Source organism: Pseudomonas sp. PICF141, assembly GCF_002286815.1.
GTDB lineage: Bacteria > Pseudomonadota > Gammaproteobacteria > Pseudomonadales > Pseudomonadaceae > Aquipseudomonas.
The window spans coordinates 1-54,873 of record NZ_MUNM01000033.1 but is presented as its reverse complement, the minus strand read 5'-3'; the positions used below and the strand labels follow the sequence as shown (position 1 = coordinate 54,873).

At 58.8% G+C, this 54,873-nt stretch carries 57 protein-coding genes (1 of these 57 only partly in view); 28 read left to right on the top strand and 29 right to left on the bottom strand.

Annotation, left to right across the window (positions count from 1 at the left end; genetic code table 11):
* The 6 genes from BZL43_RS06555 to BZL43_RS06530 form a co-directional block, all read right to left on the bottom strand.
* On the bottom strand, window positions 1–1,122 hold the 5' portion of the coding sequence (locus BZL43_RS06555; protein ID WP_095631548.1) for a cupin domain-containing protein. 48 nt of this gene lie to the left of the window's left edge; the window shows 1,122 of its 1,170 coding nt (coding positions 1–1,122); it begins with the start codon at window positions 1,120–1,122; its stop codon lies beyond the left edge, outside the window.
* An 86-nt stretch (window positions 1,123–1,208) separates the two neighbouring features.
* Window positions 1,209–2,579, bottom strand: a complete 1,371-nt coding sequence (gene purB / locus BZL43_RS06550; protein WP_095631547.1) for an adenylosuccinate lyase — start codon at window positions 2,577–2,579, stop codon at window positions 1,209–1,211.
* Window positions 2,580–2,706: 127 nt separating this feature from the next.
* On the bottom strand, window positions 2,707–3,330 hold the full coding sequence (gene hflD / locus BZL43_RS06545; protein WP_007905037.1) for a high frequency lysogenization protein HflD: 624 nt from the start codon (window positions 3,328–3,330) through the stop codon (window positions 2,707–2,709).
* Entirely contained in the window at window positions 3,327–4,460 is a 1,134-nt protein-coding gene (gene mnmA, locus BZL43_RS06540) for a tRNA 2-thiouridine(34) synthase MnmA (protein ID WP_095631546.1), read from the bottom strand. Before mnmA ends, hflD begins: the two co-directional genes overlap by 4 nt.
* A gap of 59 nt (window positions 4,461–4,519) precedes the next feature.
* Window positions 4,520–4,966, bottom strand: a complete 447-nt coding sequence (locus BZL43_RS06535; RefSeq protein ID WP_095631545.1) for an NUDIX hydrolase — start codon at window positions 4,964–4,966, stop codon at window positions 4,520–4,522.
* 167 nt (window positions 4,967–5,133) lie between these two features.
* Entirely contained in the window at window positions 5,134–7,359 is a 2,226-nt protein-coding gene (locus BZL43_RS06530) for an NADP-dependent isocitrate dehydrogenase (protein WP_095631544.1), read from the bottom strand.
* A 492-nt stretch (window positions 7,360–7,851) separates the two neighbouring features.
* Between BZL43_RS06530 and icd the strand changes: the two genes are divergently transcribed.
* Window positions 7,852–9,108, top strand: coding sequence for an NADP-dependent isocitrate dehydrogenase (icd, locus tag BZL43_RS06520; protein WP_007905029.1), 1,257 nt, complete (start codon window positions 7,852–7,854; stop codon window positions 9,106–9,108).
* Between the two features lie 74 nt (window positions 9,109–9,182).
* Here icd and BZL43_RS06515 read toward each other — a convergent pair whose 3' ends face one another.
* The gene (locus tag BZL43_RS06515) at window positions 9,183–9,467 is read right to left on the bottom strand and encodes a cold shock domain-containing protein (RefSeq protein ID WP_095631620.1); all 285 of its coding nucleotides are present in this window, start codon (window positions 9,465–9,467) and stop codon (window positions 9,183–9,185) included.
* Window positions 9,468–9,691: 224 nt separating this feature from the next.
* Here BZL43_RS06515 and clpS point away from each other — a divergent pair, with 224 nt between their 5' ends.
* Both clpS and clpA read left to right on the top strand, forming a co-directional pair.
* Window positions 9,692–10,054 (top strand): ATP-dependent Clp protease adapter ClpS, encoded by a 363-nt coding sequence (gene clpS, locus BZL43_RS06510; RefSeq protein ID WP_015094394.1) that lies wholly within the window; start codon window positions 9,692–9,694, stop codon window positions 10,052–10,054.
* Between the two features lie 30 nt (window positions 10,055–10,084).
* Entirely contained in the window at window positions 10,085–12,355 is a 2,271-nt protein-coding gene (gene clpA, locus BZL43_RS06505; protein ID WP_095631542.1) for an ATP-dependent Clp protease ATP-binding subunit ClpA, read from the top strand.
* 279 nt (window positions 12,356–12,634) lie between these two features.
* On the opposite strand, the gene infA is transcribed toward clpA, so the two are convergent.
* The 4 genes from infA to trxB all read right to left on the bottom strand — a co-directional run bounded on the left by infA (window position 12,635) and on the right by trxB (window position 15,615).
* Complete coding sequence (infA, locus tag BZL43_RS06500) at window positions 12,635–12,853, bottom strand: translation initiation factor IF-1 (RefSeq protein ID WP_002553999.1); 219 nt, start codon at window positions 12,851–12,853, stop codon at window positions 12,635–12,637.
* 258 nt (window positions 12,854–13,111) lie between these two features.
* Complete coding sequence (locus tag BZL43_RS06490) at window positions 13,112–13,819, bottom strand: arginyltransferase (protein WP_095631541.1); 708 nt, start codon at window positions 13,817–13,819, stop codon at window positions 13,112–13,114.
* An 87-nt stretch (window positions 13,820–13,906) separates the two neighbouring features.
* The gene (gene aat / locus BZL43_RS06485) at window positions 13,907–14,587 is read right to left on the bottom strand and encodes a leucyl/phenylalanyl-tRNA--protein transferase (RefSeq protein WP_095631540.1); all 681 of its coding nucleotides are present in this window, start codon (window positions 14,585–14,587) and stop codon (window positions 13,907–13,909) included.
* 68 nt (window positions 14,588–14,655) lie between these two features.
* The gene (trxB, locus tag BZL43_RS06480; RefSeq protein WP_095631539.1) at window positions 14,656–15,615 is read right to left on the bottom strand and encodes a thioredoxin-disulfide reductase; all 960 of its coding nucleotides are present in this window, start codon (window positions 15,613–15,615) and stop codon (window positions 14,656–14,658) included.
* A 306-nt stretch (window positions 15,616–15,921) separates the two neighbouring features.
* Here trxB and BZL43_RS06475 point away from each other — a divergent pair, with 306 nt between their 5' ends.
* From BZL43_RS06475 to cysG, 6 genes are all read left to right on the top strand, one after another.
* Complete coding sequence (locus BZL43_RS06475; RefSeq protein ID WP_095631538.1) at window positions 15,922–18,327, top strand: DNA translocase FtsK; 2,406 nt, start codon at window positions 15,922–15,924, stop codon at window positions 18,325–18,327.
* Between the two features lie 68 nt (window positions 18,328–18,395).
* The gene (gene lolA, locus BZL43_RS06470) at window positions 18,396–19,019 is read left to right on the top strand and encodes an outer membrane lipoprotein chaperone LolA (RefSeq protein ID WP_007904916.1); all 624 of its coding nucleotides are present in this window, start codon (window positions 18,396–18,398) and stop codon (window positions 19,017–19,019) included.
* Window positions 19,020–19,250: 231 nt separating this feature from the next.
* A complete protein-coding gene (locus BZL43_RS06460; protein WP_095631537.1) occupies window positions 19,251–20,576 on the top strand; it encodes a replication-associated recombination protein A in 1,326 nt (441 codons plus the stop codon).
* Window positions 20,573–20,947 (top strand): fluoride efflux transporter CrcB, encoded by a 375-nt coding sequence (gene crcB, locus BZL43_RS06455; RefSeq protein WP_030130939.1) that lies wholly within the window; start codon window positions 20,573–20,575, stop codon window positions 20,945–20,947. The genes BZL43_RS06460 and crcB overlap by 4 nt, the downstream gene beginning before the upstream one ends.
* A 15-nt stretch (window positions 20,948–20,962) precedes the next feature.
* Entirely contained in the window at window positions 20,963–22,243 is a 1,281-nt protein-coding gene (gene serS, locus BZL43_RS06450; protein ID WP_095631536.1) for a serine--tRNA ligase, read from the top strand.
* A complete protein-coding gene (cysG, locus tag BZL43_RS06445; protein WP_095631535.1) occupies window positions 22,244–23,638 on the top strand; it encodes a siroheme synthase CysG in 1,395 nt (464 codons plus the stop codon).
* 136 nt (window positions 23,639–23,774) lie between these two features.
* On the opposite strand, the gene BZL43_RS06440 is transcribed toward cysG, so the two are convergent.
* The 7 genes from BZL43_RS06440 to BZL43_RS06410 all read right to left on the bottom strand — a co-directional run bounded on the left by BZL43_RS06440 (window position 23,775) and on the right by BZL43_RS06410 (window position 27,824).
* Window positions 23,775–24,779, bottom strand: coding sequence for a glutathione S-transferase family protein (locus BZL43_RS06440; protein WP_095631534.1), 1,005 nt, complete (start codon window positions 24,777–24,779; stop codon window positions 23,775–23,777).
* A gap of 90 nt (window positions 24,780–24,869) precedes the next feature.
* Window positions 24,870–25,871, bottom strand: coding sequence for a glycosyl transferase family protein (locus tag BZL43_RS06435; protein WP_095631533.1), 1,002 nt, complete (start codon window positions 25,869–25,871; stop codon window positions 24,870–24,872).
* Window positions 25,868–26,203, bottom strand: coding sequence for a TusE/DsrC/DsvC family sulfur relay protein (locus BZL43_RS06430; RefSeq protein WP_095631532.1), 336 nt, complete (start codon window positions 26,201–26,203; stop codon window positions 25,868–25,870). The genes BZL43_RS06435 and BZL43_RS06430 overlap by 4 nt, the downstream gene beginning before the upstream one ends.
* On the bottom strand, window positions 26,200–26,493 hold the full coding sequence (gene tusB / locus BZL43_RS06425) for a sulfurtransferase complex subunit TusB (protein WP_095631531.1): 294 nt from the start codon (window positions 26,491–26,493) through the stop codon (window positions 26,200–26,202). Before tusB ends, BZL43_RS06430 begins: the two co-directional genes overlap by 4 nt.
* Window positions 26,493–26,855 carry a sulfurtransferase complex subunit TusC gene (gene tusC, locus BZL43_RS06420; protein WP_095631530.1) on the bottom strand — a complete coding sequence of 121 codons (363 nt, stop codon included), beginning with the start codon at window positions 26,853–26,855 and terminating at the stop codon, window positions 26,493–26,495. Before tusC ends, tusB begins: the two co-directional genes overlap by 1 nt.
* A 2-nt stretch (window positions 26,856–26,857) precedes the next feature.
* A complete protein-coding gene (gene tusD, locus BZL43_RS06415) occupies window positions 26,858–27,250 on the bottom strand; it encodes a sulfurtransferase complex subunit TusD (RefSeq protein ID WP_095631619.1) in 393 nt (130 codons plus the stop codon).
* Between the two features lie 244 nt (window positions 27,251–27,494).
* A complete protein-coding gene (locus BZL43_RS06410; RefSeq protein WP_095631618.1) occupies window positions 27,495–27,824 on the bottom strand; it encodes a DUF6388 family protein in 330 nt (109 codons plus the stop codon).
* Between the two features lie 178 nt (window positions 27,825–28,002).
* Here BZL43_RS06410 and BZL43_RS06400 point away from each other — a divergent pair, with 178 nt between their 5' ends.
* Window positions 28,003–28,353 carry a hypothetical protein gene (locus BZL43_RS06400; RefSeq protein ID WP_095631529.1) on the top strand — a complete coding sequence of 117 codons (351 nt, stop codon included), beginning with the start codon at window positions 28,003–28,005 and terminating at the stop codon, window positions 28,351–28,353.
* A 105-nt stretch (window positions 28,354–28,458) separates the two neighbouring features.
* Here the strand turns inward: BZL43_RS06400 and BZL43_RS06395 are convergent, their stop codons facing one another.
* A complete protein-coding gene (locus BZL43_RS06395; protein WP_095631528.1) occupies window positions 28,459–28,887 on the bottom strand; it encodes a GNAT family N-acetyltransferase in 429 nt (142 codons plus the stop codon).
* Window positions 28,888–29,033: 146 nt separating this feature from the next.
* Between BZL43_RS06395 and BZL43_RS06390 the strand changes: the two genes are divergently transcribed.
* Together BZL43_RS06390 and BZL43_RS06385 are read left to right on the top strand one after the other, a co-directional pair.
* Entirely contained in the window at window positions 29,034–29,471 is a 438-nt protein-coding gene (locus tag BZL43_RS06390) for a hemerythrin domain-containing protein (RefSeq protein WP_095631527.1), read from the top strand.
* Between the two features lie 95 nt (window positions 29,472–29,566).
* A complete protein-coding gene (locus tag BZL43_RS06385; RefSeq protein WP_095631526.1) occupies window positions 29,567–30,160 on the top strand; it encodes an NUDIX domain-containing protein in 594 nt (197 codons plus the stop codon).
* 56 nt (window positions 30,161–30,216) lie between these two features.
* Here BZL43_RS06385 and BZL43_RS06380 read toward each other — a convergent pair whose 3' ends face one another.
* Entirely contained in the window at window positions 30,217–30,735 is a 519-nt protein-coding gene (locus BZL43_RS06380; protein WP_095631525.1) for a methylated-DNA--[protein]-cysteine S-methyltransferase, read from the bottom strand.
* A gap of 150 nt (window positions 30,736–30,885) precedes the next feature.
* On the opposite strand from BZL43_RS06380, the gene ggt reads away from it, so the two are divergent.
* From ggt to BZL43_RS06365, 3 genes are all read left to right on the top strand, one after another.
* On the top strand, window positions 30,886–32,613 hold the full coding sequence (ggt, locus tag BZL43_RS06375) for a gamma-glutamyltransferase (RefSeq protein WP_095631524.1): 1,728 nt from the start codon (window positions 30,886–30,888) through the stop codon (window positions 32,611–32,613).
* A 267-nt stretch (window positions 32,614–32,880) separates the two neighbouring features.
* Window positions 32,881–33,414, top strand: coding sequence for a cysteine hydrolase family protein (locus tag BZL43_RS06370; RefSeq protein WP_095631523.1), 534 nt, complete (start codon window positions 32,881–32,883; stop codon window positions 33,412–33,414).
* A gap of 108 nt (window positions 33,415–33,522) precedes the next feature.
* Complete coding sequence (locus tag BZL43_RS06365) at window positions 33,523–34,545, top strand: helix-turn-helix transcriptional regulator (RefSeq protein WP_095631522.1); 1,023 nt, start codon at window positions 33,523–33,525, stop codon at window positions 34,543–34,545.
* Window positions 34,546–34,647: 102 nt separating this feature from the next.
* On the opposite strand, the gene BZL43_RS06360 is transcribed toward BZL43_RS06365, so the two are convergent.
* On the bottom strand, window positions 34,648–35,004 hold the full coding sequence (locus BZL43_RS06360; protein WP_095631521.1) for a DUF6124 family protein: 357 nt from the start codon (window positions 35,002–35,004) through the stop codon (window positions 34,648–34,650).
* Window positions 35,005–35,635: 631 nt separating this feature from the next.
* Here BZL43_RS06360 and BZL43_RS06355 point away from each other — a divergent pair.
* The 3 genes from BZL43_RS06355 to BZL43_RS06345 all read left to right on the top strand — a co-directional run bounded on the left by BZL43_RS06355 (window position 35,636) and on the right by BZL43_RS06345 (window position 39,007).
* On the top strand, window positions 35,636–37,378 hold the full coding sequence (locus BZL43_RS06355) for an amidohydrolase (RefSeq protein ID WP_095631520.1): 1,743 nt from the start codon (window positions 35,636–35,638) through the stop codon (window positions 37,376–37,378).
* A 118-nt stretch (window positions 37,379–37,496) separates the two neighbouring features.
* Window positions 37,497–38,237: a TorF family putative porin gene (locus tag BZL43_RS06350; RefSeq protein WP_095631519.1), complete on the top strand. Its 741-nt coding sequence runs from the start codon at window positions 37,497–37,499 to the stop codon at window positions 38,235–38,237.
* Between the two features lie 116 nt (window positions 38,238–38,353).
* A complete protein-coding gene (locus BZL43_RS06345; RefSeq protein ID WP_095631518.1) occupies window positions 38,354–39,007 on the top strand; it encodes a peroxiredoxin in 654 nt (217 codons plus the stop codon).
* Window positions 39,008–39,232: 225 nt separating this feature from the next.
* Here the strand turns inward: BZL43_RS06345 and BZL43_RS06340 are convergent, their stop codons facing one another.
* Together BZL43_RS06340 and BZL43_RS06335 are read right to left on the bottom strand one after the other, a co-directional pair.
* Window positions 39,233–39,739 (bottom strand): heme-degrading domain-containing protein, encoded by a 507-nt coding sequence (locus BZL43_RS06340; RefSeq protein ID WP_095631517.1) that lies wholly within the window; start codon window positions 39,737–39,739, stop codon window positions 39,233–39,235.
* Window positions 39,740–39,749: 10 nt separating this feature from the next.
* On the bottom strand, window positions 39,750–40,751 hold the full coding sequence (locus BZL43_RS06335) for a LacI family DNA-binding transcriptional regulator (protein WP_095631516.1): 1,002 nt from the start codon (window positions 40,749–40,751) through the stop codon (window positions 39,750–39,752).
* A 201-nt stretch (window positions 40,752–40,952) separates the two neighbouring features.
* Here BZL43_RS06335 and BZL43_RS06330 point away from each other — a divergent pair, with 201 nt between their 5' ends.
* The 3 genes from BZL43_RS06330 to BZL43_RS06320 are packed head-to-tail and all read left to right on the top strand — an operon-like array spanning window position 40,953 to window position 44,501.
* Entirely contained in the window at window positions 40,953–42,119 is a 1,167-nt protein-coding gene (locus BZL43_RS06330) for a Gfo/Idh/MocA family protein (RefSeq protein WP_371916202.1), read from the top strand.
* Window positions 42,116–43,219 carry a sugar phosphate isomerase/epimerase gene (locus tag BZL43_RS06325; RefSeq protein WP_095631515.1) on the top strand — a complete coding sequence of 368 codons (1,104 nt, stop codon included), beginning with the start codon at window positions 42,116–42,118 and terminating at the stop codon, window positions 43,217–43,219. The genes BZL43_RS06330 and BZL43_RS06325 overlap by 4 nt, the downstream gene beginning before the upstream one ends.
* Window positions 43,220–43,268: 49 nt before the next feature.
* Entirely contained in the window at window positions 43,269–44,501 is a 1,233-nt protein-coding gene (locus BZL43_RS06320; protein ID WP_095631514.1) for a nucleoside permease, read from the top strand.
* Window positions 44,502–44,719: 218 nt separating this feature from the next.
* Here the strand turns inward: BZL43_RS06320 and BZL43_RS06315 are convergent, their stop codons facing one another.
* Window positions 44,720–45,580, bottom strand: a complete 861-nt coding sequence (locus tag BZL43_RS06315; protein WP_095631513.1) for a CAP domain-containing protein — start codon at window positions 45,578–45,580, stop codon at window positions 44,720–44,722.
* Window positions 45,581–45,810: 230 nt separating this feature from the next.
* Between BZL43_RS06315 and BZL43_RS06310 the strand changes: the two genes are divergently transcribed.
* From BZL43_RS06310 to BZL43_RS06300, 3 genes are all read left to right on the top strand, one after another.
* On the top strand, window positions 45,811–46,623 hold the full coding sequence (locus tag BZL43_RS06310; RefSeq protein ID WP_095631512.1) for an AraC family transcriptional regulator: 813 nt from the start codon (window positions 45,811–45,813) through the stop codon (window positions 46,621–46,623).
* A gap of 87 nt (window positions 46,624–46,710) precedes the next feature.
* Entirely contained in the window at window positions 46,711–47,097 is a 387-nt protein-coding gene (locus BZL43_RS06305; RefSeq protein ID WP_095631511.1) for a cupin domain-containing protein, read from the top strand.
* Window positions 47,098–47,303: 206 nt separating this feature from the next.
* Window positions 47,304–48,125 carry a MinD/ParA family protein gene (locus tag BZL43_RS06300; RefSeq protein WP_095631510.1) on the top strand — a complete coding sequence of 274 codons (822 nt, stop codon included), beginning with the start codon at window positions 47,304–47,306 and terminating at the stop codon, window positions 48,123–48,125.
* Window positions 48,126–48,319: 194 nt separating this feature from the next.
* Here BZL43_RS06300 and BZL43_RS06295 read toward each other — a convergent pair whose 3' ends face one another.
* The 3 genes from BZL43_RS06295 to BZL43_RS06285 are packed head-to-tail and all read right to left on the bottom strand — an operon-like array spanning window position 48,320 to window position 49,988.
* Window positions 48,320–48,805, bottom strand: a complete 486-nt coding sequence (locus tag BZL43_RS06295; RefSeq protein ID WP_095631509.1) for an adenosine-specific kinase — start codon at window positions 48,803–48,805, stop codon at window positions 48,320–48,322.
* Window positions 48,806–48,852: 47 nt separating this feature from the next.
* Entirely contained in the window at window positions 48,853–49,356 is a 504-nt protein-coding gene (locus BZL43_RS06290) for a DUF4231 domain-containing protein (protein ID WP_095631508.1), read from the bottom strand.
* Window positions 49,357–49,415: 59 nt separating this feature from the next.
* The gene (locus BZL43_RS06285) at window positions 49,416–49,988 is read right to left on the bottom strand and encodes a thioesterase family protein (protein WP_095631507.1); all 573 of its coding nucleotides are present in this window, start codon (window positions 49,986–49,988) and stop codon (window positions 49,416–49,418) included.
* Window positions 49,989–50,227: 239 nt separating this feature from the next.
* Between BZL43_RS06285 and yfcF the strand changes: the two genes are divergently transcribed.
* Window positions 50,228–50,860 carry a glutathione transferase gene (yfcF, locus tag BZL43_RS06280; RefSeq protein WP_095631506.1) on the top strand — a complete coding sequence of 211 codons (633 nt, stop codon included), beginning with the start codon at window positions 50,228–50,230 and terminating at the stop codon, window positions 50,858–50,860.
* A 15-nt stretch (window positions 50,861–50,875) separates the two neighbouring features.
* Here the strand turns inward: yfcF and BZL43_RS06275 are convergent, their stop codons facing one another.
* Window positions 50,876–51,673: an alpha/beta fold hydrolase gene (locus BZL43_RS06275; protein ID WP_095631505.1), complete on the bottom strand. Its 798-nt coding sequence runs from the start codon at window positions 51,671–51,673 to the stop codon at window positions 50,876–50,878.
* A gap of 133 nt (window positions 51,674–51,806) precedes the next feature.
* Here BZL43_RS06275 and BZL43_RS06270 point away from each other — a divergent pair, with 133 nt between their 5' ends.
* The 3 genes from BZL43_RS06270 to BZL43_RS06260 all read left to right on the top strand — a co-directional run bounded on the left by BZL43_RS06270 (window position 51,807) and on the right by BZL43_RS06260 (window position 54,020).
* Complete coding sequence (locus BZL43_RS06270; RefSeq protein ID WP_095631504.1) at window positions 51,807–52,196, top strand: cytochrome c family protein; 390 nt, start codon at window positions 51,807–51,809, stop codon at window positions 52,194–52,196.
* Between the two features lie 131 nt (window positions 52,197–52,327).
* The gene (locus BZL43_RS06265; RefSeq protein WP_050683375.1) at window positions 52,328–52,663 is read left to right on the top strand and encodes a hypothetical protein; all 336 of its coding nucleotides are present in this window, start codon (window positions 52,328–52,330) and stop codon (window positions 52,661–52,663) included.
* Between the two features lie 181 nt (window positions 52,664–52,844).
* On the top strand, window positions 52,845–54,020 hold the full coding sequence (locus BZL43_RS06260; RefSeq protein WP_095631503.1) for a hypothetical protein: 1,176 nt from the start codon (window positions 52,845–52,847) through the stop codon (window positions 54,018–54,020).
* 164 nt (window positions 54,021–54,184) lie between these two features.
* On the opposite strand, the gene BZL43_RS06255 is transcribed toward BZL43_RS06260, so the two are convergent.
* Window positions 54,185–54,490, bottom strand: a complete 306-nt coding sequence (locus BZL43_RS06255; RefSeq protein ID WP_095631502.1) for a panthothenate synthetase — start codon at window positions 54,488–54,490, stop codon at window positions 54,185–54,187.
* Between the last annotated feature and the right edge of the window lie 383 nt (window positions 54,491–54,873).

The window sequence follows — 54,873 nt, the reverse complement described above, 5'->3', positions numbered from 1 at the left end:
CAGGCCGCGACCGTCTTCGTCGTTCAGCCACTCGCCGAGGTTGTCGATGTGTAGCGCATCGGCAGCACAAATCATCTTCAGCAGTTCGCGCAATTTGCCCGGCAGATAACGGCTTTGTCCGCTGGCAAACAGCAGCAGGTCGTCATCGACTTCCGACCAGGCCAGGCGCGCGCTTGGGTTGCGAATCAGCACCGCGCCTTGCTCGAGGCTGGCGAGCAGGTCGTCTTCTTCGACTTCTTCCGGGCCCACCACCAGTTCCGGGTAGCGCGGTTCGGTCATGAACTGGCCGAACCAGGTCAGCAGCAGGCGCTCGTCGCTCATGTGCTCGGCCAGCAAGCTTTTCAGGCGATCAAGGGCGTCGTGCTGGATCTGATGAGGATCGGCCGCTGGCAGGGCGTCGGCGTCGGTGTAGCGCTCTTCGTCCGACAGGAACTGGCTGAGGAAATCAGTGAAGTGGGTCAGCACCTCAGCGGCGCTCGGTGCGCGGAAACCGACCGAGTAGGTCATGCAATTGTCAACGGCCACGCCGCAGTGAGCCAGACGCGGCGGCAAGTAGAGCATGTCGCCCGGTTCCAGCACCCATTCCTCGGTGGCGTCGAAATCAGCGAGGATGCGCAAGTCGGCGTGTTGCAGCAGCTTGCTCTCGGAATCGCACATCTGGCCGATTTTCCAGTTGCGCTTGCCGTGACCCTGCAGCAGGAACACATCGTAATTGTCGAAGTGTGGGCCAACACTGCCACCCGGGGCGGCGAAGCTGATCATCACATCGTCGACGCGCCAGCTCGGCAGGAAGCGGAAGTTCTCCAGCAGCTCAGCGACTTCGGGCACGAACTGGTCGACCGCTTGAACCAGCAGGGTCCAGTCGCGTTCCGGCAGTTTGCTGAATTCGTCTTCGGCGAACGGACCGCGGCGCAATTCCCAAGGACGCTCGCCGTTCTCGATCACCAGGCGCGATTCGACTTCTTCTTCCAGCGCCAGGCCGGCCAGTTCGTCGGCGTCGATCGGGCTTTCGAAATCAGGAATCGCCTGACGGATCAGCAGGGGTTTTTTCTGCCAGTAGTCACGCAGGAATTCGCGCGCCGTGATGCCGCCCAGAAGTTGAAGAGGAATGTCAGGATTCATGTGTAACCTATTGAAAAAAAGTACTTTTCAGACGGGAATAAAAACGCCCGGCGCTGCCGGGCGTCTCAAACGGGTAAAGCGGTCGATCAGATGCGTTTGGCTTGCGCTACAGCGTTGCCGATGTAGTTGGCCGGGGTGAGCAGTTTCAGCTCGGCCTTGGCTTGCGCAGGCATATCCAGCCCGTCGATGAAGGTCTGCAGCGCTTCAGGGCTGATGCCCTTGCCGCGAGTCAGCTCTTTCAACTTCTCGTACGGGTTTTCGATGTTGTAGCGGCGCATCACGGTCTGGATCGGCTCGGCCAACACTTCCCAGCAGGCGTCCAGGTCAGCAGCGATTTTCTGGGCGTTGAGCTCCAGTTTGCTGATGCCTTTGAGGCTGGCTTCGTAGGCGATCACGCTGTGGGCGAAGCCGACGCCGAGGTTGCGCAGTACGGTGGAGTCAGTCAGGTCGCGCTGCCAGCGGGAGATCGGCAGCTTGCTCGCCAGGTGCTGGAACAGTGCGTTGGCGATACCGAGGTTGCCTTCGGAGTTTTCGAAGTCGATCGGGTTGACCTTGTGCGGCATGGTCGAGGAACCGATTTCGCCAGCGATGGTGCGCTGTTTGAAATAACCCAGGGAGATGTAGCCCCAGATGTCGCGGTCGAAGTCGATCAGGATGGTGTTGAAGCGCGCGATCGCGTCGAACAGCTCGGCGATGTAGTCGTGCGGTTCGATCTGCGTGGTGTACGGGTTGAAGCCCAGGCCCAGCTCGTCTTCGATGAAGGCGCGGGCGTTGGCTTCCCAGTCGATCTCAGGGTAGGCCGACAGGTGAGCGTTGTAGTTGCCGACAGCGCCGTTGATTTTGCCCAGCAGCGGAACGGCGGCGACTTGAGCGATCTGACGCTCCAGACGGTAAACCACGTTCGCCAGTTCTTTGCCCAGGGTGGTCGGCGAAGCCGGTTGACCGTGGGTGCGCGACAGCATTGGCACGTCAGCGAAACGGATGGCCAGTTCGCGAATGGCTTCGGCAGTCTGGCGCATCAGTGGCAGCATCACATCATCACGGCCTTCGCGCAGCATCAGGGCGTGGGACAGGTTGTTGATGTCCTCGCTGGTGCAGGCAAAGTGGATGAATTCGCTGACGGCAGCCAGTTCCGGCAACTTGGCCGCTTGCTCTTTGAGCAGGTACTCAATGGCTTTGACGTCGTGGTTGGTGGTGCGCTCGATCTCTTTGACACGCTCGGCGTGCTCCAGAGAGAAGTTTTCCGCCAGGGTGTTCAACACCGCGTTGGCTTCGGCGGAGAACGCCGGCACTTCGCTGATGGCAGGGTGAGCGGCCAGGCGCTGGAGCCAGCGCACTTCAACCAGAACGCGAGCACGGATCAGGCCGTATTCGCTGAAAATCGGGCGCAGGGCCTGGGTTTTGCCGGCGTAGCGGCCGTCAACAGGGGAAACCGCAGTGAGCGAAGAGAGCTGCATGGGGTGTTCTCGGACAGTCGGGCAACGAAATGGGGCGCGTATCATACATGAAAAAATCCGCCGGTCCGTTGCCAACTGACCGGCGTATTACGCGTTACTGACTACAAAACGGTATTGCGGGCGCGGTTCAGCTGCTGCGCATCAGCGGGTAAAGCTCTTTAAGCAATTTGCGCCGGCTGATCACTAACTGCCAGCGATGACCGCCCAACTGCCGCCACAGGCGTGCCGATCGAATGCCGGCCAGCAACAGCGCACGAATTTTCGAGGCATTGCTCGGTTGTTGCAGGTTGCGCATGTCGCCATGCACTTGAATCCGTTGGCGCAGGGTGCTCAGGGTGTCCTGATACAACGCACCGCAGGCGGCGATCACGTTTTCGTGAGCCGGGCCGAAGTGCTCGACCTGGGACTGAATCTGCGGCAGACGCTTGCCGATCTCGTCCAGCATGTCGTTGCGCTTGGCCAGCTGACGCTCCAGGCCGAGCATCGCCAGCGCATAGCGCAGCGGTTCGCGCTGAAGGGTGCTTGGGTCGCGTTCCAGAGCGCCAATCAATGCGCGGTAGCCTTCACGCAGATTGATGTCGTCGCCGCCATACACTTCCAGCGTGTCCTTGGGGTCGCGAATCAACAGGCTGCCGAGCATGCAGGTCAGCCCGGCTTCATTGGTCTGGCCGGTCTTGGCGATCTTGTCGACCAATACGGCGGCGAGAAACACACCGCCCAGGGCCGTCAGTTGCTCTTGAGTCGGGCTCATGGACGCTGGTCCTTGCTGGTCCAAGGTTCGGCCACTTCGATCACGCCGCCGCCGAGACAGATTTCACCGTCGTAGAACACCACGGATTGCCCCGGGGTGACCGCGCGTTGCGGGTCGTCGAAAGTCGCGCGGTAGCCGGTGGCGGTTTTTTCCAGCGTGCAGGGCTGGTCGCTTTGACGATAGCGGACTTTGGCGGTCAAGCGGCGCGGTTCGCTCAGGTCGATCGGGTTGACCCAATAGATGTCTGAAGCGAGCAGGGCGCGGGAGAATAGATACGGATGGTCATTGCCCTGGCCAACGATCAATTCGTTGTGTTCCAGGTCCTTGATCAGCACGTACCACGGCTCGTCACTGGCGTCTTTCAAGCCGCCAATGCCCAGGCCCTGGCGCTGGCCGATGGTGTGGTACATCAAGCCGTGGTGACGGCCGATGACTTCGCCTTCGGTGGTCTTGATCTCGCCGGGCTGGGCCGGCAGGTATTGCTTGAGAAAGTCGCTGAAGCGGCGTTCGCCGATAAAGCAGATCCCGGTGGAATCCTTTTTCTTCGCAGTGGCCAGGTTGTGTTTCTCGGCAATCGCGCGCACTTCGGGTTTTTCCAGCTCGCCGACCGGGAACAGGGTCTTGGCGATCTGTTCGCCGCCGACGGCGTGCAGGAAGTAGCTCTGGTCCTTGTTCGGATCCAGGCCCTTGAGCAATTCGGTGCGGCCATCGATGTCACGGCGACGCACGTAGTGGCCGGTGGCGATCAGGTCGGCGCCGAGCATCATGGCGTAGTCGAGAAACGCCTTGAACTTGATTTCACGGTTGCAAAGGATGTCCGGGTTCGGTGTGCGACCGGCCTTGTACTCGGCCAGGAAATGCTCGAACACGTTGTCCCAGTACTCGGCGGCGAAGTTGGCGGTGTGCAGCTTGATGCCAATCTTGTCGCACACGGCCTGAGCGTCCGCCAGGTCATCCATGGCGGTGCAGTATTCCGTTCCATCGTCCTCTTCCCAGTTCTTCATGAACAGGCCTTCCACCTCATAACCCTGCTCGATCAGCAGGAGAGCGGAAACGGAAGAGTCCACGCCGCCGGACATGCCGACAATGACGCGCTTCTTTTGTGTGTCAGAAGGGGCTGGATCACGCATAGGGATTCAATGAGTGTCTTGAAAAAGGACGCGATTCTAGCAGGCTCAAGCCTGCAAGGCTAAAGAGAAGGGCGGATCAGCTCGAGGCTGAAGTGTTTACCGTCCAGATAATCATCGATACAGCGGATGATCAGCTCACTGCGCCAGTTTGCGCGCTGTTGCAGCAGTTCGTCACGCGTCAGCCATTTTGTGCCGACGATGCCGTCGTCCAGCTGATAGTCCGGGTGGTGTTTGAGCGGTTTTGCGGTGAAGCAGACCCGCTGATAAGTCACGCCATTGCTTGGCGCGGTGTAGAGGTAAATGCCTACCACGCCCGTCGGCTCTATGTCCCAGCCGGTTTCCTCGAGGGTTTCGCGCACGGCGGCTTCGATCAGGGTTTCGTCCGGGTCCAGATGGCCGGCGGGCTGGTTGAGTACCGTTCGTCCGTGCCTGAACTCTTCGACCATCAGAAAGCGACCATTGTCCTCGACGATGGTGGCGACGGTGATGTGGGGTAGCCAATCCATAGGGTTTTCCTCTGTGCGGTCTTCGGCAAACTGAAGATCAAAAGATCGCAGCCTTCGGCAGCTCCTACAAGGATCGGTGTAGGAGCTGCCGAAGGCTGCGATCTTTTGATCTTTTAAAAACACAAACCCCGGCACGAGGCCGGGGTTTGTGGTGTTCCCTTACAACCTTAAACCAGCGCTGCGATCGCGGCGTTGAAGGTTGCGCTCGGGCGCATGGCCTTGCTGATCAGTTCGGCATTGGCGTGGTAGTAACCGCCGATGTCCACTGGCTTGCCCTGGACGGCGTTGAGCTCGGCAACGATGGTCGCTTCGTTCTCGGTCAGGGTTTTGGCCAGTTCGCCGAACTGCGCTTGCAGTGCAGTGTCTTCGGTCTGGGCGGCCAGGGCTTGAGCCCAGTACAGCGCCAGGTAGAAGTGGCTGCCGCGGTTGTCGATGTTGCCGACTTTGCGCGATGGCGACTTGTTGTTATCCAGGAACTGGCCGGTGGCCTGATCCAGGGTCTTGGCCAGTACCAGCGCTTTAGGGTTGTTGTAGGTAACACCCAAGTGCTCGAGGGACGCAGCCAGGGCCAGGAACTCACCCAGGGAATCCCAGCGCAGGAAGTTCTCTTCCAGCAGCTGTTGAACGTGCTTGGGTGCCGAACCGCCGGCGCCGGTTTCGAACAGGCCACCGCCGTTCATCAGTGGAACGATCGACAGCATCTTGGCGCTGGTGCCCAGTTCCATGATCGGGAACAGGTCGGTCAGGTAGTCGCGCAATACGTTGCCGGTCACCGAGATGGTGTCCTTGCCTTCGCGAGTGCGGTCCAGGGTGAACTTCATCGCGTCGACAGGCGACATGATGCGGATGTCCAGGCCTGCGGTATCGTGATCCTTCAGGTAAGCCTGAACTTTCTCGATCACTACGCCGTCGTGGGCGCGCATCGGGTCCAGCCAGAAAATCGCTGGAGTGGCACTTGCGCGGGCACGGTTGACGGCCAGTTTGACCCAGTCCTGGATCGGTGCGTCTTTGGTCTGGCACATGCGGAAGATGTCGCCGGCTTCAACCGATTGTTCCAGCAGGGTGCGGCCAGCGCTGTCGGAAACCCGAACCACGCCGTTTGCCTTGATCTGGAAAGTCTTGTCGTGGGAGCCGTACTCTTCGGCTTTCTTCGCCATCAGGCCAACGTTTGGCACGCTGCCCATGGTGGTTGGATCGAAGGCGCCGTTAGCCTTGCAGTCTTCGATCACCGCCTGGTAGATGGTGGCGTAGCAACGATCCGGGATCACAGCCTTGGTGTCGTGCAGCTGACCGTCGGTGCCCCACATTTTGCCGGAGTCACGGATCATGGCCGGCATCGAAGCGTCGACGATGACGTCGCTAGGCACGTGCAGGTTGGTGATGCCTTTGTCGGAGTTGACCATGGCCAACGACGGACGAACGGCGTAGACCGCCTGGATGTCCGCTTCGATCTGCGCTTGCTGCTCGGTCGGCAGGGTTTTGATACGGGCGTACAGGTCGCCGATGCCGTTGTTCAGGTTGAAGCCGATCTGTGCCAGCACGTCAGCGTGCTTGGCCAGTGCGTCTTTATAGAACTCGGCAACGATCTGGCCGAACATGATCGGGTCGGAGACCTTCATCATGGTGGCTTTCAGGTGAACCGACAGCAGCACGCCTTTGGCTTTGGCGTCTTCAATCTCGGCTGCGATGAAGCTGCGCAGAGCGTTTTTGCTCATGACCGCGCAATCGAGGATCTCACCGGCTTGCACGGTGGTTTTTTCTTTCAGGACGGTGGTGGTGCCGTCTTGAGCGATCAGCTCGATTTTGACCGCGTCAGCGGCGTCGATCAGGGCAGCTTTTTCGCTGCCGTAGAAATCGCCGGTGCTCATGTGAGCGACGTGGGACTTGGAGTCTTTGGTCCAGGCGCCCATTTTGTGCGGGTGCTTGCGCGCGTAGTTCTTGACCGACAGCGGGGCGCGACGATCGGAGTTGCCTTCGCGCAGAACCGGGTTTACCGCGCTGCCTTTGATCTTGTCGTAACGCGACTTGGCGAGCTTGTCGGCATCGCTGGTTACGGTTTCCGGGTAGTCCGGCAGCGCGAAGCCCTGGGCTTGCAGCTCTTTGATCGCGGCCTGCAGTTGCGGAACCGAAGCGCTGATGTTCGGCAGCTTGATGATGTTGGCTTCAGGTGTAACGGCCAGGTCGCCCAGTTCGGCGAGGTGGTCGGCTACGGCTTTGTCACCCAATTGCTCGGGGAAGCTGGCCAGAATGCGCCCTGCAAGAGAGATATCGCGGGTTTCAACGGCGATATCAGCCGAGGCGGTGAAAGCCTCTACGATAGGCAACAGTGAATAGGTGGCGAGGGCTGGGGCTTCGTCGGTGAAGGTATAGATGATCTTCGAGCGGGTGGGCATATTCGGATTAACTCTCTCTTCTTTGCTAAGCGTGCGCAGAAACTCGAGGGGCGCCGGGTAAGCGCGTTCGTTCAAAGTCATCCATGAGCCGAATGTCGAGGTTTCTTCGCGGTGATGTTGGGTGCATCAGTCGAGCGTCAAGCGGGTGGACTGCGATAACAATCCGGCTTATTCGGGCCCAACGTCTTGTGATAGAGCGGTCGGCCGTAGTGACTCTGTGGTCAGCGGCGGCATTATACATAGGTAGCTGGCAATCTGCCGATGGTTCATATGCAACGTTTTTCGTCCATTGGTCTAAAGGTCGCAGGGAGCGGCGACGCGTAAAGTCGCTCGCCGTGCTTGAGTTTGGCGCTTTTCCCTTTGCTTTCAGGCTTGTACGTCGCGAACAGTGCAGCTTTGCGGCCAATGGGCGGAACATAGGGTTTGCGCGCCGATTTAACTGGGGTACGCTCAAACGCAGCCAGATGTTCAATCCAAACAATGGAGTACAGCATGGGATACAAGAAGATTCAGGTTCCAGCCGTCGGCGACAAAATCACCGTCAACGCAGACCATTCTCTCAATGTTCCTAACAACCCGATCATCCCCTTCATCGAAGGCGATGGTATTGGCGTTGATATCAGCCCGGTCATGATCAAGGTTGTCGATGCTGCTGTTAAGAAAGCTTACGGCGGCGAGCGCAAAATTTCCTGGATGGAAGTCTACGCCGGGGAGAAAGCGACTCAGGTTTACGATCAGGACACCTGGCTGCCTCAGGAAACCCTGGACGCGGTCAAGGATTACGTGGTTTCCATCAAGGGCCCTTTGACCACCCCGGTCGGTGGCGGCATCCGTTCCCTGAACGTGGCCCTGCGTCAGCAACTCGACCTGTATGTGTGCCTGCGCCCGGTGCGCTGGTTCGAAGGCGTGCCGAGCCCGGTCAAGAAGCCAGGCGATGTCGACATGACCATCTTCCGCGAAAACTCGGAAGACATTTATGCCGGTATCGAATGGAAGGCCGGTTCGCCGGAAGCGACCAAGGTCATCAAGTTCCTTAAAGAAGAAATGGGCGTCACCAAGATCCGTTTCGACGAAAACTGCGGTATCGGCGTCAAGCCGGTTTCCCTGGAAGGCACCAAGCGCCTGGCGCGCAAGGCCCTGCAGTATGTGGTCGACAACGACCGCGACTCGCTGACCATCGTGCACAAAGGCAACATCATGAAGTTCACCGAAGGTGCCTTCAAGGAATGGGCCTACGAAGTGGCTGCTGAAGAGTTCGGCGCGACCCTGCTCGACGGCGGTCCGTGGATGCAGTTCAAGAACCCGAAAACCGGCAAGAACGTCATCGTCAAGGACGCCATCGCCGACGCCATGCTCCAGCAGATCCTGCTGCGCCCGGCCGAGTACGATGTCATCGCGACCCTGAACCTCAACGGCGACTACCTCTCCGACGCCCTGGCGGCCGAAGTGGGTGGTATCGGTATCGCGCCGGGTGCCAACCTGTCCGACACCGTGGCCATGTTCGAAGCGACCCACGGGACCGCGCCGAAGTACGCCGGCAAAGACCAGGTCAACCCGGGTTCGTTGATCCTGTCCGCCGAGATGATGCTGCGTCACATGGGCTGGACCGAAGCGGCTGACCTGATCATCAAAGGCACCAACGGCGCGATTTCTGCGAAAACCGTGACCTATGACTTCGAACGACTGATGGAAGGCGCGAAACTGCTGTCCTCTTCCGCGTTTGGTGATGCGCTGATTTCGCATATGTGAGCCGCACATATAAGTGAATCAGCACAAAAAAACCGCCTTCGGGCGGTTTTTTATCACTGGATGATCAGATTGCGTCAGCTCGATACCGATTCCTGTTGTCGGGCGGCGGTCGCAGCCTGTTCGTTGGCATTGTCAATCAGTGCAATTTTCACCGCGTGAAGTCCCTTTGGGCCCTGGATAATCTCGAAACTTACGGCTTGTCCGGCTTTGAGGGTCTTGTATCCGTCCATCTCAATGGCCGAATAGTGGGCAAAAAAATCGATATCCTTGCCATCCTCGTCGCGACCTTCTCTGGCGTCGGTGTTAATGAAACCGAACCCCTTGGCATTGTTGAACCATTTCACCTTACCGACAGCCATACCCATATCCCTCTGCAACAGACTCCATCACTGGAGTATCATCCAGTTAATCCGCAGTCTAATCTTTCAAATAGATTGACTCCGCGGACCTTTTTTACCCACTGTGGGCTCTATTGTTTGTAACACCGATTTTCCGATAGTCAAGGTGACCGGGCAGTCGGAGTTGAAATCCTCGATGGCAGCCCCCACCACTGTATTCGCACAACTGACGAACCTTTCTTTCCATGCATGCAATCAGCCAGATTCGACTAACATTCAATCAGGATCGCCCTGATTTACACGACGACGATTCCGCAGGCATTGCTGTTCAGGAGGCTAAGCCTGCTTTACAGGCGCCACCGATGTATAAGGTGGTTTTATTCAACGATGACTACACACCGATGGATTTCGTCGTCGAAGTGCTCGAGGTGTTTTTTAACCTGAATCGCGAGCTGGCGACCAAGGTCATGCTGGCCGTCCATACAGAAGGACGGGCAGTATGTGGAGTGTTTACCCGCGACATCGCCGAGACCAAGGCCATGCAGGTCAACCAGTACGCCAGGGAAAGCCAGCATCCGCTACTCTGTGAAATCGAGAAGGACGGTTAATCGCCGACCACTTGGGTATGAGGTGAAGCTATGTTAAACCGCGAGCTCGAAGTCACCCTCAATCTTGCCTTCAAGGAGGCTCGCTCGAAGCGTCATGAATTCATGACTGTCGAGCACCTTCTGCTGGCCCTATTGGATAACGAGGCTGCCGCCACCGTTTTGCGTGCCTGCGGCGCAAACCTCGACAAACTCAAGCATGATCTGCAGGAGTTCATCGACTCCACCACGCCATTGATCCCTCTTCATGACGAGGATCGTGAAACCCAGCCAACCCTGGGCTTCCAGCGTGTACTGCAACGTGCTGTCTTTCATGTACAGAGCTCGGGCAAACGCGAAGTGACTGGCGCAAACGTGCTGGTCGCAATCTTCAGTGAGCAAGAGAGTCAAGCCGTGTTTCTGCTCAAGCAGCAGAGCGTTGCGCGCATCGATGTCGTCAATTACATCGCCCATGGCATTTCCAAAGTGCCGGGGCATGGCGATCACTCTGAAGGTGAACAAGATATGCAGGACGACGAGGGCGGTGAGTCTTCTTCTTCAGGCAATCCTCTGGATGCTTATGCCAGCAACCTCAACGAACTGGCGCGCCAGGGTCGTATCGATCCGTTGGTAGGCCGTGAGCTGGAGGTCGAGCGCGTCGCGCAGATCCTCGCGCGTCGTCGCAAGAACAACCCGTTGCTGGTGGGCGAGGCGGGCGTGGGCAAGACCGCGATCGCCGAAGGCCTGGCCAAACGCATTGTCGACAATCAGGTGCCGGACCTGCTGGCCAACAGCGTGGTGTATTCCCTCGATCTGGGGGCTTTGCTGGCCGGGACCAAATACCGTGGCGATTTCGAGAAGCGCTTCAAGGCGCTGCTCAATGAGCTGAAAAAACGTCCGCAGGCGATCCTGTTCATCGACGAAATCCACACCATCATCGGTGCGGGTACAGCGTCCGGTGGTGTCATGGATGCCTCGAACCTGCTCAAGCCATTGCTCTCATCCGGCGATATCCGTTGCATCGGTTCGACCACGTTCCAGGAGTTCCGCGGAATCTTCGAGAAGGACCGTGCCTTGGCTCGGCGTTTCCAGAAGGTCGATGTATCGGAACCTTCGGTGGAAGACACCATTGGCATCCTGCGTGGCCTGAAAGGGCGTTTCGAAGCGCACCACAGCATCGAATACAGCGATGAAGCCCTACGCGCCGCTGCGGAACTGGCCTCGCGCTATATCAATGACCGGCACATGCCGGACAAGGCCATCGACGTCATCGACGAGGCGGGCGCCTTCCAGCGTCTGCAACCGATCGATAAGCGCGTGAAACGCATCGAAGTACCTCAGGTCGAGGACATCGTCGCGAAAATCGCGCGAATTCCACCAAAACACGTCACCAGTTCCGACAAAGAGCTGCTGCGTAACCTTGAACGTGACCTGAAGCTCACGGTGTTTGGCCAGGATGCGGCGATCGACTCGCTGTCGACCGCGATCAAACTGTCCCGTGCCGGCCTCAAGTCGCCTGACAAGCCCGTCGGTTCGTTCCTGTTCGCAGGGCCGACCGGTGTGGGTAAAACCGAGGCCGCGCGGCAACTGGCCAAGGCGTTGGGTGTCGAACTGGTTCGCTTCGATATGTCCGAATACATGGAGCGCCACACCGTATCGCGCTTGATCGGTGCGCCTCCAGGCTATGTCGGATTCGATCAGGGCGGTCTGCTGACCGAAGCCATCACCAAGCAGCCTCATTGCGTGCTGTTGCTCGATGAAATCGAAAAGGCGCATCCGGAAGTCTTCAACCTGCTGTTGCAGGTCATGGATCACGGTACGCTGACCGATAACAACGGGCGCAAGGCGGACTTCCGTAACGTGATCGTCATCATGACGACCAACGCCGGTGCCGAAACTGCAGCCCGTGCTTCGATCGGTTTCACCTATCAGGACCACTCGTCCGATGCGATGGAAGTGATCAAGAAGAGCTTCACGCCGGAATTCCGTAACCGTCTGGACACCATTATCCAGTTTGGTCGCCTCAGCCATGAGGTCATTAAAAGCGTGGTGGACAAGTTCCTTACCGAACTTCAGGCGCAGCTGGAAGACAAGCGGGTGCTGTTGGAAGTCACCGACGCTGCTCGCAGCTGGCTGGCAGCGGGTGGTTACGACTCGGCAATGGGCGCTCGTCCAATGGCGCGCTTGATTCAGGACAAGATCAAGCGTCCACTGGCCGAAGAGATCCTCTTTGGCGAACTGGCCGAACATGGCGGTGTGGTACACATCGACATCAAGGATGGCGAACTGACCTTCGAGTTCGAGACTACGGCTGAAATGGCCTGACGTTAAACCGCAACAAAGCAGAAAGGCGCTGAAAAGCGCCTTTCTGCTGCCTGTCTGTTATACGCCGATCCCCCTGTAGGAGCTGCCGAAGGCTGCGATCTTTTGATCTTTGATCGTTCCCGCGCTCCGCGTGGGAATGCAGTCCGGGACGCTCCGCGTCCCTTCAAAAGCCGAACGCAGAGTGTCCGTTGAGGCATTCCCACGCAGAGCATGGGAATGATCCGCAACGATCCACAAACAAAAACGCCCGGCATAGCCGGGCGTTTTGTATTGACTTGATTAGCGAGCGCGGTAGGTGATGCGCCCTTTGCTCAAGTCATAGGGCGTCAGCTCGACGCGCACTTTGTCGCCGGTAAGAATACGGATGTAATTCTTGCGCATCTTGCCGGAGATATGCGCGGTTACGACGTGCCCATTTTCCAACTCCACACGAAACATGGTGTTGGGCAGGGTGTCGACGACAGTGCCTTCCATTTCGAAGCTGTCTTCTTTCGACATGCAGTAAAGCCCTCGGTGTCCAATGAATGGCCCGGTGCAACTGCGCCAGGCAAAAGCGGCGTGCATTGTGCCCGAAAAATGGGGTTCAAGCCAAGGGGTTAGTGTCCTGTCTCACAAATACGTTCCTCTTTTGGCGAGTGGCTGTTGTCGTCAGGCAAGGCGCCGCGACGAGTCATTGCCCGCTATGGCAAGGAGCGGCAACGCAGCATGATGACAACAGACGCCGTCAAAAAGGAACAGTGTTTGCGAGACAGAGCACTAGCTCAGGATGACCCAACGTTGATTAATCAGCAGTTCGATAGGGCGATATTGGGTCTTGTAGCTCATTTTTTTGCAGTTTTTGATCCAGTAGCCGAGATAAACCGCTTCCAGCCCCAGGCGTCGGGCTTCGCCGATTTGCCAGAGGATGGCATAACGCCCCAGGCTACGACGCTCCTGCTCGGGTTCATAGAAGGTATAGACCGCCGACAGGCCGTTGGGCAGCAAGTCGGTGACGGCCACGGCCAGCAGGCGGCCTTCGAGACGAAATTCGTAGAAACGGGAGAATGGCAGGTCACGTACCAGGAAGGTCGAAAACTGGTCGCGGCTCGGTGGATACATATCGCCGTCGGCATGACGTTGTTCGATGTAGCGCTGATAAAGGTCGAAGTACTCTTCGCTGAACTTGGGTCTGGTCGGACGTACCTGCAAGTCGGCATTACGTTTGACAATGCGTTTTTGCTGACGGTTGGGCGTAAATTGCGCCACAGGAATGCGCGCCGGTACGCACGCATTGCAATGCTGGCAATGGGGCCGGTATAGATGATCGCCACTGCGACGAAAGCCCATTTCCGACAGGTCTGCATAGACGTGCACATCCATGGGCTGACTAGGGTCGAGGAACAGCGTCGTGGCCTGCTCCTCGGGCAGATAACTGCAAGAGTGGGGCTGAGTGGCATAAAACTTCAAACGCGCCAACTCGGTCATGATCAACCCTCGGGATAAGCTTTTGATTAGGGGTTGCTCTCAATGAGTTTCCCCGCATTAAGTGTAAGCCACACGCGCCAATGTCGCTCAGCAAACCCAAGTGGCACGGTCGGGTTGATCCAGGTGTCGCGCAAGGTAGCCGGCAAATTCCCGGCGGGGAATCGCGCGGGCGCCCAAGCTGTGCAGATGATCGGTAGGCATTTGGCAGTCGATCAGTACAAAACCCGAGTCTTTCAGGTGTCGCACCAGGGTAGCGAAGCCATATTTGGAGGCGTTGTCGGCGCGGCTGAACATCGATTCGCCGAAGAACAACTGCCCCATGGCCAAGCCGTAGAGCCCGCCGACCAGCGCGCCATCGTCCCAGACTTCCACCGAGTGGGCGTAACCACGCCTGTGCAGTTCGATATAGGCATCCTGCATCGCTTGGGTGATCCAGGTGCCGTCTGCGTGTTCGCGCGGTGCGGCGCAGGCGCGGATGACCGCGGCAAAATCCCGATCGAAGGTCACTTGATAGCGCTTTTGGCGCAGCAGTTTGTTCAAGCTGCGGGAAACATGCAGTTCGTCGGGAAACAGCACCGTGCGCGGATCCGGCGACCACCAGAGAATCGGCTGGCCCTCCGAAAACCACGGAAAGCAGCCGTGACGATAGGCTTGAATCAGCCGATCGGCGGACAGATCGCCGCCCGCGGCCAGCAGCCCGTTGGGCTCGCGCATGGCTTTTTCCAGCGGCGGGAAGGTCAATGTGTTGCGTTGTAACCAAGTCAGCATGGCATCCGGGCTTGCAGAAGAGGAGGGCGGTAGCGGGCCGCTGAGCCCGCCTTCGAGGAGGTTAACCGTCAAACGGTAGGGATGTCATCGAGATACTTTTCCGCATCCAGCGCGGCCATGCAGCCGGCCCCGGCGGAGGTCACCGCCTGGCGGTAAATATGATCGGCCACGTCACCGGCGGCGAACACGCCTGCAATGTCCGTGGCGGTGGCATCCCCTTCGCTGCCGCCCTTGATCAGCAGATAACCGTCGCGCATTTTCAGCTGGCCTTGAAACAGGTCGGTATTGGGCTTGTGGCCAATGGCGATGAATACACCGGCCAGCGGCAATTCATGGGTTTCGCCCGTTTGGCTGTGCCGCAGGCGGGCACCGGTCACGCCGCTGGCATCGCCCAGTACTTCGTCCAGATTCTGGTTCCAGTGCAGACGGATATTGCCGTTGGCGGCTTTCTCGAAGAGCTTGTCCTGAAGGATCTTCTCCGAACGCAATTTGTCGCGACGGTGAATCAGGTGAACTTCCTTGGCGATATTCGACAGGTACAGCGCTTCTTCTACGGCCGTGTTACCTCCGCCGACCACCGCGACCACCTGATTGCGGTAAAAGAAGCCGTCACAGGTGGCGCAGGCCGAAACCCCTTTGCCGGCAAAGGCTTCTTCCGAGGGCAGCCCCAGGTATTGGGCCGAAGCGCCGGTGGCGATAATCAGCGCATCGCAGGTGTAGGTGCCGCTGTCGCCGATGAGCTCGAACGGGCGCTGTTGCAACTTGGCTGTATGGATGTGGTCGTAAACGATCTGTGTATCGAAGCGTTCGGCGTGTTTTTGCATGCGTTCCATCAGTACTGGGCCGGTCAGGCCTTCGACGTCGCCGGGCCAGTTGTCGACTTCGACCGTGGTGGTCAGCTGGCCACCTGCCTGGATGCCGGTGATGACAACGGGTTTCAGGTTGGCGCGAGCGGCATAAACGGCGGCGCTGTAACCGGCAGGGCCGGAACCCAGAATGATCAGGCGGGAATGCTTCGCTTCACTCATAAAAACACCTCATAAGCCTTTGTCACAAAAGAGAATGCATGCTCAAATTGGACTGCGCGTACTGTGCTGTTGGCTATGCTGCACCCAAGGGTCTCAAGCATGGCATCGGGCGAACAAACCCGTACAATGCCTGCTTGTAACAGTGTTTGTATCAAAAAAGCGGTGCGTGCCGTATTCCGAAAAACCGGGGCGCAGTGTTAAAAGTAGTCCCAGTTGCGCCCGTTAACTTTTTTACCTGCCTGGATTGGGCAGTTTTTATAGTCATTCAACAGATGGACGCGCCATGGGCGCAGGAAAAGAAGCGTTTTGAAGAAATCCACCGCAGCACCTAAAACAGTCGTCCCGCTCTGGCGCCAGCAATTGCACTACCGGCTCAAGGAAGGTGCATTGATCGCCATCGGTGCCTTGTGCCTGTTCCTGATGATGGCTTTGCTGACCTACGGCAAAGACGATCCGGGCTGGAGCCATAACAGCAAGATCGACGATGTGCAGAACTTCGGCGGGCCTGCCGGCTCTTACAGCGCCGACATCCTGTTCATGGTCCTGGGTTACTTCGCCTACATTTTCCCGTTGCTGCTGGCGATCAAGGCGTATCAGATCTTCCGCCAGCGCCATGAGCCGTGGCAGTGGAGCGGCTGGCTGTTTTCCTGGCGCCTGATCGGCCTGGTATTCCTCGTGTTGTCAGGTGCGGCGCTGGCTCATATCCACTTCCATGCGGCGACCGGTCTACCGGCCGGCGCGGGTGGCGCTTTGGGTGAAAGTCTCGGCGATCTGGCCAGGAACGCGCTGAACATCCAGGGCAGCACGTTATTGTTCATCGCGCTGTTCCTGTTCGGCCTGACGGTGTTCACCGACCTGTCGTGGTTCAAGGTGATGGACGTCACCGGCAAGATCACCCTTGATCTGTTCGAACTGTTTCAGGGGGCGGCCAATCGCTGGTGGGCGGCCCGTGTCGAGCGCAAGCAACTGGTTGCCCAGCTGCGTGAGGTCGACGATCGCATGCATGACGTGGTCGCGCCGACTGTCACCGACAAACGCGAGCAGGCCAAGGTCAAGGAGCGCCTGATCGAGCGTGAGCAAGCGTTGAGCAAACACATGTCCGAGCGCGAGAAACAGGTGCCACCGGTGATTGCCCCGGCTCCGCCCAAACCGGCAGCTCCCAGCAAACGCGTGGAAAAAGAGAAGCAGGCGCCGTTGTTCGTCGACAGCGCCGTGGAAGGCACCTTGCCACCGATCTCGATTCTCGACCCCGCGGAAAAGAAACAACTCAATTATTCGCCCGAATCCCTGGCGGCCGTCGGCCATTTGCTGGAAATCAAGCTCAAGGAATTCGGCGTCGAAGTTTCGGTGGATTCGATTCACCCGGGCCCGGTGATTACCCGTTACGAAATCCAGCCGGCAGCCGGCGTCAAAGTCAGCCGCATCTCCAATCTGGCGAAAGACCTGGCCCGTTCCCTGGCCGTGACCAGTGTGCGTGTCGTGGAAGTGATCCCGGGCAAAACCACGGTCGGTATCGAGATTCCTAACGAAGACCGGCAGATCGTGCGTTTCTCCGAGGTCTTGTCGACCCCTGAGTACGATAGCTTCAAGTCCCCGGTCACCCTGGCCCTGGGTCATGACATCGGCGGCAAACCGGTGATCACCGACCTGGCGAAAATGCCGCACTTACTGGTGGCTGGTACGACCGGTTCCGGTAAGTCGGTGGGTGTGAACGCGATGATCCTGTCGATTCTGTTCAAGTCTGGCCCGGAAGACGCCAAGCTGATCATGATCGACCCGAAAATGCTTGAACTGTCCATCTATGAAGGCATTCCGCACCTGCTGTGCCCGGTGGTGACCGACATGAAGGACGCCGCCAACGCCTTGCGCTGGAGCGTCGCGGAAATGGAGCGGCGCTACAAACTGATGGCGAAGATGGGTGTGCGTAACCTTTCGGGCTTCAACGCCAAGGTCAAGGAAGCCCAGGACGCTGGTGAGCCGTTGAGCGATCCGCTGTACAAGCGCGAAAGCATTCACGACGAGGCCCCGTTGCTGCAAAAGTTGCCGACTATCGTCGTGGTCGTGGACGAGTTCGCCGACATGATGATGATCGTCGGCAAGAAGGTTGAAGAGCTGATCGCCCGTATCGCCCAGAAGGCACGTGCGGCCGGTATCCACCTGATTCTCGCGACCCAGCGGCCGTCGGTTGATGTCATCACCGGTCTGATCAAGGCGAACATTCCGACGCGTATGGCGTTCCAGGTATCGAGCAAGATCGATTCGCGGACCATCATCGACCAGGGCGGCGCCGAACAACTGCTGGGCCACGGTGATATGTTGTACATGCCGCCGGGTACCAGCCTGCCGATTCGTGTTCACGGTGCGTTCGTGTCCGACGATGAGGTTCATCGGGTGGTTGAAGCCTGGAAACTGCGCGGCGCACCGGAATACAACGACGACATCCTCGCCGGTGTCGAAGAGGCCGGTAGCGGTTTTGAAAATGGCGGCGGTGGCGGTGATGACGATGCCGAAACCGACGCGCTGTACGACGAAGCGGTGCAGTTCGTCCTGGAAAGCCGTCGTGCGTCCATCTCTGCGGTTCAGCGCAAGCTGAAAATCGGCTACAACCGCGCGGCGCGCATGATCGAAGCCATGGAAATGGCCGGGGTCGTGACGTCCATGAACACTAACGGTTCGCGTGAAGTCCTGGCCCCCGGCCCGGTGCGCGACTGATCCGGTTTTGAAAGGGGCGGTGTCTTGAGACGCCGCCCGCACTCCCACGAATGTTTATGAGGACTCCCATGCGTCTTATCCGCATGTTGCTGCTGCCGGTACTGGCTCTGACCACGCTCTCGGCCCACGCCGATGACAAGGACGTGGCGCGTCTGACTCAACTGCTGGAAAAATCCCAGACCCTGACCGCGCGTTTCTCCCAGCTGACCCTTGATGGCAGCGGCACCCAGTTGCAGGAAACCGCCGGTCAGATGTCCTTGCAGCGCCCGGGCCTGTTCTACTGGCACACCGATGCGCCGCAAGAGCAACTGATGGTGTCCGACGGCAAGAAGGTTTCTCTGTGGGACCCGGACCTGGAGCAAGTCACCATCAAGACCCTCGACCAGCGTCTGACCCAGACGCCGGCCCTGTTGCTGTCCGGTGACGTGTCCAAGATCAGCCAGAGCTTCGACATCAGCGCCAAAGAGGCTGGCGGCGTGATCGACTTCACCCTGAAGCCGAAAACCAAAGACACCCTGTTCGACAGCCTGCGTCTGTCGTTCCGCAACGGTCTGGTCAATGACATGCAGCTGATTGACAGCGTCGGTCAGCGCACCAATATCCTGTTTACTGGTGTGAAGGCCAACGAGCCGATACCGGCGTCCAAGTTCAAGTTCGACATCCCCAAGGGTGCCGACGTGATCCAGGAGTAAGACGCCTAACCTGTGGGAGCGGGCTATGTGGCGAGGGGGCTTGCCCCCGTTGGGTCGCGAAGCGGCCCCAAAACCTGCAATCGCGGGTTACCAATACTGCGCACGCGATGGTTTTACGACTGCTTCGCAGTCGAACGGGGGCAAGCCCCCTCGCCACAGGCAGTCGCTCTACCACAGGATGTTCGCCAAACTTGAGAACTCTGTAATATCCCGAGGTTTCAACAGTACGTGATGGACCTGTTTCGCAGCGCCCCGATTGCTCAGCCCTTGGCCGCACGCCTGCGTGCGACCAACCTGGACGAGTACGTCGGTCAGGAACACCTGCTCGCTCGCGGCAAGCCATTGCGCGAAGCGCTGGAGCAGGGTGCCCTGCATTCGATGATTTTCTGGGGGCCGCCAGGGGTGGGTAAAACCACGTTGGCGCGGTTGCTGGCGGAAGTCTCCGATGCGCACTTCGAAACGGTTTCGGCGGTGCTGGCCGGCGTGAAGGAAATCCGCCAGGCAGTAGAGGTCGCCAAGCAGCAGGCCGGGCAATACGGTAAACGCACCATCCTGTTTGTCGACGAAGTGCATCGTTTCAACAAGTCCCAGCAGGATGCGTTCCTGCCTTATGTTGAAGACGGCACGCTGATTTTCATCGGCGCGACCACCGAAAACCCCTCATTCGAACTCAATAACGCGCTCCTGTCCCGGGCGCGCGTCTATGTGCTCAAAAGCCTCGACGAAGCGGCCTTGCGCAAGCTGGTGCATCGCGCGCTGACCGAAGAGCGCGGGCTGGGCAAGCGGCACCTGACCCTCAGCGATGAAGGTTTCCAGATGCTGTTATCCGCCGCCGATGGCGATGGCCGGCGTCTGCTCAATCTGCTGGAAAACGCCTCGGACCTGGCCGAAGACAACAGCGAAATCGGCGTCGATTTGCTGCAAAGTCTGCTCGGCGACACCCGTCGGCGCTTCGACAAGGGCGGCGAAGCTTTCTACGATCAGATCTCCGCGCTGCATAAAGCGGTGCGCGGCTCCAATCCCGATGGCGCGCTGTATTGGTTCGCGCGGATGATCGACGGCGGTTGCGACCCGCTGTACCTGGCCCGACGCGTGGTGCGCATGGCCAGCGAAGACATCGGCAACGCCGATCCTCGCGCCCTGAGCCTGTGCCTGGCGGCGTGGGAAGTGCAGGAGCGCCTTGGCAGCCCCGAAGGTGAGTTGGCAGTGGCCCAGGCCATCACCTATCTGGCCTGCGCGCCGAAAAGCAATGCGGTGTACATGGGCTTCAAAGCCGCGATGCGCAGCGCCACCGAACACGGTTCCCTCGAAGTGCCGCTGCACCTGCGCAATGCGCCGACCAAGTTGATGAAGCAATTGGGTTATGGCGACGAATACCGTTACGCCCACGATGAACCGGATGCCTACGCCGCTGGCGAAGACTACTTCCCGCAGGAACTCGAACCGCAACGGTTCTATCAACCCGTGCCCCGCGGCCTGGAGCTGAAAATTGGCGAAAAGCTTAACCACTTGGCGCAGCTTGATCGTCTGAGCCCCCGACAGCGGAGAAAAAAGTGATTCCATTGATCGTTGCCGTTTCTGTCGGCGGTGTCGCCGGTACGCTGTTGCGCTTCGCCACCGGTAACTGGATCAACGCGAATTGGCCGCGGCACTTCTATACCGCGACGCTGGCCGTTAATATCGTGGGCTGTCTGCTGATCGGCGTTTTGTACGGCCTGTTTTTGATACGCCCGGAGGTACCGTTTGCGGTGCGCGCCGGGTTGATGGTCGGCTTCCTTGGGGGGCTGACGACTTTTTCATCCTTTTCACTGGATACGGTGCGCCTGCTGGAAACCGGGCAAGTGCCGCTGGCCCTGGGCTATGCGGCCATCAGCGTATTCGGCGGGCTGCTCGCCACCTGGGCTGGCCTGTCCTTGACCAAACTTTGATAACGAGAAACCGACATGCTCGATTCCAAACTGTTACGTAGCAACCTTCAGGACGTAGCGGACCGCCTGGCATCCCGTGGCTTTGCCCTGGATGTTGCGCGCATCGAAGCGCTGGAAGAACAGCGCAAGATCGTCCAGACCCGCACCGAAGCTCTGCAGGCTGAACGTAACGCGCGCTCCAAGTCCATCGGTCAGGCCAAGCAGCGCGGCGAAGATATCGCGCCATTGATGGCGGACGTCGAGCGCATGGCGGGTGAATTGAGCGCCGGCAAACTCGAACTGGATGCGATCCAGACCGACCTGGATTCGATCCTGCTGGGCATCCCGAACCTGCCGCACGAATCGGTGCCGGTCGGCGATGACGAAGAAGGCAACGTAGAAGTGCGCCGCTGGGGCACGCCTAAAGCCTTCGATTTCCCGGTTCAGGACCACGTGGCCCTGGGCGAGAAATTCGGCTGGCTGGACTTTGAAACCGCCGCCAAGCTGTCCGGCGCCCGTTTCGCCCTGCTGCGCGGCCCGATCGCCCGTCTGCACCGTGCACTGGCACAGTTCATGATCAACCTGCACATCAACGAACACGGTTACGAAGAGGCTTACACCCCGTACCTGGTGCAAGCGCCTGCGTTGCAGGGCACCGGTCAGCTGCCCAAGTTCGAAGAAGACCTGTTCAAGATCAGCCGCGATGGCGAAGCCGATCTGTACCTGATCCCGACCGCTGAAGTGTCGCTGACCAACATCGTCGCTGGCGAGATCGTCGATTCGAAACTGCTGCCGATCAAGTTCGTGGCGCACACGCCGTGCTTCCGCAGCGAGGCCGGTGCATCGGGTCGCGACACTCGCGGCATGATCCGTCAGCACCAGTTCGACAAGGTCGAGATGGTCCAGATCGTTGAGCCATCGACCTCGATGCAAGCGCTGGAAAGCCTGACCGCCAATGCCGAGAAAGTCCTGCAACTGCTGGAACTGCCGTATCGCACCCTGGCGCTGTGCACGGGCGACATGGGCTTCAGCGCGGTCAAGACCTACGATCTGGAAGTGTGGATTCCAAGCCAGGACAAATACCGCGAGATTTCCTCGTGCTCCAACTGCGGTGATTTCCAGGCCCGCCGCATGCAAGCGCGTTTCCGCAACCCGGAAACCGGCAAGCCTGAGCTGGTTCACACCCTGAACGGTTCCGGCCTGGCGGTCGGGCGTACCCTGGTGGCGGTGCTCGAGAACTACCAGCAGGCTGACGGTTCGATCCGTGTGCCTGAGGTGCTCAAGCCGTACATGGGTGGCCTTGAGGTCATCGGCTAAATGGACTATCTGCCGCTGTTTCATAACCTTCGCGGCAGTCGTGTATTGGTCGTCGGCGGAGGGGAGATTGCCTTGCGCAAATCCCGCCTGCTGGCCGAAGCCGGTGCGCTGCTGCGGGTGGTTGCACCGCAAATCGAACCGCAACTGCGCGAGCTGGTGGTCGGCAGCGGTGGCGAGTGCCTGGTGCGTGGCTACGTCGAAACGGATCTGGACGGTTGCGGGCTGATCATCGCCGCCACCGACGACGAACCACTGAACGCGCAAGTCTCCGCCGATGCTCATCGGCGTTGCGTACCGGTCAACGTGGTGGACGCGCCGGCCCTGTGCAGCGTGATCTTCCCGGCAATCGTCGACCGTTCTCCATTGATCATTGCGGTGTCCAGTGGCGGCGACGCGCCGGTGCTGGCACGGTTGATTCGCGCCAAGCTGGAAACCTGGATTCCTTCCACCTACGGGCAACTGGCCGGTCTGGCGGCGCGTTTCCGTACTCAGGTCAAAGGCCTGTTTCCGGATGTGCAACAGCGGCGGGCTTTCTGGGAGGATGTGTTCCAGGGCCCGATTGCCGACCGGCAATTGGCCGGGCAGGGCGCCGAGGCCGAGCGCTTGATGCAGGCGAAAATCAACGGCGAAGCACCTGTGGCTATCGGCGAGGTTTATCTGGTGGGCGCCGGGCCGGGTGATCCCGACCTGTTGACCTTCCGCGCCCTGCGTCTGATGCAACAAGCCGATGTGGTGCTGTATGACCGTCTGGTGGCGCCGGCGATTCTGGATTTGTGCCGTCGCGATGCCGAGCGGGTCTACGTTGGCAAGCGCCGAGCCGATCATGCCGTGCCTCAGGAGCAGATCAACCAGCATCTGGTGGATCTGGCCAAGGCCGGCAAACGCGTGGTGCGCTTGAAGGGCGGCGATCCGTTCATTTTCGGGCGCGGTGGCGAAGAGATCGAAGAACTGGCGGCCCAGGGCATTCCGTTCCAGGTGGTACCGGGCATTACCGCGGCCAGTGGTTGCGCGGCCTATGCCGGGATTCCACTGACTCACCGCGATTACGCGCAGTCGGTGCGGTTTGTCACCGGGCACTTGAAGGACGGTTCCACCGATTTGCCGTGGGCCGATCTGGTCGCGCCGGCGCAGACCCTGGTGTTTTACATGGGGTTGGTGGGCCTGCCGATCATCTGCGAGCAATTGATCAAACACGGTCGCGCGGCCGATACCCCGGCGGCGTTGATCCAGCAGGGCACCACGGTCAATCAGCGGGTGTTTACCGGCACCCTGGCCGACCTTCCACGGCTGGTGGCGGAGCATGAAGTGCATGCGCCAACATTGGTGATCGTCGGGGAAGTGGTGCAACTGCGCGAGAAACTGGCGTGGTTCGAAGGGGCTCAGGCGCAGGTCTAGTGATCGCGTCGCCCTCATCGCGGACAAGCCCGCTCCCACAGGTTATTTGGTGAAGCTGCAATCTTTGGCATCACACAAATCCCTGTGGGAGCGGGCTTGCCCGCGATGAGGCCCTAAAAACCACCCTTGCTTCAGATCAGAACTCAGCTTTACGCCAAATCCCTTTCCCCTTCAACCGCGCCCGATCATGAGCCGCAGTGAAATCCTGCGCCGGCCCTTTAGGCACGATCCCGGTCGGATTGATGGTTTTGTGGCTGCCGTAATAGTGATTCTTGATGTGCTCGAAACTCACCGTCTCGGCTATCCCCGGCCACTGATAAATCTCCCGTAGCCAGTTCGACAGATTCGGATAATCGGCAATCCGTCGCAGGTTGCACTTGAAGTGCCCGAAGTACACCGCATCGAAACGAATCATCGTAGTGAACAGCCGAATATCCGCTTCCGTCAGGTATTCGCCCGTCAGGTACCGATTCGCGCCCAGCAATTGCTCCAGCCGATCCAGCTCAGTAAACAATTCATCGAACGCTTCTTCATAAGCCTGCTGCGAAGTGGCAAACCCGGCGCGATAGACGCCGTTATTCACGGCCGGATAAATCCGCTCGTTCAGCGCATCGATCTCGGCCCGCAATGGCGCCGGGTAAAAATCCAGGTCATTGCCGGTCAACTCATCAAAAGCGCTGTTGAACATGCGGATGATTTCCGCCGATTCATTATTGACGATGCGATTTGTCTGCTTGTCCCAGAGCACCGGCACCGTGACGCGGCCGGTGTAGTTGGCGGTATCAGTGGTGTAGCGCTGGTGCAGGAATTTCAGATTGCCAAGCTTGTCGCCGGTCGAGCCGTGAGCCTTGTCGAAGGTCCAGCCGTTTTCCAGCATCAGAAAGCTCACCACCGATACATCGATCAGGCTTTCCAGGCCTTTGAGCTTGCGCAGGATCAACGTGCGATGGGCCCACGGGCAGGCGAGGGAGACGTAGAGATGATAGCGACCGGCCTCGGCGGCAAAACCACCGACGCCGGTCGGGCCTGGCTTGCCGTCGGCGGTCAGCCAGTTGCGACGTTGTGCCTGTTCACGCTGGAACGTGCCGTCCTTGCTTTCATACCACTGATCCTGCCAGCGACCTTCGACTAACAAACCCATGTTCAAAACTCCTCGACCGATAAGCGTTGGAGAGGAGTCTATGCGCATAGGTTCGAACAAAAAGCGCAAAGGTTGGGCGTTTATGATCGGTTAAATCGATCGATCCCTTGCATCCCAATACTGCCGGGCGGTTTCGAACGCTTGCTCGCGGGTCTGGCCGAGGCCGCGTAACGCCAGGGCCATGGTCGAGATCAATGCCATTTGCGGGTAGCTGTCGACCACGTCGCCACGCCATACCGCTTTCAAATGATCGGGGTCGAGGCTGGCCGGTTTGACGTGGCGCTGGGTCGACAATTGGGGCCATTCTTCATCCCAGCTTTCGCCGCCGGTGGTGCCATACAGATGACTGTCGGCATCCGGGTTGATCTCGATTTCGCCGCCATCACCCTTGATCACGATGGCGGTGTCGCCGAGCAAACCGCTGGCTTCGCGATGCACGGCCTGATAGCCGGGATGGAAAATGCTTTGCAGGCCGCAACGGGCACCCAACGGATTAAGAATCCGCGCCAGGGAATGGATCGGCGAGCGCAGGCCCAAGGTGTTGCGCAGGTCGATCATTCGCTGAAGTTGCGGCGCCCAGTCCACCAATGGCATGAACGCCAGCCCGCCCTGATCGAGCGCCACGCCGACCTGCTGCCAGTCGCGGCACAGTGGAATATTCAGCGTCTGGAGCAATTGTTCGCTGTACAGCCGACCGGCCGTGTGCGCGCCGCCGCCATGCATGAAGATGCGCACGCCGTTCTGCGCCAGGCACTTGGCCGCCAGCAGGTACCACGGCAAGTGACGCTTCTTGCCGGCATACGTCGGCCAGTCCAGATCAACCGCCAGCGCTGGGGGATTCAGGCGTTCACGCACGGCTTCGGCGAACCCGGCCATTTCCTCGGCGCTTTCTTCCTTGTGCCGCAACAGCATCAGGAAGGCACCGAGTTGGGTGTCTTCCACTTTGTCGTCGAGCAACAGGCCCATGGCCTCGCGGGCTTCTTCGCGAGTCAGGTTGCGGGCACCGCGTTTGCCCTTGCCAAGAATCCGCACGAACTGGGCGAACGGGTGCTCGGCGGGTGTTTCGAGGGTCAGTGCTGGGTAGTCGGTCATAAGCAATTCGTCGGTTTGGGCAGGCCCGCCAGTTTCGCGGCGAGTTTGGCAGGGGTGCCTTTGAACAGTCGGTTCAGGTGCAGGCTGTTGCCCTTGTCGGGGCCGAGTTTCAATGCGGTGTACTTGATCAGTGGGCGGGTCGCCGGGGACAGCTGGAATTCGTCGTAGAAACTGCGCAGCAGTTCGAGAATTTCCCAGTGTTCCGGGCTCAACTCGATGTCTTCGGCGGCGGCGAGGGCGACGGCCACTTCGGCAGACCAGTCGCTCAGTTCGACCAGGAAACCGTCCTTGTCCAGTTCAATGGCGCGGGCGCCGACCGTCAGGGATTTCATAGCCAGCTGTTGACCTTGTCGTAGTGAATCGACAGTTCGACGAAAGCCGGGTAGTCGATGGCCTTGGCCCAATCCGGGACTTGCAGCGCCCGTGCCTGAGCATCTTCGGCCATGACGAACAACTTCAGGCCGCGGGCGTGCAGCGCGCTGAATGGCGCGGTGCCTGGCTGCAAGGCATAAGCCGCATCGCCGCTCAGCAAAAGCGCATCGTTGGCGCCGATCACGCGCAGGCAACTGTTCAGGCGATCGTCGCCGAAAGGGGAATGGGACAACACATGCAAAGTCGACATCAGAGGGTGATCACCTGGTCGTAACGATCAATAAGGGACGTGATTTCCTGGGCGTCCAGCACCCGGGCTTCTTCAAGCGACAGGTTTTCGGGGTCCAGACCACGGGTCGCGGCGCTTTCACCGCACACGAACAGGTCCTCGACACCAAACATCGGCAAGGCTTGCAGGTTGGCGCTCAGGTCTTTCTGTTGCAGGGCCTTGGCATTCTGTTTATTGGCGAGCTGGAACACGCCGTCATCGAGAAACAGCAGACCGATCGGCAGATCGAAGGCACCGCCGGCCAGTACGATGTCCAGCGCTTCACGCGCATTCGGCCCGGACCACGGCGCCTGACGGCTGATAATCAGCAAGGATTTGGCCATTTTCACGCGCCTCCGAAACAGATCAAGCGGTCAGCGTCTTGCACTGCATCATGCAACTGGCCGAGGCCGGACAATTCCCACGGCGTACCCACCGCTACCGCTTCACGCTGGTAGCGCTGGGCTTCTTCCTCGTTCAATACCCCACGGCGCAGGGCGGCGGCGATGCAGACCACGCCATCGAGTTGATGCTCAGTAACAAAGTTGCGCCATTGCTTGGGCAAATCCTGCTCGTCCTGAGGTGTGACCACGCTGGCGGACGCGTTGTAGACGCCATCCTGATAGAAAAACAGCCGGACAATCTCATGCCCGCCGGCCAGCGCGGCCTGGGCGAACAGCAAGGCGCGGCGCGAGGAGGGGGCATGGGCGGCGGAAAACAGCGCAATGGCGAATTTCATGATGGGCTCGATCAGCAAAACTGCGGCCATGATAAAGCTTTATCGGCGGGGCGGCTAAATCGATGTTGTCTGTGCGGGCCCCATCGCGGGCAAGCCCGCTCCCACAGGGATGGCCTAAATCCTGTGGGAGCGTGGCTTGCCCGCGATGAGGCCCGCACAATCAATACAAGATTCAGCGCGGCATATAACCCGACCTGCCAAGGGCGAAGGCAGCATCGGCGAAAGCTGCCTTGAACAGCGATGATTACTGGGTTAACCCATATAGCTCGCAATACTCCAGCCAGTCCATGCCGGCCATCTCCGCGACTTCCTTGTGCACCTCAAGGCGTTGGGCCTGATAGTCCTCTGGCGTGGCGACAGTCAGTTGCAGCGTCAGCTCCCAGGCAAACAAACCCAGGCGCTCAGCCTCCGCTTCGAACGCTTCATGCAAACGCTCGTCGCGGTACTGCGCCACTGTCTCGCCCTTGGCCTGGGCCAACAGTGGATTCAGGTTGTCCAGTTCGATGCGCAGCTCAGGGCGTTCATCGAGAAATTTTTTCAGCGCCTGCTCGTATTGCTGTTCGGTTGCCGCCATGGTCACTCCTAGGAAGACTGCTTTTTGCTCGCCTTGGCAGCCGCGCCAGAAAAATGGGCCCGGAAAAATGGTTGATGCGACAGTAATGGCGCACGGTCTTGCCCTATAAATGAAGTAAAGCAGAACGATGCGCTGCGTTGCGGTGATACAGTCCGCTTTTTCCTGATGAGCGAATGCAATGCGAATTCTGATGGTGGCGCTGGCCGCAACCTTGCTGGCGGGCTGCGCCGGATCGACGATGAATGACGCCCGCACCAAACCCCCGTACAAAACCCTGACCTCGGATAAACCGGAGAAAGTCGTCGCCCAGTGCGTGCAGTTTGCCTGGCAGGACGAAGCGGTATTCGGCGTTGATGCGGGCGCGTATTTGCAGCCGGGCAAGAAGGGCGGTTCGACGGTCTACACCCGTTCGGCCGAGTCCTTCGTGGACGTGAGCACCGACGCCTCGGGTACAGCGTTGAGCTACTATGCGCAGCATGACGATTTTGTCGCCAAGCGCCGGTTGGCGGCGTTGGCGACCTGCTTGTAAGCAAGATCAAAAGATCGCAGCCTTCGGCAGCTCCAGGGTGAACGCAATCCCATGTAGGAGCTGCCGAAGGCTGCGATCTTTTGGGGCCCCCCCGAAAATCGAAGGTTACAAATCCATCAAACGCTTCTGAAAAAAGAAGCGCTTATGGCCCGGCGGGTAATCGGCAATGTGCCCCAATTCGCTGTAGCCATGCTTCTTGTAAAACTCCGGCGCCTGGAAGTCGAAGGTATCCAGCCAGATCCCGATACATTCCTTTTCCCGCGCCAGCTCTTCGGCCATCTGCATCAGCTTCGAGCCCATCCCTTGTCCCCGGGCCAGCTCCGGCACTGACAACAACTCAATGAACAACCACTGGTAAAATACTCGGCCGTAAAGCCCGCCGAGAATTTCGTCGCGGTCATTGCGTACCAGCAAAGCAATCTGCTCCGACACCGTGGTCCCGGCCTTTGAGGCGTTATAGGCACGCAGCGGCGTGAGGATCGCATCGCGTTCTTCCTGAGTGGCATTTTTCGACAGTTCGATTCGCAAGGTCATAGGCTACACATCCTTATGGCATGAACACGGAGCCTATCCCGGTTGTGGCGATTGTTCTATCCCCTGTAACCGAAGGAACCGCCGCAGTCCCGGGAATGTCTAGCCTGAACAACGTCATTGTCGAACGCAGCCATTGAGGACAGCCCGTGAACATTTTTGAAGCCTTGCGCGAAAGCCACGACCGTCAGCGCTGCTATGCCGATGCGCTGATTCAAACCCAGGGCGACACCCCGGAACGGGTCGAGGCTTACAAACGGCTCAAATCCGAGCTTCAGGCCCACGAAACCGCTGAAGAACGCCATTTCTACGTGCCGCTGATGGCGTTCGACAACGGCGTGGATCTTAGCCGCCACGCCATCTCCGAGCACCACGAAATGGACGAGATGATGGAAGCGCTGGATGCGACCGAAATGTCCAGTCCGTCCTGGTTGGCGACGGCGAAAAAGCTCTCAGAAAAGGTCCATCACCACTTGAAAGAGGAGGAGCAGAAGTTCTTCCAGATGGCCGGCAAGTTGCTCGACGAGCAACAGAAGGAAACCCTTGCCGGGCAATATCAGAAAGAATACAAGGCGCATCTTTCCTGAGAGTGCAGTGCAAAGCTGACTTGGAATCACAGTCGCCGGGCTTTTCTGTTTCGCCTACCATGTGCGCTTTCTGACGAATATAAGGATAGATTGTCATGTCGAACACAGCCGAGCGGGTCAACATCATCGAGTCCCGGGTGTTGTCCCACGACTGGTACCTGCTGAAGAAAATCACTTTCGATTACTTGCGCAACAACGGCGACTGGCAGCGTCAGACTCGCGAAGTTTACGACCGGGGCAACGGTGCAGCGATTCTGCTGTTCAACCGCGAAAAGAAAACCGTCGTACTGACCCGCCAGTTTCGCTTGCCGGTGTTCGTCAACGGCCACGATGGTTTGCTGATTGAAGTGGCCGCCGGGTTGCTGGAGGGCGTTGCGCCTGAAGAGCGCATTCGGGCAGAGGCCGAAGAGGAAACCGGCTATCGCGTCCACCATGTGCAGAAGGTTTTCGAGGCCTATATGAGCCCCGGCTCGGTGACTGAAAAGCTGCATTTTTTCATCGCCGAGTACGACGCCTCCTCCAAAGTCAGTGATGGCGGTGGGCTGGAAGAAGAAACCGAAGAGCTGGAAGTGCTGGAGTGGAAGTTCGACGAGGCTCTGGCGGCGTTCCATCGTGGGGAGATCTGCGATGCCAAAACCATCATGCTGCTGCAGTATGCGGCGATGAAGGATGTCTTCGGCGCGGTTTGATCCGGGCTGCGAGGTACACGGCTCTGCGGTTTTACAAGGGCGGTTCGCCTGGTCCGTTAGATGAACAAATCATCTGTTCTGCCAGCCTCGCGGCACTCGTACCCTTCGAGTGTCAGCAACCGCTCTTTCGCCTCAAGCCCACCGGCAAACCCCGTCAGCTTCCCCGACGCGCCAATCACCCGATGGCAAGGCGCGACAATCGAAATCGGGTTCTTGCCATTCGCCGCACCCACCGCCCGAACCGCGCTGGGATTGCCGATCTGCCGGGCAATCTCGCTGTAGCTGCGCGTTTCGCCAAATGGAATCGTCAGTAGCGCCTGCCATACCTTCTGCTGAAATTCGGTCCCGGCAAAATCCAGCTCCAGTTCGAAACGATTACGCGTGCCGGCGAAGTATTCCTGCAACTGCTGTGCGGTGCGCACCAGGATCGGGTTGTCCGCTGCTTCAGTCATCGGCCCCAGCCTGACCCGACCCGGTTTGTCGTTTTCCCAGAGAATGGCTGCCAGTCGTGCGCCTTTCGCGACCAGTTTCAATTCGCCGACCGGAGACGCCAAGGTGGTGAAGGTATAGGGCATGCCGGCGGACTCCGTAAAAGTGCAGAACAGGGGCTCAGCATACTGCCTGGTCGGGGAGGCGCAATACGCAATCGCGACCATACTTGCCTGTGCTTTTGAACCGTTCCCTCTGTTTTGGTACAGAGCCTTAAAACAAAAAGAGACCGACTCATGAAGTTCGAACCTTTTGTCAAAACGCTCATGGCGACCGGATTGGCGTTGAGTTGCCTGACGGCCCACGCGGCCTCCGTCGCCCCGGTCGCGGCCGAAAACGGCATGGTCGTCACCGCCCAGCATCTGGCCAGCCACGTCGGCGTCGATGTGCTCAAGAATGGCGGCAATGCCGTCGATGCCGCCGTTGCAGTGGGTTATGCGCTGGCGGTGGTGTACCCCGCGGCGGGTAACCTGGGCGGCGGCGGATTCATGACGATTCAATTGGCGGACGGGCGCAAGACCTTCCTCGACTTCCGTGAAAAAGCCCCGCTGGCCGCGACCCCCGACATGTACCTCGATAAAGAGGGCAACGTCATTCCGGAGCTGAGCACCCGCGGCCATCTTGCCGTTGGCGTTCCGGGCACCGTCTCGGGCATGGAACTGGCCCTGAAGAAATACGGTACTAAACCCCGCAAGGAAGTGATCGCCCCGGCCATCAAGCTTGCTGAAGACGGTTTTGTGCTGGAGCAGGGCGATGTCGACTTGCTGGAGTACGCTACCGATGTCTTCAAGAAAGACATGCGCGACTCGGGCTCGATTTTCCTGAGCAATGGCGAGCCGATGCAGGTGGGCCAGAAACTCGTACAAAAAGACTTGAGCAAAACCCTGCGGGAAATTTCCGAGAAGGGCGCCGACGGTTTCTATAAAGGCTGGGTGGCCGACGCCATTGTCACCTCCAGTCAGGCCAACAAGGGCATCATCACCCAGGCCGACCTCGACAAATACCAGACCCGGGAACTGGCGCCGATCGAGTGCGATTACCGTGGCTATCATGTGGTCTCGGCGCCACCGCCAAGCTCCGGTGGCGTGGTGATCTGCGAGATCATGAACATCCTCGATGGCTACCCGATGAAAGAGCTGGGCTTCCGCTCGGCGCAGGCGATGCATTACCAGATCGAAGCGATGCGCCACGCGTATGTGGACCGCAACAGCTACCTGGGCGACCCGGACTTCGTGAAGAACCCGATTGCCCATCTGCTGGATAAAAACTACGCGACCAAAATTCGTGAAGTCATCGATCCGCAGAAGGCCGGCGTGTCCCGCGAGATCAAACCCGGCGTGGCGCCTCATGAAGGCAGCAACACCACCCATTACTCGATCGTCGACAAATGGGGCAATGCGGTGTCGGTGACCTACACCCTCAACGACTGGTTCGGTGCCGGCGTGATGGCGAGCAAAACCGGGGTCATCCTCAACGATGAAATGGACGACTTCACCTCGAAAATCGGCGTGCCGAATATGTACGGTCTGGTGCAGGGCGAAGCCAACGCCATCGCCCCCGGCAAGGCGCCGCTGTCGTCCATGAGCCCGACCATTGTCACCAAGGACGGCAAGGTCGTGATGGTCGTCGGTACCCCCGGTGGCAGCCGCATCATCACCGCGACCCTGCTGACCATCCTCAACGTGATCGACTACGGCATGAACATCCAGGAAGCGGTGGATGCGCCGCGTTTCCACCAGCAATGGCTGCCGGAAGAAACCAACCTTGAGAATTTCGCCACCAGCCCGGACACCAGGAAGATGCTCGAAAGCTGGGGGCACAAATTTGCCGGGCCGCAGGACCCCAACCATATCGCAGCTATTCTGGTAGGTGCGCCTTCGCTGGAAGGCAAGCCCGTGGGCAAGAACCGCTTCTATGGCGCGAACGATCCACGGCGTAATACCGGGTTGTCACTCGGTTACTGAAACAGGCGATCAGCGGCCACTTCCGCTCCCTGGGTGGCCCCGATCCCCGTAGCAGCTGCCGAGCCCTCGAGGCTGCGTTCGACTGCGAAGCAGTCGTAAAATCGGCAGCCGTGTTTATTCAGACAAGCCGGCATTTGCTGGTTCGCGACCGCTTCGCGCTCGAACGCAGCCTCGCAAGCTCGACAGCTGCTACAGCTCGACAATTGCTACATGAAGAAGGGAGTTGAAATCCGTCTCCGAGCCACCGACTTATCAAGGAAGGAAGCCATGAGCACCGCACTCCTGATCATCGATGTCCAACGCGCGCTGTGCACCGGCGATGATGAATGCTTCGACATCCAGCGCGTCATCGGCACCATCAACGAGCTCAGCACCAAAGCCCGAACCGCCAATATACCGGTCATCCTGATTCAGCATGAAGAAGAGGGCAACCTGCTGGAATACGGCGGCGAAGGCTGGCAACTGGCCGAGGGTCTGAAGACTTCACCCCAAGACCTGCGCGTGCGCAAAACCAACCCGGATTCGTTTTACCAGACCCGCTTGCATGAACATCTGCAAGAGCTGGAGGCCGACCGCCTGATCATCTGTGGCCTGCAAACCGACTACTGCATCAACACCACCGTTCGCCAGGCGCATCAATTGGGTTATGACGTTGTGCTGGTGGCCGACGCCCATTCCACTATCAGCAATGGCGCGATGAGCGCCGAAGACATCATCGCCGAACACAACAAGGATCTGGCGCACCTGACCGGCTCCGTAGCGCGGATCGACGTAATGCCGGCCAGGGAAATAAAACTCTGAAACAGCGCCAACTCCCCGGCGGGGGAGCTTGCATGCCAGGGCTGGACGCATTCGCTACGCCTGTGGCATGGTCAAAAAAATACGCCATGCAGCGAACAGGATCAGAACATGGGGGAGGGTGGTGAGGTGGGCGCCAAGACGTCAATGGCAACCCTGCAAGCGTTCAACCTTTGCATCTTGCACCTGGGGCGTCTTGCCCGAGATCGCGGTGCCTCCCGCTTCATCACCGACGGTCTGCAGGCGTTCAGCCAACTGGTGCCCTTCGCTTCGGCCTGGTGGGGCGAGATGTCTGCGCCGGGTGTCGATATTTCGACCAGAAACTGGATGCACGGGCGAATCAATCTGCCTGAGTCGTTTACCGCCGAGTGGCACACCTGTGCGCACAACGACAAATTCTCCGATGACACCATCAGTCGGCCCGGTGAGGTCGTGCGCGACAGCGGCTTCACCGACCCCAATGAAGACGTGAATGAGTTCGCTCGGCGCCACGACCTCTATTACCTGATGTGCATCACCTTCGAATTACCCGAAAGCGGCTTGATGTTCTTCGTCTGCCTCTACCGAGGCAGGGATGCCTGGGCGTTCAACGACAACGAGGCCGATCTGTTTTCGGCCTTCTGCGAACACCTGTTGCAGCTGTGGCGATTCCAGGTGCAGGACATGATCCGCTTCGACACGGGTAACGGCGCGTCGGACTTTGGCGTCGCGCGCATGGACGGCAGTTTGCTGTATGTGGGAGCAACGCTGTGTGCCGCCATTGAGCGTGAGTTACCCGGCTGGAACGGTTCGATGCTTCCCGCGCAAGTGATCGCGCAACTGCCAAAGGCGCCCTGCGTCATGCGCCTGGGCCGCTGCGCCCTGACACTGAGCCCTAACGCCGAGCACGTCATCCTGTCGCTCGAAGCCCAATCGCGCGGGGCAATGCTGGCGCCACGCGAGCGAACGGCAGCGATGCTGTTCGCCGCCGGCCATTCCTACAAGGAAATTGCCAAAATCCTCGAGTTGAGCCCTGCGACAGTGCGAACCTACCTGCGCAATTGCTACCTGCAACTGGGGGTGAAGAGCAAGGTGGAACTGGGGTCGGTGCTGCGTTCAGCGACCTCGCTTGCGGATACGCCGCGCCGCGATTAAATCCGCCTACAACGCGCGCCCTGTAGGAGCGAGGCTGCCCGCGAAGGCGTCAGGTCTGGCACACCGCGTTATCGTTCTTCGCGGGCAAGCCTCGGGGGATTTCTAAGGTGTATTGATTTTATCCAGCACCCGGTTCGCGGTGATCTCCGCCACCATGATGCTGTTTGAAATGCCCAGCAGGGCGTAGCGCGACTCACCCTCCAGATGATCCACCAACTGATGGACCATCACATCGACAGAAGCCAGCGTCTCGACCAAAAAAACCGCCAGGGTTTCGGCCGTGGCTTCTGGATCCACGGCAAACATCTTGCTGGGTTTACGCTCGGTGGCTTTGATGTCGGCATTCGATGGGAAGTGGAAGTCGAGGGCGCGCTCGGCGGCCTCATTGAGCTTTTTTGAATCGGGTTCGTATGGGGAGATCGGATCGGCGTCTGGTGGGTTTGGCGTTACCTTGAACATATTTACGTCTCCAACAATATGGAGCCATCACCGAATCGCTGCTAAACGAAGGTGGCAGCTGTGTGCAGGTTAGCAGACCGGCGGAGACGAATCCGGCGCGCCCGAGGGCGCCCTGCGCACAGCTACCATAAAGTGCAGGCATGAAATGACCTGACTGTCTGGATGCAAATACGCTTCGTCACGACGGGCTGCTAAACCCGATCACTGATGAGCAGTGACACGAATCAAGTTACCGAGTGACCCCAAAGCGCACAAGCCGGCGGATTCTGGTGCAGCCGTAGGCAACGGCGCAAGGTTTTGTAGCTTGCAGGAAGTAACTTTCAGATCTTTTAAACAAGCCTCTTCGGCCTATGTTGAATGTGCCACCGTCTTCGCAAGCAATCCCGTTCCCACAGGCTCCGGCGCTCTGCAGATCGGACGCCGGTTACTTAATTGCTCACCCCCTCCTCATTTGTAGAGGTCCATCCGACGCTTGCGCCCTATAGGGTAGGCCTGCACATCAGAGGCTTGCGACCGTCTGTTCGGCCACTTCCCGGGCGGGGCCAAGGCGCCGTTCGTTGGGCTCGATCCACAGGCGTTGTCACAAGCGTCCACATCCCGAATCGCCCGATAAAAACAAGAGAGTGTTCCGATGCGACTATTCGTTCCCAACCTGTTGGCCGCAGCCCTGGCCCTTTCCTCGGCGCAGGCCATGGCCGCTGCTGATCTTGTGCTGTTCAACGGCAAGGTCTTTACCGCCGAACCCGGTCAAGGGCTGGTTCAGGCCGTGGCGGTGCAAGACGGCAAGATACTTAAAGTGGGCAGCGATGCCGAGATCAACGCCTTGGCCGATGCCCAGACGCAACGAATCGATCTGGCGGGCAAAGTACTGATGCCTGGAATGATCGATACCCATAGCCACCCGATCGTTGCGGCCTTCAACAGCCAAGGCGCCAACCTGCTGGATGAATTAAAGCCGTTGCCGGAGCTCGAGCAATGGGTGATCGAGCAGGATGAAACGGGGCGTGCACGGGCCGGTGACGTGATCAGCATTAGCGGGGTGAGTTCGGCCTATTGGGAGAAAAGCCGCGAACTCGGTCAGCGTTTCAATCAGGGACGCTGGGCGGACCAACCGGTGGTTCTCAGCGGGATTGACGGGCATACCGGATGGGCCAACAACGCGATGCTCAAGCGTCTGAAGATCGACGCGGCATTGGTAAAAGGTCTGTCGGAACAGGATCGCAGCTTCGTGGGCCACGAAGCGGACTTCACCCCCAACGGGTATTTTGCCGAGTCACGCTGGGACAAGGTACGCAGTCAAATCCCCGCCCCCGGCAACGAGGTCATGCTCAAGGCTGCCCGCGAGGCGGTGAAGGTCAATAACCAATATGGCGTTACCGCCTGGATGGACGCGGCAGCGAATGCCGGAAGTGGCGATTCGCTGCTCGATTTCCAGGCCACCGAGCAGAGTTACGGTGTTCTGCCGCTTTACCGCGAACTGGCGCAGAAGGGCGAACTCAATGCCCACGTCGCGGCGCTGCTGCTGGCTAACCCGAAAAGCCGGCCGGCCGATCTGGAGGTGCTGGCCAAGGTGATGAAGAAATTCGACGGTGTGCCCAACCTGAGCTTCCCTGGCATCAAGGTCTTCGCTGACGGCGTTCTGGAGTTTCCAGGGCAGACGGCCGCGGTGATCGTGCCCTTCAGCAACAGCCATAAAAACGGTCAGTTGCTGATCGACCCGGCGCACTTTGGTGAATTGGTGGTCGCGGCGGAAAAGCGTGACTGGATTGTGCACACCCATGCGGTCGGCGACCGTGCCGTACGTGAGTCGCTCAATGGTGTTGAATACGCGCGCAGGCTCAACCCGACACCGATGGCCCACAGCATCACGCACCTGCAACTGGTCAATCCCAAGGAGTTCCCACGCTTCAAACAGCTTGGCGTGATTGCTTCCATGCAGCTGCTGTGGGCCACCGGCGAGTCTTACACGGTGGAGTTGGTCAAACCGTATATCAGCGCGTTCGCTTACGGTTACCAGTATCCCGCCGGGTCCTTGCATAACGCCGGTGCGGTCATCGCCGGTGGCAGTGACTGGCCGGTGTCCAGCCCCAACCCGTGGAATGCCATCGCTCAGGCCAGCACCCGCAAAGGGCCGCTGGGTGTGTTGAATGCCAAGGAAAGCATTGATCGCCAGACCATGTTCTATGCCTACACCCTCAATGCCGCCAAAGCCCTGCGGCTGGAGCAACAGATTGGCTCGCTGGCGCCCGGCAAACAGGCCGATCTGATCATCCTCGACCGCGATGTGTTCAAGGTCAGCGACGATGAACTGTTCAACACCAAGGTCTTGAAGACGTTCTTCGCTGGCAAGCAGGTTTACGCCCCCGCGTCCTGACCCCTGACCGCTCGCCGGCAGCACCCAAAAAATAAATGCTCCGGCTCCTCGCATGACGAGGGGCCGGGCAACGCCGTGCCCGACATCACCCGCTGATCCATAAAAATAAGAGACCTGTATGAACGTACGCTCAGCATTGACCGTTGCCAGCCTTGTATTGGCGCCCCTGACCAGCCAGGCACTGACGCTTGACGATAACTTCAGCCTGGACATGACTCTGGGTGTTTTCAGTGACTATCGCTCCCGTGGCATTTCGCAAACCCTGGGGGACCCGGCGGTTCAGGCCGGCGCCACGCTGGTGCACAGCAGCGGCTTGTACATTGGTGCCTGGACCTCCAATGTCGATTTCGGCGGCCCCTACAAAACCCGGCAGGAACTCGAGTACTACGCGGGTTACTACTGGCAGGCGAGCGAAGCAATCAGTCTCGATCTGGGCTACATCAAGTACGACTATCCAAAAGAAGGCCAATTCAACATGAGTGAGGTCTACGCCATCCTTGACGTTTATGGCGTCAAGCTCAGCGCCAACTACTCAAACGATACGCCGAACTTCTTTGGCGAGGACCAGGACACTCTCTACACCTACCTCAGCTACAAAATCGAATTGCCGGCCGAGATCGGCCTGGACCTGCGCGTGGGTCGCAACGATGTCAAAGACCCGGCTTTCTGGTCCGCCAACGGTGAAAGTCGCGATGCCTACACCGAGTGGGAAGCCAAACTGACCCGTGATTTCGTCGGCGTGACCTGGGGCCTGAGCTACATCGATACCGACCTGTCGAAAAGCGAATGCGCGAGCTGGTACGGCTATGACGATCTGTGCACGGCCACCGTGGTCGCCAGTGCCAGCAAGGCCTTCTAAGCCCGCGTGCTCAAGCGTCTCCTATACTGATCCGCGTTGACAGGTTCAACACAGATCCTGAATGCCGCTGGTGCAGCAGCCAGCGGCTTCCCTACAACTCAGTAAGGAGAACGATCATGGCAATCCGTATTGGCGACGAAGCACCGGACTTTACTGCCGAAAGCACCGAAGGCCCGCTGCATTTCCACGAATGGATCGGGGACAAGTGGGCGATTCTGTTTTCGCATCCCAAGGATTTCACCCCGGTGTGCACCACTGAGCTTGGCTATATGGCAGGGCTCAAGCCAGAGTTCGATAAACGCAACACCAAGATCGTGGGGCTCAGCGTCGACCCTGTCAGTAATCACCAGAGCTGGGCCAAAGACATCGAAGAAACCCAGGGGCATGCAGTCAATTATCCGATGATCGGGGACGAGAACCTGGTGGTGGCGAAGCTCTACGACATGATTCATCCGAATGCCAGTGGCGGCGCACGGACTGCCGTGGACAACGCTACGGTGCGGTCGGTGTTCATCATCGGGCCGGACAAAAAGGTCAAGGCGATGCTGATCTATCCGATGAGTGCCGGACGCAACTTCGATGAAGTGCTGCGTCTGCTCGATTCTTTGCAACTGAACGCCAAGCACACCGTCGCCACCCCGGTGAACTGGCGCCCGGGCGAGGATGTGATCATTCCCACTTCGGTCTCCGACGAGGACGCCAGGAAGAAATATCCGGATGGCTTCAAGACGCTGAAACCTTATTTGCGCACGGTGGCGCAACCGAAGTAGCCGAGCTGTTGGGGAGCACAATTTGGCCCGCCAGGTGCCTTGCCTGGTGAGCCTCTTTCAGCCGCAACGATCTTTTTGTAGCAGCTGCCGAAGGCTGCGTTCGGCTGCGCAGCAGTCGTGAATCTGGCTGATGCGGTCTGCCTGACCCACACCGCGGTCTCTGATTCTACGACTGCTACGCAGCCGAACGCAGGCTTCGCCAGCTGCTACAGATCGCATCGGGGCTTAACTGACTGGTTCGCCCTCAAGCGCAAGTTCGCTAGGGTCGACCCCGCACATCCGGGCCAACACCTGAACCACCAGGGCATGATCCTCACGCTGGGGCAGCCCTGAAACGGTGACGGCGCCAATGCACCCCATGCCTTTGACCGATATCGGAAAGCTGCCACCATGATCGGCGTAATCACGCAGGGGCAAGCCCATCAAACTCTCGAGGGTATCGCCCTGAAGCTTGAAGGACAGGCCGGCGCGGTACGAGCTGAGTTCCATCAGTTCCACGACATTTCGCTTGCGTCGTGCCCAGTCGGCATGGCTGGCAGCGGTTCCCGGCATCGAGTAGAAAAACACGGTGTCCCGCGCCAGCCTGACCTCAATCGTGGCGGACACGCCTTGCTCCTCGCAGGCAGTTTTCAAACGGGTGCCCAAATCCCACGCCGTCGCTTTGTCGAAGCGTTCGAACTTCAGGGTTTCTTCCTGGAGTGCGATGCGTTGCAGGTCGGTTTTGATGTCCATGGTTTCTCCCTCATCCCTTTCGGGCGGTCGTACTGTTACGCACGGTTAATGTGAACGGCAGCACCACATGGCGGTCCGGGATGGGCTTTTTTTCGATGAGGGCGATCAGCATTTCAACGGCTTTTTGGCCAAAGATTTCGGCGGGTTGCGCGATGGTCGTCAACGCTGGATCACAGTAGGCCGCGAACGGAATGTCATCGAAACCGACCAACGAAATATCGTCAGGTACCCGCAAACCCTGTTGTTTGATGCGCTTCAACGCACCGATCGCCATTTCATCGTTCTCGCAAAAGAATGCGGTCGGACGGTCGGGCAATTCCAGCAGCATTGCCGCGCCATCAAAACCAGCTTGTAACGTGAAGTCGCCATGGCAGATCAATTGCGGATCCGGCTCGATACCGGCCTGGTGTAATGCATCTTCATAACCGGCCACACGGTCGCGTGTGAGCGGGCTGCTTTTCGGGCCTTTGATCAGGCCGATCCGGCGATGGCCCAGATCGATCAGATGCTCCGTCATGGCCTTGGCCGCCGCCCGGTTGTCGAGGCTGATGGTCGGATGCCGCCCGCCTTGAATCACTTCGCAGGCATTGACCAAGGGCAGTGATTCGCCATGGGGGAAGGGCGATTCAAAAGGGTCGTAGGCACGCAACTGAATCACGCCGTCGGCCTGGTGGGCGTACACCAGGGCAGCAAATTCGCGTTCGATTTCCTCGCGGCCCTGGGTGTCGCACAGCAGCAGTCGATAACCGGCCGCCTGCGCCGCCTGTTGGGCACCGCTGATCACCCGTGCGAAAAACGTGTTGGCAATGGCCGGGACCAGAATCACCAGGTTGCCGGTTCTGCGCGAACGAAACTGCACGGCCATGAGGTTCGGCCGGTAGCCGGCCTGTTCCACGGCTGCGTTGACCTTGTCCCGGGTGTCGGGGAGTACGCGTTCGGGCGACTTCAGCGTTCTGGACACGGTGGCCACCGAGACGCCGGCCAGCCGGGCTACTTCACGGATATTGGACAAGACAACCTCGTTATCGAACCGACAGATGTACACGTGGCCGGCGAGCTTACCGCAGTCCGGCCGTGCGCTGAAATGAGCTTCATTTTTAATCCCGGGTTTGACACTGGAAGTAACTGAGCCTAAATTTCCGGCATGATGTAACCGGTTACATCATAGTCAAACCTGGAGCGTTAATCCGCCCCGAACAAGAGAAAATTCGCGATGAATGGTGCAATGGCAAAAATAAGAATGGGGTTTGTCGGCGGCGGCGAGGGCGCCTTCATCGGCAAAGCCCACCGCCAGGCCGCCGGCCTCGATGGTCGTTTTGAACTGGTATGCGGCGCATTCAGCCGAGACGCCCGCAACAATCAGAACACCGGCGCCGCGCTGGGATTGTCCGCGTCACGCTGCTACAGCGACTGGCAACAGCTGCTGGACAACGAGCGCGCACTGCCTGTCGACCAGCGCATGGAGCTGTTGGTCATCGTCACCCCCAATCACTTGCACGCGCCGATCGCCAGCCAGGCCCTGAGCGCGGGTTTTCATGTGTTCAGCGAAAAGCCCGCGGCACTGAATCTGTCCGAGCTGCTGGCGCTCAAGGCCGTGGTGAAAAGCAGCGACCGCCTCTACGGATTGGCCCACACGTATCTGGGTTACCCGATGGTCTGGCAGGCGCGCAAGATGGTGCGTACCGGCGTGATCGGCGCGGTGCGCAAGGTCATCGTCGAGTACCCGCAGGGCTGGCTGAGCCGGGACGTGGCCGGGCAGGGCAACAAGCAGGCGAGTTGGCGCGATCAGCCCGAACAGTCCGGGTTGGGCGGTTGCATTGGCGACATCGGCACCCATGCCTTTTCACTGGCCGAATTCGTCGCGGACCAACCCATCGAGCAGGTGTGCGCAACCTTGGGTTCGCACGTCGCCGGGCGGCAACTGGACGATGACGCGGCGATGCTGTTCAAAATGGCCGCCGGGGCCAGCGGGGTGTTGATCGCCAGCCAGGTCTGCGCCGGCGAAGAGAACCCGTTGAAGATTCGCGTCTATGGCGACAAGGGCGGGCTGGAATGGCGTCAGGAAGAGCCCGCAAGCCTGGTCCATCGCTCCCTCGATCAACCGTTGAGCATCCTTCGTTCCGGTATCGGCCAGCCCTGGTTGTGCGAGGCCGCCAGCCAGCGCATGCGTTTGCCGGCCGGGCATCCCGAAGGTTATCTCGAGGCCATGGCCAATCTCTATGGTGATTTCGCCACTGCGATCCGCAGCAACATTGAAGGCAACGATGCGCCGGGCGTGCCGGGCATCGAGGTCGGGTTGCGTGGCATGGCGTTCATCGAGGCTGTGATTGCCAATCATCGCGGCGACGCGAAGTGGACCCCACTGGTCTGCAACCCATGAATCCGGAGAACCCTCCCGTGAACCAAACCTCCCCAGCACCGGCAGGCCTGCGCGGCCCGGGCATTTTTCTCGCGCAGTTCATGTCCGCCGAAGCGCCTTTCGACACGCTCGCCAACATTGCCCGTTGGGCCGCGGCGCAGGGTTACAAAGCCATTCAATTGCCGACCCTGGGCACGCAGTACATCGACCTGGCGCGCGCCGCCGACAGTCAGGATTACTGTGACGAATTGAAAGCCGTCTGCGCCCAGGCCGGTGTCGAAATCAGCGAACTGTCGACGCATCTGCAGGGGCAACTGGTGGCGGTGCATCCGGCGTTCGATACATTGTTCGATGACTTTGCCCCCGAACATTTACGCGGTCAGCCTCAGGCCCGCACCGAGTGGGCCATCGATCAATTGAAGCTCGCCGCGCGCGCCAGCCAACGCTTGGGGCTGAAGGCGCACGCGACGTTTTCCGGTGCGCTGCTGTGGCCCTATGTCTACCCGTGGCCGCAACGCCCGAGCGGGCTGGTGGAGCAGGGTTTTGCCGAACTGGCCAGGCGCTGGATGCCGATCCTCGATTGTTTTGAAGAAGCCGGCGTCGACCTCTGCTACGAGATCCATCCCGGCGAAGACCTGCATGACGGCGCCTCGTTCGAGCGTTTCCTTGAGGCCGTCGATCACCATCCGCGCGCTGCGATCCTCTACGACCCGAGCCATCTGCTGCTTCAGCAAATGGACTATCTGGGCTTCATCGATCGTTACCACGAGCGCATCCGCATGTTCCACGTCAAGGACGCCGAGTTCCGGCCCGATGCCCGTTCGGGTGTCTACGGCGGCTATCAAGGCTGGGTCGAACGGCCTGGCCGCTTCCGTTCCCTGGGCGACGGGCAGATCGATTTCAAGTCGATTTTCAGCAAGTTAACGCAGTACGACTTTGCCGGCTGGGCGGTTCTGGAATGGGAGTGTTGCCTGAAGGATTCGCAACAGGGCGCCGCAGAAGGCGCGGCCTTCATCCGCCAGCACATGATCAGCAAAACCCGCAAGGCGTTTGACGATTTCGCCAGCGTGGCGTCCGACGAGCGTTTCAATCGACGGTTATTGGGTTTGCCCGACGCCTGAAAAATCTGTTCTTTCTCCCCTCAAAAAAAACAATAAGACGGTGATTGATATGACCATGATGAGTGCGCGATTAAGCGTAATGATGTTCCTGCAGTTCTTTATCTGGGGTGGATGGTTCGTGACCCTCGGTACTTTCCTCTCCAGTAACCTTGGGGCCAGCGGCGGGCAGATCGGCATGGCGTTCTCGACGCAGTCCTGGGGGGCGATCATCGCGCCGTTTGTGATCGGTTTGATTGCTGACCGCTACTTCAATGCCGAGCGCATTCTTGCGGTGTTGCATCTGATCGGCGCGGTGCTGCTGTTACAGCTCTATCGAGCGCCTGACTTCAGTGGGTTTTACCCGTTTGTGCTGGCTTACATGATGATCTACATGCCGACGCTGGCACTGGTGAATTCGGTGGCGTTCCGGCAGATGCGCGACCCGGCCCTGGAGTTCTCGCGGATCCGGGTGTGGGGCACCATCGGCTGGATTGTGGCGGGCGTGGTGATCAGCTTTGTGTTTGCCTGGGATTCGCAACAAGCGATTTCATCCGGTGGCTTGCGCAATACGTTTCTGATGTCGGCCATCGCCTCATTCGTGCTGGGCATCTACAGCTTCAGCCTGCCGCGCACCGCGCCGCTCAAACCTGAGCCGGGCAGTGTCGGCTTGAAGCAGATGCTGGGGCTGGACGCCTTGGGTTTGTTGAAGGACCGCAGTTACCTGGTGTTCTTCATCGCCTCCATTTTGATCTGCATTCCATTGGCGTTTTATTACCAGAACGCCAACCCGTTTCTGGCGGAAATCGGTGTGACCAATCCAACCGCCAAGATGGCGATCGGGCAAGTCTCGGAAGTGCTGTTCATGTTGCTCCTGCCGCTGTTCATCCAGCGTTTCGGCATCAAGATCGCGCTGTTGGTGGGAATGCTGGCGTGGGCGTTGCGCTACCTGTTATTCGCCTACGGCAACAACGGCGACCTCGCGTTCATGTTGTTCACCGGCATCGCCCTGCACGGCATCTGCTACGACTTCTTCTTTGTTTCGGGGCAGATCTACACCGATGCCAAAGCCTCGCAGCGTTTCAGAAGTTCCGCGCAAGGGTTGATTACGCTTGCGACGTACGGCTTGGGCATGCTGATTGGCTTTTGGGTGGCCGGGGCGGTCACCGATCACTATGCGTCGGCTGACAGCCATGACTGGAAAAGCATCTGGCTGTTCCCGGCAGGGTTCGCGCTGGCGATATTTTTCTGTTTCTCGCTGGCCTTCAAAGGGCGGCAAAGTGTGGCAGCGTCGTCGAGTATTTGAATCATGCCCGAATACCGGCGGAACCGGTGGGCGCGGGCTTGTCCGCGATGGAGGTGGGTCAGGCGACATCAATGTTGATTGTGCCGCCGTCTTGCGAGCGCTTTTCGTAGGCGCCAGGCTTGCCGGCGAAGGCGAGCTGAAGGACGCCTTCGCCGGCAAGCCTGGCTCCTACGAGTGTTGCGATTAGCCGACTGGTATTTCAGGGGTTATGGAACGCCTCAAGGCGCACCAAACAGCATCGTCCAATAAACACCTTTATCGCTGCGCGAATCGGCTGCGTAGGCTGCGCCCACTTGGGTAAACATCGGGTTCATCAGGTTGGCGCAATGGCCGGGGCTGGCCAGCCAGCTGGCCATCGCCTTGTTCGGTGAACCTTGCCCGGCGGCGATGTTTTCGCCGATCTGCCGGCCTCGATAGCCGGCGGCTCTGGCCCGATCCAACGGCATATCACCGTCGGGATCGCGGTGGGCGAAGTAGTTGCCATAGGCCATCGCCTTGCTGTGGCCTTGCGCAGCGGCGCCCAGAGCGGCATTCCAGGTCAACGGTCGTGCGGCGGCAAAGCGTTGGCGCCCGCACATGCGTGGCTTGGCCCGTGCCGCGTTGACCTGTGCCAGCAACGTCTTGCCCGCCGCTCGCGAATCACCGGCACGGCCGTCTAATACCGGTTGCGCCAGCACGATCTGCCATTCGCTGCGGGTGCGAGTGACGCCGATGTCGGCGAATTGGGTATCGAGCAGCGCCCCGCAATAGTCGCTCTCAAGCAGGTCAAACGCCTCTTCGGCATCTTGTGCGCCGACCACGCGAATGGAGCGCACCGTCACTGCCTGGTAGCCGTTGGCCTTCAAGGCATTGCGCAAACCGCCACCATAGCCGACCGGCAAAGCCAGGTTCGATTTCAGGGACAGTGGCCGCAACGGCTTGCCCGTACGCCCTGCGCAGCGATCGGGATCGGCGCGGTAATCGTTGATGACTTCCACCAGTTGCCGCTCTCCACTCGCATGGGCGGGGCTGGCGAGCAGTGGAAGCAAAGGCATCAGGCACAGCGAGATAAAGCGACAGCGGCGGACGGTTGGGCGCATGAACGAACAACTCTGATGAGATGACGACAATAAAGTGGGATAGGGACGAGCAATGACCGAACGAGTGCTTCGCAGGCGAGCATTTTTACGGCACGGCTAAGACTGCGGGCCTGAAGACTGGTTCACGAGCGCAGGAGACAAATTTAGCGGTGTCGCCGTGGAGTTGATTCAGGCTTGCACTGGTCTCGCTGGCTGGTACCGTACTGACTTCATCCAGGTGGTACAGGGACATGACAAAAACCGGGAGTCGCAAGGATTGGGTCAAGCACTCGACTCAGCCATTGAAGATGGAACGCATCGAAGCCTTTTTTGGTGGCCATGGGTTTACGCCACATCGTCACGACACCTACGCCATCGGGCGAACGCTGTCGGGTGTACAAAGTTTTCAGTACCGCAACACCAAACGTCACAGCCTGCCCGGCAAAACCATAGTTTTGCATCCCGACGAGGTGCATGACGGGGAAGCCGGTACTGAAGCGGGTTTTCATTATCGGATGATCTACATTGAACCCGCTTTGATTCAGCAAGTGTTAGGCGGCAAGCCCTTGCCCTTCATCGAGGGTGGTCTATCAAGCGACCCACGGCTTTATGCGGCGACCCAGGTGCTGCTGCAAAACCTCGACGCTTGCATCGAGCCCCTGGAAGAAGACGATGCCATTTACGATCTCGCGCAGGCGCTGGATGTGACCTCAGGGCGCCGTGGAGGGCGCAAGTCATTTGACTTTGTAGCGGCTGAACGTGCCCGTGCGCTGATTCATGAGTCGCTGGATCGCGTCATCACCCTGGAGGCGTTAGCGCAGGCCAGTGGTCGCGACCGCTGGAGCCTGAGCCGTGATTTTCGTGTGCTGTACGGTACCAGCCCCTACCGCTACATGACGCAACGACGGCTCGATCTGGCAAGAGCGCTAATGTTCGCGGGGCACTCGATGGCAGAGGCGGCCGTCTGCGCAGGCTTTTTCGATCAAAGCCACATGACGCGTCAATTCGTCCAGAGCTATGGCGTCTCACCCGGTCGATGGATGAAACGGCTGGGCCTGGTCTAAGGGCGCTCGACTTGCACAATCATGCAATACGCAGTGCTGATTCTCTCCTAAAGTCAGGGCTCTTTTTGGCTAGTGAGGACGACTCAAATGCATTCCCGACCCGGCGTCACAACCTGCACCGCGATTAACTTTGCCGAAAAATTTGCGTTGTTCAGCGAGCAATGGGCGCCCAAAGTCATTGCCGAAATGAACGACTACCAGTTCAAGGTGGTGAAAATCGAAGGGGACTTTGTCTGGCATTCCCATGTCGACACCGATGAAACCTTCATCGTCCTTGAGGGCGAGCTTCGTATTGATTTTCGAGAGGGCGCCGTGGTGGTCAGGCAGGGAGAAATGTACGTCGTCCCCAAGGGCGTCGAACACAAGCCTTATGCTGAGCGAGAGGTGAAAATGTTACTGATCGAGCCGCGCGGCGTGCTGAATACCGGTGATCAGGACGGAGAAAGAACCGCCATCAACGATGTCTGGGTTTAGCCTCTGTCGGCATGTCTTCCAGCAAGCATTGTCATTCGCTGAATCAAACCATTAGCGGCGTTTTCGTTGAAAAGGTTCGATGGTAGATGGCGAAGTGCCTCTCGTCGGAAGACAACGCGGCTATTTCGCGCTTTTCAGCTATTCTTCCGGCATCAGGATGGTGCCATTACGTACTGGCACACAATGCGCAGGGAAGGGAAGACAAAATGGATGATGTGCATTGCGTGCAGGTTATCGCTGTCACGGGCGGTAAAGGTGGCGTGGGCAAGACAACGGTGGCGGTCAATCTTTCGTTGGCGCTGGCAAAAATGGGGCGGCGCGTTGTATTGCTCGACGCGGATCTGGGCCTGGCGAATATCGATATTCTGCTGGGGCTGACGCCGCGCTATACGCTGGCTGATGTGATCGAAGGGCGTTGCGAGCTGTCCGAGGCGCTGTTGCCTGGGCCTGGCGGCATTCGTGTTGCTCCGGCCTCTTCGGGCTTGCAGAGCATGACTCATCTGGAAGCGGCGCAATACCGTGCGCTGATCCAGTCCTTTAGCGATATTGGCGACAAGCTGGATGTGCTGGTGATCGATACCGCCGCCGGTATTGGTGGTTCAGTGGTCAACTTCATCCGCGCGGCCCAGGAAGTGATGGTGGTCGTGTGCGATGAACCGACCTCGATCAGCGGCGCCTACGGGCTGATCAAACTGCTCAACCTGAACCACGGTCTGCATCGTTTTCGGGTGTTGGTCAACATGACCGGCAGTCCGGCGGAAGGCCGCAATCTGTTTGCCAAGCTGGAAAAGATTACCGACATGTTCCTGGATGTCTCGCTGCAATACGTCGGCGCGATACCCAACGATGAATGTGCGCACAAAGCGGTGCAGAAGGGGCGTGCGGTGTTTGAAGCTTTTCCCCGTTCCAAATGCGCCCAGGCCTTCCAGGCCCTGGCTCGCAACGTCGACACCTGGCCATTGCCGACGCATCCGAGAGGGCATGTGGAGTTTTTTGTCGAGCAACTGGTGCAGAATTCGGGTAGGTGAGACGCAAGGATGCACAAGGCGTGATGAATTTAAGCCGCGGCGCAGTTCTTGTGTAGCAGCTGCCGAGCTCCAGCGAGGCTGCGTTCGGCTGCGAAGCAGTCGTTAATCCGGCTGACACACGCAGCCTCGCTGGAGCTCGACAGCTGCTACGGATCGCATTACGGCTTTACTGACTTAGTGTCCACAGCCTCAAATCACGATTTGTAGCCAATCTGGCGCAACAGATTCTTGCGCCAAAGAATGTCTTCATCACCTTCAATGTCTTTGGCACAGAAGCCATCCACCACGCCCAGAATCCCGCGTCCCTGTTTCGTCTCAGCGAGAATCACCTCGGTGGGATTGGCCGTCGCACAAAAAATCCGGCACACCTCCGGCACCATTTTGATGGTGTTCAACACGTTCAGCGGATAAAAACCGTCGCCCAGGAAAATGATGAAGCTATGGCCCGCGGCAATGGCTTGCGCGTTTTTCTGCGCAAGTTCGATCATGGCGGTATCGGTGCCGGACCATCGCACCAGGCATTTGCCGGAGGCTTCACAAAAAGCCACGCCAAACTGAATACCTGGCACGGCATTGACCAACGCTTCATGGAGATCCTCGACGGACTTGATGAAATGCGTCTGGCCCAAAATGAAGTTCGTCGCTTCTGGCTTGTCGATTTTCAACGTGATGAGTTGCATGGCAAACGCCTCCTTTCACGATGCTGCGGGCCTGGTCTGGCCGTTGATCAAGCCGGGACGGTGTCTTGCTCCGCTGGCGGTGGCTCTGTGGAGACGCGAACATCCCCCAGTTTCCTTATCGTCGACTTGGGCAAGGTCGGTGCATCAAGCAGAATCGAATCAATGCGCTTGCGGATATCCAAAACGATTGGGCCCAGGATCGCTTCGTCTTTGCCGCTGGCGATTTCGTCCTGAATCTCACGCGATATCGCCCCGAGTTTCTCGGCGGTTTCTTTGTGCCCGGCAGCCCGGGTGTCAAAGTTCAGGAAGGTCTGAACCGAACTCAACACCAGAGTCAGAAGTGACAGCACGCCGGCCAGGTATTGGAGCCATACGGGCGAGGAGTCACTGATCGAGCCAAAGACACTGGCGCTGACGATCGCCGACAGCACCACGCAGGGGATGCCCAGTTTCCAGCTGAATTTCTCGAAATCCCGGGCGCTGATTTCGTGTTCAATCTGCAACCGGACAATCATGCGATTCCATTTGGTCAGTAGCTCGAGCCGGCTCATGGTTGCAGTCCTTGGCAGAGGGGATTCAGGGGAATATTAGCTTCTATTTGCCCGCTTGGTCAGGGTTCAGAGACAGGACGCAGCTGAGACGCCGGGCCTTCTTCCTCTCGCAGTTGTCGGCTCATGTCGTCGCAGCTCTGGGACCAGGCTGTCAGCCACGGCGACATCTGGGGTGATTGTTCAGCCAACCCCAGTTCCCGGACAAATTCGGCAGGTGGCACCGTGCCTTTGGCCGCGCGAAATAGCCCCCGCATCATGACGACGCCGACTACCCGTCCTTTACTCACAAAGCGGTGTTCCATAAAGCTCCACTTATCGTCCCAGCCAAGTATTCGGGTATGAATCTCGAACGATTCGAACAACTTCAGCTCCCGCCGAAACTTGCCCCAGGTATCCCCGACGATCGGCACCGCCCTGTGACGCAGGGCTACGCGATAGGCACCGCTGCGCAGGACGAAGTCCATGCGACCCACGTCGGCCAGGGTGAAATAGCGGCCATTGGTGACGTGCCGATTGAGGTCCAGATCGAGCGGCCAGACGCGCATGCGGATGACGGTGGTGGCCAAGGCGTCAACGGGCTTGCGCCATGGGCGACGAAACAGCATGAGGAACAGTCGAAACCAGAGGTTCATTAGTCGTCCGAGGGCGAGGGTAGATCGGTGCACTTTAGGACGAGGAATGCCCGCGAGGTAGGTGCACAAATGACTTTTTTCAGGTGAAAAGCGCAATTGGATCATTCGTGTGCGTGGCCGTCATTTCAGCGGTGCCCGCCAACCGGTATTCCGCTCAGGAATGCCCTCATAAAAATCATGCATTTTCTTTATGGCTTGGGAAGTCGTAGCGTGTCTGCTCACCCTATGGAGATGTCCTCGTGAATGATTCCCGCCTGCGCCTGTACGTTGATGCTCAATTCACCAGCCCCTATGCCATGTCGGTTTTCGTGGCCCTTCGCGAAAAGGGCATCGAGTTCGAACTGAGCCCGTTGGACCTGGACGCGTTCGAAAACCAGACAGAAAACTATGCCAGCCTCTCGCTGACCCAGCGTGTACCAACGCTGGTGCATGGCGATTTTGCCCTGTCTGAATCGTCGGCGATCACTGAATACCTGGAAGATGTTTTTCCGCAGACGCCGGTTTACCCGCAAGAACAGAGGCAGCGCGCCAAGGCACGACAAATCCAGGCGTGGCTGCGCAGTGACCTGCTGCCCATCCGGCAGGAACGTTCCACACTGGTGGTGTTTTATGGCCTCAAATCAGGGCCCTTGTCGCCCGCTGCCGAATCAGCCACGCGCAAGCTGATCGATGCCGCACAAGCGCTACTGGCTGACGGCCGCGAGTATTTGTTCGGGCAATGGTCGATCGCCGATGTGGATCTGGCCGTGATGCTCAACCGGCTGATACTCAACGGTGACGCCGTGCCCCGCGCGCTGGTGGAATACGCCCAGCGTCAATGGCAGCGGCCTGCGGTGCAGGAGTGGGTCAAACTGCAACGTCCTGCGCTGTAACGGTGTGAGGTCAGGTCAAATGCGCTCAATAAACTGCATGATGACCTGATTGACGACCTCAGGATGCGTAATGGGCCCCATATGGCCGAGCCCCTCGAGTTCCACCACTTCAACGTTCGGCAGTGCGCCGGTCAACAGCCGCGCCACTGCCCGTGAGGAAGCCGGCGAATCCTTGCCGACCATGAAAAGCACGGGCAGGTTGAGCGAGCGAAACGCCTGTAATGGCGTCGGCTCGTTCAGCAATGCGTGAGCCCAGCCTTGCACATTGGCCACGGCGGCGGCGATGGAGGGCTTGCGTTGTTCCGGGGTTTGCTCCCAGGCGCCGGCACCCATCCAGTAGTCAATGAAGTGCCGGGCCGCTGCGTTCAGGTTACCCGCCTCAACTGCCAGCCCGGCGTTTGCGACGACTTCACGAATGGCATCCGCCTCATTGGGTGGCGGCGATTCAGCCTCGATCAGGGCAAACAAGGTGGGCTCATACAAAGCCATGGCGCGCACCCGGCCGGGGTTCTGCAATGCCGCGATCAACGCCACAGCACCACCATAAGAATGACCGATCAGAATGAGCGGTTCGCCGGCACGGGCGAGCACCGGTTCGGCGAAGCGCGCTTCTTCACTGAGGGTGACGATCCGATCGGTGGGCCACGCCGGGCTCTTGCCGGCGCCAAACGAATCGAGCGCCAGGACCCGAAACTTTGCGGCCAGTTGATCTTGCAGTTCACGCCACTGCACCGAATGACTCGCGTTGGCGTGAAAGCAGACAACGCCCGGGCCTTTGCCCGAGTCCCGAAAAAAGGGTTCGACGGGTTTCATTCTGCCGCTCCTGCAACGACGCTAATGGCACAAGGAGAGTTATAGATTAGCTTCAAGGCTTCGATGTCGCAGCCAGTCATGATGAAATAGCCGCCCGCTTTTGCTGTCAGCCACACCTGATTTGGAGCTCCGCATGAAAAACGCCGTTGTCCTTGCCTTCGCCTGGATGCTCAGTACCGGTTTATTCAGCACGCCAGCAGAAGCGGCGGGGGATGCTGAGGCCGGTCAGAAACTGTTTAACCGCATTTGCGGCGGCTGTCATCAAGTGGGGACATCGGCACGAGGCTCCTTTGGTCCACAACTCAATGCCATTTTTGGGCGCCCGGCGGGAAGCACGACGGACTACCAATATTCATCCGCGATGAAATCATCCGGCATCGTCTGGACCGGCGAAACCCTTGCCGCATACATCGAAGCGCCAAAAGAAGTGGTTCCCGGAACCCGGATGATTTTCTGGGGCCTCAGCGATCCGCAGAAGATCGAAAACCTGTTGGCCTACCTTCAGACATTTCAGCCGCAATAATCGGTGTGTGTAATCAACCCGTTTCTGGATGCGTATAAAGTCTGTACAATTGATATCAATGAGCCACTTCATCCGTTAAAGTAGGCACCGCCCGAGAGACGGATCCCGGGTATTTCTAATGGAGTGACTCAGTGAATTACCTCAGCAAAGTCGTTGCCGTAGCCCTGTTCGGTCTGGTTCTGGCGGGTTGCACCGGCACCCCGATGAAAACTCAGCAGTACGACAGCAACCAGTACACCGTTGTCGGCCACAGTGAAGCGACCGCCACTGGCCTCCTGCTGTTCGGCCTCATCCCGATTCAGCAGAACAACCGTTTCATCCGCGCCCAGAATGCCGCAATCAAAGCCCGTGGCGGCGACGCAATGATCAACACCCAGGTGCAGGAAAACTGGTTCTGGGCTTGGGTCCTGACCGGTTACACCACCACAATCTCTGGTGATGTGGTCAAGCTGAAAACCGTTCAGTAAGCGCAGCGCTTTGCCTGACTGACGAATGTGTTTTCACATGATGAGCCCGGTTTTTACCGGGCTTTTTCGTCAGGGTTGCAGGTAACCGTCAAGGCTTTTACCAGTTGTCCCATGCCGGGAACTCCGCTCCATCGATGTTCTTCTACCGACAGTAAACGGCCGAAGAATAAGGAGACGGGCCATGACCGTTCATGAACCCTTTACCCGGCAGGCATTGGCTGAGCTGCTGGCGTTCGACGCACAACCCAGTCTTTCGCTGTATATGCCGACCCATCGGATACTTGCGGAGCGCGCTCAGGATCCGATTCGCTACAAAAACCTGGTCCGACAGTTGCAGTCGCTGCTGCAAGAGCGGTATCCGCAACAGGATCCCAAGCCACTGATCGAGCCGTTTCTGGCCTTGGAAAAAGATCCGTCATTCTGGCGTTCCAATGGCGATGGCATCGCTGTATTCGGCACCCGGGATTATTTCAAAGTCATCAGCGTGCACCAGCCGCTGCCCGAAGGTGCTTTCGTCCAATCCCATCCTGTCCTCAAGCCGCTGCTACGTCTGGAGCCGTCCCTGGAGCGTTACCAGGTGTTGTGCCTGACCCGCGATGAGGTCTGGATGTATGAAGGCTCTTCCCGGCAACTGGACAAAATCGAACTGGCGCCACAAGTGCCACGCAATCAGAACGATGCGCTGGGCAGCGAGCTGACTCCAAGCAATCAGCAAGGATTTCCGGGAGGGCACGGCAGAAGCGGCGAGCGCGGCGATTCGATGACGCACGAGTCTGCCGGCGGCGGTAAGCAAGACGAAATCAACCTGGACCGGGAACGGTTTTTCCGTGCGGTCGACAAGGCCATCGAAGAACATCATTCCCAGCCCTCGGGATTGCCGATGCTGCTGGTGGCATTGCCTGAAAATCAGGCGGTGTTCAGGGCTGTCAGCCATAACCAGCAGCTCTTGCCCAAGGGCATCAATAACGATCCATCGCTTTCAAGCGTCGAAGAACTCAGGACGCAATGCGCCAGGTTGATTCAGGATATTCACGAAGATCGACTCATTGATGCCTTGAATCGCTACGGTATAGCGGTGGGTCAGGGGCTTGCCGGAGCGCGTCTGGCCGATATCGCCCACGCGGCCTTCGACGGCCGCGTTGAACTGCTGTTGGTGGAAGCAGACCGACAAATCCCCGGTACGCTGGACAAGGACAACGGCACGTTGATTCTCGATAACAGCGGCAGCAAGGGCGCCCCGGATGTGCTTGAGGAGTTGATTCTTCTGGTGCTTCGCCAAGGCGGTGAAGTGGTGATGCTTCCTCCAGAACACGTCATGCCAACCGGCACCGGAGCCGCTGCGGTACTCCGTTTCTGACGCCGGTGCCTGGAACGGCGGAAACCGCTTGTGGCGAGCGAGCTTGCTCGCGCTGGGCTGCGTAGTGGCCCCAAAAAGTCCGACAGTAAATGCCGATTTTTGTGAGTGCTACGCACTCAAGCGGGAGCAAGCTCCCTCGCCACAGGTTTCTCACTGATCGCACCTCACGCCCATGCTTTTCCGAGCTCCTCCAGACCTGCGTCCTGCAGGTTCTGCGCACTCATGACCACTCGGAATTTGCAGTTGGCCTGGAAGTTGAGAAAGAAGGGTTCTGCATAGCCAGGAATTTCGGAAGGGTCTTCTATATCGATCAGAAAAATCCCGCTTCGCATTCCATCCTGCTCGGTGAAATAAGTCGCCTCCGGCTTAATGGTTTCCAGCACGCGGTTCATGATTTCGCCGATTTTCCCGGACCTGACAAGCGCGTTGAAAGGCTCATGGGGAAACTCGACCATCAGTAGCATTTTCATTATTCGTACTCTGTTGAAGTGACGTGCTCCTTACCCGGATCCTTACTCCTGACGAAGTTGCCGCCAGCGGTGCGTTCGGCAGAGCCAGCGGGTGTGGTTAAGCATAGCGAAGGGTTCGAAGCTGCCGGGGCAGGGGTTACGGACGGTCGTTTCGGTTCATCGGGCTGATGAATCCGCCTGCAAATCCTCGATGAAGGAAAACCGGACCCGGTGGCCTGGCCTTTAATGATTCAGGGGCAAAAAAACCATGAAAAAACCCGGCTGATGAGGCCGGGTTTTTTGGTTGAGTGTTGCGTAGAGCGACTTATTCATGCAGTACGGTTCTCGATCAAATGATCCGAACCACCTTCAGCAACGCGGTTCTCGATCAGACGATCCGAACC

What these genes read in the sequence shown, in the direction of transcription:
- purB (WP_095631547.1), bottom strand. Translation starts at nt 2,579, where the DNA reads ATGCAGCTCTCTTCGCTCACTGCGGTTTCCCCTGTTGACGGCCGCTAC.
- hflD (WP_007905037.1), bottom strand. Translation starts at nt 3,330, where the DNA reads ATGAGCCCGACTCAAGAGCAACTGACGGCCCTGGGCGGTGTGTTTCTC.
- mnmA (WP_095631546.1), bottom strand. Translation starts at nt 4,460, where the DNA reads ATGCGTGATCCAGCCCCTTCTGACACACAAAAGAAGCGCGTCATTGTC.
- BZL43_RS06535 (WP_095631545.1), bottom strand. Translation starts at nt 4,966, where the DNA reads ATGGATTGGCTACCCCACATCACCGTCGCCACCATCGTCGAGGACAAT.
- BZL43_RS06530 (WP_095631544.1), bottom strand. Translation starts at nt 7,359, where the DNA reads ATGCCCACCCGCTCGAAGATCATCTATACCTTCACCGACGAAGCCCCA.
- icd (WP_007905029.1), top strand. Translation starts at nt 7,852, where the DNA reads ATGGGATACAAGAAGATTCAGGTTCCAGCCGTCGGCGACAAAATCACC.
- BZL43_RS06515 (WP_095631620.1), bottom strand. Translation starts at nt 9,467, where the DNA reads ATGGCTGTCGGTAAGGTGAAATGGTTCAACAATGCCAAGGGGTTCGGT.
- clpS (WP_015094394.1), top strand. Translation starts at nt 9,692, where the DNA reads ATGCATGCAATCAGCCAGATTCGACTAACATTCAATCAGGATCGCCCT.
- clpA (WP_095631542.1), top strand. Translation starts at nt 10,085, where the DNA reads ATGTTAAACCGCGAGCTCGAAGTCACCCTCAATCTTGCCTTCAAGGAG.
- infA (WP_002553999.1), bottom strand. Translation starts at nt 12,853, where the DNA reads ATGTCGAAAGAAGACAGCTTCGAAATGGAAGGCACTGTCGTCGACACC.
- BZL43_RS06490 (WP_095631541.1), bottom strand. Translation starts at nt 13,819, where the DNA reads ATGACCGAGTTGGCGCGTTTGAAGTTTTATGCCACTCAGCCCCACTCT.
- aat (WP_095631540.1), bottom strand. Translation starts at nt 14,587, where the DNA reads ATGCTGACTTGGTTACAACGCAACACATTGACCTTCCCGCCGCTGGAA.
- trxB (WP_095631539.1), bottom strand. Translation starts at nt 15,615, where the DNA reads ATGAGTGAAGCGAAGCATTCCCGCCTGATCATTCTGGGTTCCGGCCCT.
- lolA (WP_007904916.1), top strand. Translation starts at nt 18,396, where the DNA reads ATGCGTCTTATCCGCATGTTGCTGCTGCCGGTACTGGCTCTGACCACG.
- BZL43_RS06460 (WP_095631537.1), top strand. Translation starts at nt 19,251, where the DNA reads ATGGACCTGTTTCGCAGCGCCCCGATTGCTCAGCCCTTGGCCGCACGC.
- serS (WP_095631536.1), top strand. Translation starts at nt 20,963, where the DNA reads ATGCTCGATTCCAAACTGTTACGTAGCAACCTTCAGGACGTAGCGGAC.
- cysG (WP_095631535.1), top strand. Translation starts at nt 22,244, where the DNA reads ATGGACTATCTGCCGCTGTTTCATAACCTTCGCGGCAGTCGTGTATTG.
- BZL43_RS06440 (WP_095631534.1), bottom strand. Translation starts at nt 24,779, where the DNA reads ATGGGTTTGTTAGTCGAAGGTCGCTGGCAGGATCAGTGGTATGAAAGC.
- BZL43_RS06435 (WP_095631533.1), bottom strand. Translation starts at nt 25,871, where the DNA reads ATGACCGACTACCCAGCACTGACCCTCGAAACACCCGCCGAGCACCCG.
- BZL43_RS06430 (WP_095631532.1), bottom strand. Translation starts at nt 26,203, where the DNA reads ATGAAATCCCTGACGGTCGGCGCCCGCGCCATTGAACTGGACAAGGAC.
- tusB (WP_095631531.1), bottom strand. Translation starts at nt 26,493, where the DNA reads ATGTCGACTTTGCATGTGTTGTCCCATTCCCCTTTCGGCGACGATCGC.
- tusC (WP_095631530.1), bottom strand. Translation starts at nt 26,855, where the DNA reads ATGGCCAAATCCTTGCTGATTATCAGCCGTCAGGCGCCGTGGTCCGGG.
- tusD (WP_095631619.1), bottom strand. Translation starts at nt 27,250, where the DNA reads ATGAAATTCGCCATTGCGCTGTTTTCCGCCGCCCATGCCCCCTCCTCG.
- BZL43_RS06410 (WP_095631618.1), bottom strand. Translation starts at nt 27,824, where the DNA reads ATGGCGGCAACCGAACAGCAATACGAGCAGGCGCTGAAAAAATTTCTC.
- BZL43_RS06400 (WP_095631529.1), top strand. Translation starts at nt 28,003, where the DNA reads ATGCGAATTCTGATGGTGGCGCTGGCCGCAACCTTGCTGGCGGGCTGC.
- BZL43_RS06395 (WP_095631528.1), bottom strand. Translation starts at nt 28,887, where the DNA reads ATGACCTTGCGAATCGAACTGTCGAAAAATGCCACTCAGGAAGAACGC.
- BZL43_RS06385 (WP_095631526.1), top strand. Translation starts at nt 29,567, where the DNA reads ATGTCGAACACAGCCGAGCGGGTCAACATCATCGAGTCCCGGGTGTTG.
- BZL43_RS06380 (WP_095631525.1), bottom strand. Translation starts at nt 30,735, where the DNA reads ATGCCCTATACCTTCACCACCTTGGCGTCTCCGGTCGGCGAATTGAAA.
- ggt (WP_095631524.1), top strand. Translation starts at nt 30,886, where the DNA reads ATGAAGTTCGAACCTTTTGTCAAAACGCTCATGGCGACCGGATTGGCG.
- BZL43_RS06370 (WP_095631523.1), top strand. Translation starts at nt 32,881, where the DNA reads ATGAGCACCGCACTCCTGATCATCGATGTCCAACGCGCGCTGTGCACC.
- BZL43_RS06365 (WP_095631522.1), top strand. Translation starts at nt 33,523, where the DNA reads ATGGGGGAGGGTGGTGAGGTGGGCGCCAAGACGTCAATGGCAACCCTG.
- BZL43_RS06360 (WP_095631521.1), bottom strand. Translation starts at nt 35,004, where the DNA reads ATGTTCAAGGTAACGCCAAACCCACCAGACGCCGATCCGATCTCCCCA.
- BZL43_RS06355 (WP_095631520.1), top strand. Translation starts at nt 35,636, where the DNA reads ATGCGACTATTCGTTCCCAACCTGTTGGCCGCAGCCCTGGCCCTTTCC.
- BZL43_RS06350 (WP_095631519.1), top strand. Translation starts at nt 37,497, where the DNA reads ATGAACGTACGCTCAGCATTGACCGTTGCCAGCCTTGTATTGGCGCCC.
- BZL43_RS06345 (WP_095631518.1), top strand. Translation starts at nt 38,354, where the DNA reads ATGGCAATCCGTATTGGCGACGAAGCACCGGACTTTACTGCCGAAAGC.
- BZL43_RS06340 (WP_095631517.1), bottom strand. Translation starts at nt 39,739, where the DNA reads ATGGACATCAAAACCGACCTGCAACGCATCGCACTCCAGGAAGAAACC.
- BZL43_RS06330 (WP_371916202.1), top strand. Translation starts at nt 40,953, where the DNA reads ATGAATGGTGCAATGGCAAAAATAAGAATGGGGTTTGTCGGCGGCGGC.
- BZL43_RS06325 (WP_095631515.1), top strand. Translation starts at nt 42,116, where the DNA reads ATGAATCCGGAGAACCCTCCCGTGAACCAAACCTCCCCAGCACCGGCA.
- BZL43_RS06320 (WP_095631514.1), top strand. Translation starts at nt 43,269, where the DNA reads ATGACCATGATGAGTGCGCGATTAAGCGTAATGATGTTCCTGCAGTTC.
- BZL43_RS06315 (WP_095631513.1), bottom strand. Translation starts at nt 45,580, where the DNA reads ATGCGCCCAACCGTCCGCCGCTGTCGCTTTATCTCGCTGTGCCTGATG.
- BZL43_RS06310 (WP_095631512.1), top strand. Translation starts at nt 45,811, where the DNA reads ATGACAAAAACCGGGAGTCGCAAGGATTGGGTCAAGCACTCGACTCAG.
- BZL43_RS06305 (WP_095631511.1), top strand. Translation starts at nt 46,711, where the DNA reads ATGCATTCCCGACCCGGCGTCACAACCTGCACCGCGATTAACTTTGCC.
- BZL43_RS06300 (WP_095631510.1), top strand. Translation starts at nt 47,304, where the DNA reads ATGGATGATGTGCATTGCGTGCAGGTTATCGCTGTCACGGGCGGTAAA.
- BZL43_RS06295 (WP_095631509.1), bottom strand. Translation starts at nt 48,805, where the DNA reads ATGCAACTCATCACGTTGAAAATCGACAAGCCAGAAGCGACGAACTTC.
- BZL43_RS06290 (WP_095631508.1), bottom strand. Translation starts at nt 49,356, where the DNA reads ATGAGCCGGCTCGAGCTACTGACCAAATGGAATCGCATGATTGTCCGG.
- BZL43_RS06285 (WP_095631507.1), bottom strand. Translation starts at nt 49,988, where the DNA reads ATGAACCTCTGGTTTCGACTGTTCCTCATGCTGTTTCGTCGCCCATGG.
- BZL43_RS06275 (WP_095631505.1), bottom strand. Translation starts at nt 51,673, where the DNA reads ATGAAACCCGTCGAACCCTTTTTTCGGGACTCGGGCAAAGGCCCGGGC.
- BZL43_RS06270 (WP_095631504.1), top strand. Translation starts at nt 51,807, where the DNA reads ATGAAAAACGCCGTTGTCCTTGCCTTCGCCTGGATGCTCAGTACCGGT.
- BZL43_RS06260 (WP_095631503.1), top strand. Translation starts at nt 52,845, where the DNA reads ATGACCGTTCATGAACCCTTTACCCGGCAGGCATTGGCTGAGCTGCTG.
- BZL43_RS06255 (WP_095631502.1), bottom strand. Translation starts at nt 54,490, where the DNA reads ATGAAAATGCTACTGATGGTCGAGTTTCCCCATGAGCCTTTCAACGCG.